Annotated in this window: 54 protein-coding genes and 3 pseudogenes (2 of these 57 only partly in view); 18 read left to right on the plus strand and 39 right to left on the minus strand. The window is 58.7% G+C overall.

Annotated elements, in window-relative coordinates:
• On the plus strand, positions 1-264 hold the 3' end of the coding sequence (locus GSF67_RS23870; RefSeq protein ID WP_035216922.1) for an ISNCY-like element ISRel10 family transposase. Its footprint begins 1,158 nt before the window's first position; the window shows 264 of its 1,422 coding nt (coding positions 1,159-1,422); its start codon lies beyond the left edge, outside the window; its stop codon occupies positions 262-264.
• Between the two features lie 6 nt (positions 265-270).
• Here GSF67_RS23870 and GSF67_RS23875 read toward each other — a convergent pair whose 3' ends face one another.
• Positions 271-1,008 (minus strand): hypothetical protein, encoded by a 738-nt coding sequence (locus GSF67_RS23875; RefSeq protein WP_006316654.1) that lies wholly within the window; start codon positions 1,006-1,008, stop codon positions 271-273.
• A 301-nt stretch (positions 1,009-1,309) separates the two neighbouring features.
• Between GSF67_RS23875 and traR the strand changes: the two genes are divergently transcribed.
• Complete coding sequence (traR, locus tag GSF67_RS23880) at positions 1,310-2,014, plus strand: transcriptional regulator TraR (protein ID WP_006315307.1); 705 nt, start codon at positions 1,310-1,312, stop codon at positions 2,012-2,014.
• 10 nt (positions 2,015-2,024) lie between these two features.
• On the opposite strand, the gene GSF67_RS23885 is transcribed toward traR, so the two are convergent.
• The 5 genes from GSF67_RS23885 to traA all read right to left on the minus strand — a co-directional run bounded on the left by GSF67_RS23885 (position 2,025) and on the right by traA (position 8,334).
• Entirely contained in the window at positions 2,025-2,333 is a 309-nt protein-coding gene (locus GSF67_RS23885; RefSeq protein WP_035216303.1) for a transcriptional repressor TraM, read from the minus strand.
• A 316-nt stretch (positions 2,334-2,649) separates the two neighbouring features.
• Positions 2,650-3,276, minus strand: coding sequence for a TraH family protein (locus GSF67_RS23890; RefSeq protein WP_006315305.1), 627 nt, complete (start codon positions 3,274-3,276; stop codon positions 2,650-2,652).
• Positions 3,277-3,288: 12 nt separating this feature from the next.
• Entirely contained in the window at positions 3,289-4,488 is a 1,200-nt protein-coding gene (locus tag GSF67_RS23895) for a conjugal transfer protein TraB (protein WP_035216298.1), read from the minus strand.
• 16 nt (positions 4,489-4,504) lie between these two features.
• A complete protein-coding gene (gene traF / locus GSF67_RS23900) occupies positions 4,505-5,035 on the minus strand; it encodes a conjugative transfer signal peptidase TraF (protein ID WP_006315303.1) in 531 nt (176 codons plus the stop codon).
• Positions 5,032-8,334, minus strand: a complete 3,303-nt coding sequence (gene traA / locus GSF67_RS23905) for a Ti-type conjugative transfer relaxase TraA (RefSeq protein WP_006315302.1) — start codon at positions 8,332-8,334, stop codon at positions 5,032-5,034. Before traA ends, traF begins: the two co-directional genes overlap by 4 nt.
• Before the next feature lie 255 nt (positions 8,335-8,589).
• Between traA and traC the strand changes: the two genes are divergently transcribed.
• The 6 genes from traC to GSF67_RS23935 all read left to right on the plus strand — a co-directional run bounded on the left by traC (position 8,590) and on the right by GSF67_RS23935 (position 12,221).
• Positions 8,590-8,886: a conjugal transfer protein TraC gene (traC, locus tag GSF67_RS23910; protein ID WP_006315301.1), complete on the plus strand. Its 297-nt coding sequence runs from the start codon at positions 8,590-8,592 to the stop codon at positions 8,884-8,886.
• Between the two features lie 4 nt (positions 8,887-8,890).
• The gene (gene traD, locus GSF67_RS23915) at positions 8,891-9,106 is read left to right on the plus strand and encodes a type IV conjugative transfer system coupling protein TraD (RefSeq protein ID WP_006315300.1); all 216 of its coding nucleotides are present in this window, start codon (positions 8,891-8,893) and stop codon (positions 9,104-9,106) included.
• On the plus strand, positions 9,093-11,063 hold the full coding sequence (gene traG, locus GSF67_RS23920) for a Ti-type conjugative transfer system protein TraG (RefSeq protein WP_006315299.1): 1,971 nt from the start codon (positions 9,093-9,095) through the stop codon (positions 11,061-11,063). The genes traD and traG overlap by 14 nt, the downstream gene beginning before the upstream one ends.
• Positions 11,060-11,500: a thermonuclease family protein gene (locus GSF67_RS23925; protein ID WP_006315298.1), complete on the plus strand. Its 441-nt coding sequence runs from the start codon at positions 11,060-11,062 to the stop codon at positions 11,498-11,500. The genes traG and GSF67_RS23925 overlap by 4 nt, the downstream gene beginning before the upstream one ends.
• A gap of 78 nt (positions 11,501-11,578) precedes the next feature.
• The gene (locus GSF67_RS23930; RefSeq protein WP_006315297.1) at positions 11,579-11,863 is read left to right on the plus strand and encodes a WGR domain-containing protein; all 285 of its coding nucleotides are present in this window, start codon (positions 11,579-11,581) and stop codon (positions 11,861-11,863) included.
• Positions 11,864-11,942: 79 nt separating this feature from the next.
• Complete coding sequence (locus GSF67_RS23935; RefSeq protein ID WP_006315296.1) at positions 11,943-12,221, plus strand: HU family DNA-binding protein; 279 nt, start codon at positions 11,943-11,945, stop codon at positions 12,219-12,221.
• A 45-nt stretch (positions 12,222-12,266) separates the two neighbouring features.
• Here the strand turns inward: GSF67_RS23935 and GSF67_RS23940 are convergent, their stop codons facing one another.
• From GSF67_RS23940 to GSF67_RS23950, 3 genes and pseudogenes are all read right to left on the minus strand, one after another.
• Positions 12,267-12,575: a DUF736 domain-containing protein gene (locus GSF67_RS23940; RefSeq protein WP_006315295.1), complete on the minus strand. Its 309-nt coding sequence runs from the start codon at positions 12,573-12,575 to the stop codon at positions 12,267-12,269.
• A gap of 581 nt (positions 12,576-13,156) precedes the next feature.
• Positions 13,157-13,687 (minus strand): annotated as a pseudogene (locus tag GSF67_RS23945) (alpha/beta hydrolase family protein); the annotation flags it as partial.
• 39 nt (positions 13,688-13,726) lie between these two features.
• Positions 13,727-14,485, minus strand: a complete 759-nt coding sequence (locus GSF67_RS23950) for an SDR family oxidoreductase (RefSeq protein ID WP_006315291.1) — start codon at positions 14,483-14,485, stop codon at positions 13,727-13,729.
• Positions 14,486-14,583: 98 nt separating this feature from the next.
• Here GSF67_RS23950 and GSF67_RS23955 point away from each other — a divergent pair, with 98 nt between their 5' ends.
• Positions 14,584-15,483 (plus strand): AraC family transcriptional regulator, encoded by a 900-nt coding sequence (locus GSF67_RS23955; protein WP_006315290.1) that lies wholly within the window; start codon positions 14,584-14,586, stop codon positions 15,481-15,483.
• 141 nt (positions 15,484-15,624) lie between these two features.
• Here GSF67_RS23955 and GSF67_RS23960 read toward each other — a convergent pair.
• The 4 genes and pseudogenes from GSF67_RS23960 to GSF67_RS23975 form a co-directional block, all read right to left on the minus strand.
• Positions 15,625-19,671: pseudogene (locus tag GSF67_RS23960) on the minus strand (DEAD/DEAH box helicase family protein); the annotation flags it as partial.
• A gap of 98 nt (positions 19,672-19,769) precedes the next feature.
• Positions 19,770-20,375, minus strand: a complete 606-nt coding sequence (locus GSF67_RS23965; RefSeq protein WP_006316600.1) for a DUF1419 domain-containing protein — start codon at positions 20,373-20,375, stop codon at positions 19,770-19,772.
• A gap of 131 nt (positions 20,376-20,506) precedes the next feature.
• Entirely contained in the window at positions 20,507-21,442 is a 936-nt protein-coding gene (locus GSF67_RS23970; RefSeq protein WP_035216896.1) for a DUF3991 and toprim domain-containing protein, read from the minus strand.
• Positions 21,443-21,617: 175 nt separating this feature from the next.
• Positions 21,618-21,797, minus strand: coding sequence for a hypothetical protein (locus GSF67_RS23975; protein ID WP_128822102.1), 180 nt, complete (start codon positions 21,795-21,797; stop codon positions 21,618-21,620).
• Positions 21,798-22,534: 737 nt separating this feature from the next.
• On the opposite strand from GSF67_RS23975, the gene GSF67_RS23980 reads away from it, so the two are divergent.
• Positions 22,535-23,512 carry an antitoxin Xre/MbcA/ParS toxin-binding domain-containing protein gene (locus GSF67_RS23980; RefSeq protein ID WP_006316074.1) on the plus strand — a complete coding sequence of 326 codons (978 nt, stop codon included), beginning with the start codon at positions 22,535-22,537 and terminating at the stop codon, positions 23,510-23,512.
• 36 nt (positions 23,513-23,548) lie between these two features.
• On the opposite strand, the pseudogene GSF67_RS26325 reads toward GSF67_RS23980, so the two are convergent.
• A pseudogene (locus GSF67_RS26325) lies at positions 23,549-23,661 on the minus strand (transcriptional regulator); the annotation flags it as partial.
• Between the two features lie 275 nt (positions 23,662-23,936).
• Between GSF67_RS26325 and GSF67_RS23985 the strand changes: the two are divergent.
• The 3 genes from GSF67_RS23985 to GSF67_RS23995 all read left to right on the plus strand — a co-directional run bounded on the left by GSF67_RS23985 (position 23,937) and on the right by GSF67_RS23995 (position 26,481).
• Positions 23,937-24,983 (plus strand): IS110 family transposase, encoded by a 1,047-nt coding sequence (locus tag GSF67_RS23985; RefSeq protein WP_006316076.1) that lies wholly within the window; start codon positions 23,937-23,939, stop codon positions 24,981-24,983.
• A gap of 395 nt (positions 24,984-25,378) precedes the next feature.
• The gene (locus GSF67_RS23990) at positions 25,379-25,963 is read left to right on the plus strand and encodes a histidine phosphatase family protein (protein WP_006316077.1); all 585 of its coding nucleotides are present in this window, start codon (positions 25,379-25,381) and stop codon (positions 25,961-25,963) included.
• Between the two features lie 197 nt (positions 25,964-26,160).
• The gene (locus GSF67_RS23995) at positions 26,161-26,481 is read left to right on the plus strand and encodes an acyl-CoA thioester hydrolase/BAAT C-terminal domain-containing protein (RefSeq protein WP_371814450.1); all 321 of its coding nucleotides are present in this window, start codon (positions 26,161-26,163) and stop codon (positions 26,479-26,481) included.
• Positions 26,482-26,625: 144 nt separating this feature from the next.
• Here GSF67_RS23995 and GSF67_RS24000 read toward each other — a convergent pair whose 3' ends face one another.
• The 13 genes from GSF67_RS24000 to GSF67_RS24060 form a co-directional block, all read right to left on the minus strand.
• Positions 26,626-26,787: a hypothetical protein gene (locus tag GSF67_RS24000; RefSeq protein ID WP_157998616.1), complete on the minus strand. Its 162-nt coding sequence runs from the start codon at positions 26,785-26,787 to the stop codon at positions 26,626-26,628.
• A gap of 413 nt (positions 26,788-27,200) precedes the next feature.
• Positions 27,201-27,608, minus strand: a complete 408-nt coding sequence (locus GSF67_RS24005) for a hypothetical protein (RefSeq protein WP_006316080.1) — start codon at positions 27,606-27,608, stop codon at positions 27,201-27,203.
• 26 nt (positions 27,609-27,634) lie between these two features.
• The gene (locus GSF67_RS24010; protein WP_006316081.1) at positions 27,635-28,672 is read right to left on the minus strand and encodes an LLM class flavin-dependent oxidoreductase; all 1,038 of its coding nucleotides are present in this window, start codon (positions 28,670-28,672) and stop codon (positions 27,635-27,637) included.
• A gap of 44 nt (positions 28,673-28,716) precedes the next feature.
• Positions 28,717-29,136: a DUF1622 domain-containing protein gene (locus tag GSF67_RS24015; protein WP_006316082.1), complete on the minus strand. Its 420-nt coding sequence runs from the start codon at positions 29,134-29,136 to the stop codon at positions 28,717-28,719.
• A gap of 48 nt (positions 29,137-29,184) precedes the next feature.
• Positions 29,185-29,862 (minus strand): YoaK family protein, encoded by a 678-nt coding sequence (locus GSF67_RS24020; RefSeq protein ID WP_006316083.1) that lies wholly within the window; start codon positions 29,860-29,862, stop codon positions 29,185-29,187.
• 166 nt (positions 29,863-30,028) lie between these two features.
• Positions 30,029-31,627, minus strand: a complete 1,599-nt coding sequence (locus tag GSF67_RS24025; protein WP_006316084.1) for an MFS transporter — start codon at positions 31,625-31,627, stop codon at positions 30,029-30,031.
• On the minus strand, positions 31,624-32,067 hold the full coding sequence (locus GSF67_RS24030) for a DoxX family protein (protein ID WP_006316086.1): 444 nt from the start codon (positions 32,065-32,067) through the stop codon (positions 31,624-31,626). The genes GSF67_RS24025 and GSF67_RS24030 overlap by 4 nt, the downstream gene beginning before the upstream one ends.
• Positions 32,068-32,221: 154 nt before the next feature.
• Complete coding sequence (locus GSF67_RS24035) at positions 32,222-32,848, minus strand: hydrolase (RefSeq protein ID WP_006316087.1); 627 nt, start codon at positions 32,846-32,848, stop codon at positions 32,222-32,224.
• 155 nt (positions 32,849-33,003) lie between these two features.
• Complete coding sequence (locus GSF67_RS24040; RefSeq protein ID WP_006316088.1) at positions 33,004-34,986, minus strand: amidohydrolase; 1,983 nt, start codon at positions 34,984-34,986, stop codon at positions 33,004-33,006.
• Positions 34,986-35,273 (minus strand): XapX domain-containing protein, encoded by a 288-nt coding sequence (locus tag GSF67_RS24045; protein ID WP_006316089.1) that lies wholly within the window; start codon positions 35,271-35,273, stop codon positions 34,986-34,988. Before GSF67_RS24045 ends, GSF67_RS24040 begins: the two co-directional genes overlap by 1 nt.
• 68 nt (positions 35,274-35,341) lie before the next feature.
• Positions 35,342-36,031 carry a hydrolase gene (locus GSF67_RS24050; RefSeq protein WP_006316099.1) on the minus strand — a complete coding sequence of 230 codons (690 nt, stop codon included), beginning with the start codon at positions 36,029-36,031 and terminating at the stop codon, positions 35,342-35,344.
• Between the two features lie 422 nt (positions 36,032-36,453).
• Complete coding sequence (locus GSF67_RS24055) at positions 36,454-37,371, minus strand: LysR family transcriptional regulator (protein WP_006316102.1); 918 nt, start codon at positions 37,369-37,371, stop codon at positions 36,454-36,456.
• Between the two features lie 87 nt (positions 37,372-37,458).
• The gene (locus tag GSF67_RS24060) at positions 37,459-38,391 is read right to left on the minus strand and encodes a VOC family protein (RefSeq protein WP_006316103.1); all 933 of its coding nucleotides are present in this window, start codon (positions 38,389-38,391) and stop codon (positions 37,459-37,461) included.
• A 115-nt stretch (positions 38,392-38,506) separates the two neighbouring features.
• On the opposite strand from GSF67_RS24060, the gene GSF67_RS24065 reads away from it, so the two are divergent.
• A complete protein-coding gene (locus GSF67_RS24065; RefSeq protein WP_006316104.1) occupies positions 38,507-39,406 on the plus strand; it encodes a LysR family transcriptional regulator in 900 nt (299 codons plus the stop codon).
• 24 nt (positions 39,407-39,430) lie between these two features.
• On the opposite strand, the gene GSF67_RS24070 is transcribed toward GSF67_RS24065, so the two are convergent.
• From GSF67_RS24070 to GSF67_RS24090, 5 genes are all read right to left on the minus strand, one after another.
• Positions 39,431-40,150 carry a gamma-glutamylcyclotransferase gene (locus tag GSF67_RS24070; RefSeq protein ID WP_006316105.1) on the minus strand — a complete coding sequence of 240 codons (720 nt, stop codon included), beginning with the start codon at positions 40,148-40,150 and terminating at the stop codon, positions 39,431-39,433.
• A 74-nt stretch (positions 40,151-40,224) separates the two neighbouring features.
• Positions 40,225-40,683 carry a Rid family hydrolase gene (locus GSF67_RS24075; RefSeq protein ID WP_006316106.1) on the minus strand — a complete coding sequence of 153 codons (459 nt, stop codon included), beginning with the start codon at positions 40,681-40,683 and terminating at the stop codon, positions 40,225-40,227.
• Positions 40,684-41,388: 705 nt separating this feature from the next.
• A complete protein-coding gene (locus tag GSF67_RS24080; RefSeq protein WP_006316108.1) occupies positions 41,389-42,348 on the minus strand; it encodes an XdhC family protein in 960 nt (319 codons plus the stop codon).
• Between the two features lie 74 nt (positions 42,349-42,422).
• Positions 42,423-43,535, minus strand: a complete 1,113-nt coding sequence (locus tag GSF67_RS24085) for an FAD-dependent monooxygenase (RefSeq protein WP_006316110.1) — start codon at positions 43,533-43,535, stop codon at positions 42,423-42,425.
• Positions 43,536-43,537: 2 nt separating this feature from the next.
• A complete protein-coding gene (locus tag GSF67_RS24090) occupies positions 43,538-44,773 on the minus strand; it encodes an MFS transporter (RefSeq protein WP_128822100.1) in 1,236 nt (411 codons plus the stop codon).
• A 105-nt stretch (positions 44,774-44,878) separates the two neighbouring features.
• Between GSF67_RS24090 and GSF67_RS24095 the strand changes: the two genes are divergently transcribed.
• Complete coding sequence (locus tag GSF67_RS24095; protein ID WP_006316115.1) at positions 44,879-45,799, plus strand: LysR family transcriptional regulator; 921 nt, start codon at positions 44,879-44,881, stop codon at positions 45,797-45,799.
• A gap of 10 nt (positions 45,800-45,809) precedes the next feature.
• On the opposite strand, the gene GSF67_RS24100 is transcribed toward GSF67_RS24095, so the two are convergent.
• The 7 genes from GSF67_RS24100 to GSF67_RS24125 all read right to left on the minus strand — a co-directional run bounded on the left by GSF67_RS24100 (position 45,810) and on the right by GSF67_RS24125 (position 53,127).
• Positions 45,810-48,053, minus strand: a complete 2,244-nt coding sequence (locus GSF67_RS24100) for a molybdopterin cofactor-binding domain-containing protein (protein ID WP_006316117.1) — start codon at positions 48,051-48,053, stop codon at positions 45,810-45,812.
• The gene (locus GSF67_RS24105; protein WP_006316120.1) at positions 48,050-48,523 is read right to left on the minus strand and encodes a (2Fe-2S)-binding protein; all 474 of its coding nucleotides are present in this window, start codon (positions 48,521-48,523) and stop codon (positions 48,050-48,052) included. The genes GSF67_RS24100 and GSF67_RS24105 overlap by 4 nt, the downstream gene beginning before the upstream one ends.
• Positions 48,520-49,800 (minus strand): cytochrome c, encoded by a 1,281-nt coding sequence (locus tag GSF67_RS24110; protein ID WP_035216637.1) that lies wholly within the window; start codon positions 49,798-49,800, stop codon positions 48,520-48,522. Before GSF67_RS24110 ends, GSF67_RS24105 begins: the two co-directional genes overlap by 4 nt.
• 216 nt (positions 49,801-50,016) lie before the next feature.
• A complete protein-coding gene (locus tag GSF67_RS24115) occupies positions 50,017-51,138 on the minus strand; it encodes an alkene reductase (RefSeq protein ID WP_035216649.1) in 1,122 nt (373 codons plus the stop codon).
• Between the two features lie 430 nt (positions 51,139-51,568).
• Complete coding sequence (locus GSF67_RS24120) at positions 51,569-52,411, minus strand: alpha/beta fold hydrolase (protein ID WP_006316123.1); 843 nt, start codon at positions 52,409-52,411, stop codon at positions 51,569-51,571.
• Complete coding sequence (locus GSF67_RS26260; protein WP_006316124.1) at positions 52,408-52,539, minus strand: hypothetical protein; 132 nt, start codon at positions 52,537-52,539, stop codon at positions 52,408-52,410. Before GSF67_RS26260 ends, GSF67_RS24120 begins: the two co-directional genes overlap by 4 nt.
• A gap of 69 nt (positions 52,540-52,608) precedes the next feature.
• Positions 52,609-53,127: a Dps family protein gene (locus GSF67_RS24125; RefSeq protein ID WP_006316125.1), complete on the minus strand. Its 519-nt coding sequence runs from the start codon at positions 53,125-53,127 to the stop codon at positions 52,609-52,611.
• Positions 53,128-53,805: 678 nt separating this feature from the next.
• Between GSF67_RS24125 and GSF67_RS24130 the strand changes: the two genes are divergently transcribed.
• The 3 genes from GSF67_RS24130 to GSF67_RS24140 form a co-directional block, all read left to right on the plus strand.
• Positions 53,806-55,077 (plus strand): sensor histidine kinase, encoded by a 1,272-nt coding sequence (locus GSF67_RS24130; protein WP_006316126.1) that lies wholly within the window; start codon positions 53,806-53,808, stop codon positions 55,075-55,077.
• A complete protein-coding gene (locus GSF67_RS24135; RefSeq protein ID WP_006316127.1) occupies positions 55,070-55,711 on the plus strand; it encodes a response regulator transcription factor in 642 nt (213 codons plus the stop codon). The genes GSF67_RS24130 and GSF67_RS24135 overlap by 8 nt, the downstream gene beginning before the upstream one ends.
• A gap of 91 nt (positions 55,712-55,802) precedes the next feature.
• Positions 55,803-56,168: the 5' portion of a response regulator transcription factor gene (locus GSF67_RS24140; RefSeq protein ID WP_035216639.1), read on the plus strand. 6 nt of this gene lie beyond the right edge of the window; only the first 366 of its 372 coding nucleotides appear in the window; it begins with the start codon at positions 55,803-55,805; its stop codon lies beyond the right edge, outside the window.

The raw sequence follows: 56,168 nt of genomic DNA on the forward strand, positions 1-56,168 counted from the left end.
CATCGCGCCGAGGTCGTCGATAACAAGCGGTTGGACGACATGCTGTCTGTTGTCGCCGAGCTGCAGGCTGGGCGGGAGCAGCAGCGCAGCAAGGGCGGACCACGGCGAACTGGGCAGACGGACCATATGTTCGGCATTCGCGATGGCAGCACGGGGAACGGCTACCAGAAGCGTGGACGCAAGCCGAGAACGGATTACATGAACGATCCGGCGGTGATCGCACGGCGGGAGAAAGCGTTATTGAGGCAGCCGACTGCGGAATAAAGGGCGTCAATGCACGCCGATATCGCTTTGCGTATCTGACTCCAATTGCAGGCAGGCGGACCAAAGCGGCGTCTTGTGGAAGGCTCCGTCTTGAAGAAGCGTGAGCCCTTCTCGTGCCTCATAAAGCAGGCCCAGCCAGCACAGGCGCCGCAGGACGCCATATTGGAGATCGGATTTGAGCTCCCAGGCTTCCAAGGTCATTTCGGTGGCGGACAGAGGTGCCATGTCTGGATAGAGGATCTTCACGACCTCCGATGGCGTACAGCCCTCTCTCGCCTTGATATTGAGAAGATTGAGGAACATGCGCCACCAACGTAACCGAGCTTGGACCTCTTCTTTGCGCTCGGTAGCGTGGACATAGGAGTAGAGATAATCCGTGGCGACGAGATCGAAGAAGGCTTGCGGGTTCACCAGAAACTCGTGACCTCGTTTGGTTGGCAGCAGCACATCCTTTTTCTGGCGAAGAAGCTTCAGATGGCGGGTCATGTCCCGCACGACCCAGAGCGGCGGCATGTCACTTTCGTTCAGCACTTTGCTCATGCTGTGGAGGTCTTCGGCTGTGAAGTCGGGCCAAAGGAAATTCACAGCGGCCCAGTGCACGAACTTGCGGTTCATGGCGCCGGTCGCGGTCAATCCTATGCCACCCTCAGCGTCAGCATAGGCAACCGCAAGAAGCATGCCGCGAAGAAGAGGTGACAGCGCGGCGCCATCGACGTCACCCTGCAGCTTGATTTCCGGAAGCATCGTTCCGCTTTGATCCCTACCCGCCCCATGCGGCGTAAAGGAGTATCAGCCGGCGATGGAAGAATTGCTACTGAGAAAGCTAAAGCCGAAGGGGTGGTCCCTCACCCGCCCCCGCTCCGCCCTTTCAACCCGGCCCAGCCGGCCGGATCGGGGGCTGATCATCAGAGCCGGTGTCGCGTTTCTAACTGGCTGGCGACACCGCATCTCTAACCAGCTTTGACATACATAGATTAAATGGCTGATTGCAATTTATGAGGAGCACCTCGTGGACTGTCCCGTCTGACAATTTACGGAGTAAAATATGCAACATTGGCTGGACAAGCTAATCGATCTTGCTGCGCTTCGAGGCGACGAAAATGTTGTCAAGGATGCTTTGACCCATCTTGCCCATCAAGCGGGTTTTTTCGGCTACGCGTATCTATACATCCGACCGGGCCACACGATTGCCTCATCAAATTACCCGTCCGATTGGCGGTCGATCTATTTCAAAAGAAAATTCGAGGCCATCGATCCGATCGTAAACCGCGCAAAGTCGATGAAGCGAGTGTTTACGTGGAGCGGAGAGCATGAACGGCGGCACCTGTCGAAGGAGGAGCGGGCGTTCTTCGATCAGGCAGCGGATTTCGGGATCCGTTCTGGAATCACCATACCCATTAGAGCTGCCAACGGATCGACTTCCATGTTCACGCTCGCTTCTGACAAATCCTCGATTGACCTCGAACGCGATATCGATCCTGTCGCGGCAGCCGCTGCTGTTGGGCAGCTCCACACCCGCATGTCCTTGCTGCCCCTAACGCCGACTGCACAGCACCCGGCCTGGCTCGACCCGAAGGAGGCCGCCTACCTCAACTGGATCTCAGTCGGAAAGACGATGGAAGAAGCTGCCGATCTCGAAGGCGTCAAATACAATTCCGTGAAAAGCAAACTTGAGGAGGCGAGAAAGCGCTTCCAGATCCATACGATGCCACACCTGGTGGCACTTGCCATCCGCGCTGGCCTCATCTAGGCGCGGGTCTCTAGTTGACTGAAACCTTCGGAATGTAGCCCAAAAGGCCAATGAGCGTGTTCACCGCGCTCATCTGCGCATGCATCTCGATCATCGCTTCGACGTATTCGAGATGCTGTTTGCCGCCTACAGATTTCCCCGTCTTATAATCCTCCGGCAGCGCCTGGAAAAACTGATCCGCCTTTTCCACGAACTTCCTGTGCAACCGAATGGCATTCACCGCCAAAGTTTCGATGTCTGAAGTTGGAAGTCCGCGCGTGAGTCCGATCACCGGGCGCAGTTCACATGTGTCCGACACTACTGAATCTCTCAAATCCATTGGTGATCCAACCCTAAGATATTGTCTGCGGTGCGCCCCCGCAAACGTTAATCTCTGATCCCAAGCCGGGGGTTGGAAACTGTATCTGGACAGTCCTGCGACCTTTAGCACCGGGGCACCTGGACATACGTCGCAGGCCCACCGGCCAATGGCCAGAGGATTCTGGTGTCGTATCGGCCGACACCAACCGCCAGATAGAGGTTTCCACACCCCCGGGCAGCGCGTACTGCCCTGCCGGGTCTTATAAAAGCTCCAGGACGTTTCCGCTAGGGTATTGGAAGAACAATCGCTTTGCAGATCTGCAGAGAGATCCTGGTTACGGCCTTGCACCGATCCCCGAAAGATCGATCCTGATGCCTGCCTTGTTCGGATCGGACGCTCCCGCGTCGGTCGCTGGCTCAGCTGCACCACCGTCTTTTGCAGGAGGAATATCTTGTTCGGATGTCTCAGGATCAGCCGTTTCGGGCTGCGCGAGCTTCACGTCCCCGGGATCCTCCGCCCGGAACACCGCCACACCTTCGAAATACCCCGTCTGCCAGGCGATGACCGCATCATCCACGACCTGTGGCAGGACTTCTTTCGCCGCCGGATTTCCATACCATTTCGAAACGATGCGAAAGACCTTGGCAAAGAGCGCCGTCCCAATGCGGATATTCTCACAAGGTTCAACCATATCCGACTTCAACTGACCGGCGTCGAGGAGGCCGGCGCCTGCCGGATACTGGGTGATACCCACACGAACGGTATTGCGACCCAGATTGTCGCGGATCAGAGCCAGTGCCTCCTCCGGCGTCGTCGGCTTCGGCACCAGCACCACCCGGTCGGCGGAGCGCACGGTGATGGCGAGAGGGTCCTGCGATCCGGCCTTCGCGATGAACTGCTCGACGATTGTGGGCTTGAGGGACGGATCGGCGCATTGATGGATAAGAACGGCATCGAGCACCGTAGGGATCTCTTATATGTTGAAGGCCATGACGACGGGCAGGCCAAAGAGCCTTGCCCAGGCTGCGACGCTCGCTTTCTGAATGGCGACGATCGAGGTGTTTTCGGTCCACCAGCCGTTGCCAACGGCAACGATCACTTCGGGCGCATGCAGCATCGATTGCAGGACCGGCCAAAGAATGAGTTGCTCGTAGCAGATCAGCGGTGTGATCCTGATCCCGTCGACATTGACCACCGGATTGCCGAAGAAGTCGGCCCGCGCGCCACCGCCTTGGCTGGTCCATCGCAACCACGGCTGCCACATGGAGCCGGGAACCGGCATGCGCTCACGATAGAGGATGTTCGCTGCATCGGCCAAGATCACCACCATCACATTGTCATAGCCCTTGGGATCAACGACTGCGGCACCTGCGATGACGGTAAGACCTGAGCCCCGCAGACCGTCCCGCCAGACACGCGCGACCGTCGGTGTCCAGAAGCCGAGCGTGCTTTCCGGCAGGACCACGACACGCGTGTCCGGATGCGTAGCAATTCTACGCAGCATCGTTGCGATCAGGTCACGGTGATACAGAAGCGATCCATCGCGACCGAGGTTTTGTCCCAGTTGAAGGTCGACGCCCCTCCATGCATCGGGTAGTTTCGGTTCCGTCCACGTCGCGGCGGACCAAAGCCAGAATCCCCCAAGGATGATGGCTGCGGCCGGCCAACGCCTCGTTGTCATGATGAGCAGGCCGGTCGCCATCGCGGACAGTCCCGACCATCCCCAACCGGGAAACAGCACGCCGGCCCCTGTCACGGGATGCGCCCAGCCGGTAATGCCGAACGGCGGCAGCCCTATCAGCGCCAACACGAGCAGATAGCGTAGCGCCCTCGCCGCATCCGTTCCTTTTCTCTCGGAAGCGTTTTCGCCACGGGGTTTCGTCCAAAACATCGCATGGACAGTGACGAAGGATGCGGACGCCACTACCCAGAGCAAAAGCCCCGGCCAGAGATCGGCGCTATAGAAGTTGGCCACACCCTGCGGCAACCCGCGGGAGGCGGCCAGGAAATAGCTCGCCGCCACAAGTGCTGAGATCGAGCGTGACGACGCCATCGCCCAGAGCAAAGGAAAGAACATGGCGAGCGGCAGAAGAAGCACCTCGCCGCTCCAGCCGACCCACCCGCAGGCAATGGCCGCGATGATCAGGAGGATCGATTTCCAGCGATCAGTCATATGATCGCCACCGCGATCACGGATCAAAAGTGAGTACCGGCCGCGCCAGACCGAGAAGACCGGAAATCGGAACCGGACCAAAGTATCTGCTGTCATAAGAACTCGCAAAGGGTGAATGAAGAAACAGATGATGCGGCGGTACGAAACCGCCGGGATCGGGTTTGATTGCCCTGCCTTCGCCGTCCGTGCGCCACACAGACGACGCGGGAACCTGGCGACCATCGATGAGCACGTGATCGGTAATGTCGACACGCTGTCCGGGAAGTGCGGCGACCGATTTTATCAGCGGCGCAAATCCGCTAGGGCACAGCCCTCCACGCAGGTATCCGCGCCGCCTCGCCTCCTCGAAGAGGGCTGTCGCGGGCGGGCATAAAAACACAAGATCGCCGATAGAGACCGGACGTTGAAGCTCCTCGATACGCCAGAGGCCGAGCGGCTCGCTTGGGGTCAGGTTCAGCCGGTAGCCGCCCGTGAACCCAGTCGCCGCAAGCGTTGACGTGAAGACGACAGCGCCGGTCAAAAACACGAGAACCGATCCCTGCTTCATTGCTTCCGCACCGGCGTTTGGCGCTGGGTGAGACGCTGTTCCTCGGCTTGTCTTAGCGATTGGACGGTGCGCTCATGGGCGGAGAGCTGTTGCGCTGTCCGCATCACCGGCCAGGCTTGTTTGAGCTCCTCCTTCTGTTCCGGCTTCATGCCCTTGGAAAGCTCTTCGTACAGTTTTCCGGAGGGCTCATGGGCAGCGTTGCTCAACAACGTGCGCTCGCCGAAGCGTTCGGTGACGGCCTTGTTGAATTCGTCGATTTCGAGTTTGGTCTCCCGATTGCTGAGCGCATAGGCCATCGCGGATGGCAGATCGTTTCGGTCGATGGCATCGCGCACCCGCTCTAACACCACGTGCGCCGCCGGCGACAGCGCCGGAATGTCGATCGAAACCCGCTGACGCAGGGCCTGCTCGTCCGCTTGCAGCCTCTGCGTAACCATTTCGCGCATCCGCAGATATTGCTCGAGATCCCGCTTCAGGGCCGGAATATTGACCTCGGCGACACGACGCGCCTCGCGGGCCGACCTAGTGGCGAGAATGCCGGTCTTGCCCTTCAGCGGGCCGATCGAAGCCGGCTCCACCTCGATTTTCCGGAGAACCTGTTTCGCCATTTCCTTCTCTGCCAAAACCGCGTCGAAGTTCATCGCGCGGAATGCGGTTTCCGGATCGGCGAAGACGTAAGCGAAACGCGCCGAGACCTCCTCCCATTGCCGTTTCAGCGCGGGATCGGCGCCAAGCTTGTCACCGACCGTATCGGCAACAGAGCCAGCGAATGTCTTGGTGCCTGCGACCATGGGTGCGGCCTCCTTCATCGTGTGAGGGTTCGGGGATTGGGTGATGCCGAGGCGTGCGGCGAAGGCGGCAAGGCGCTGGCCGAGTTCGACAAGCTTTGCCTTCTCGCGCAATGTCCAGTCGAGCCGATCGCGTACCAGCGTGCGAGCGACCTGGACGATGTACAGGCCACGGTTCTCCGAGAAGCGCAACGCCTCGCGATAGAGCTGGCCGCGCTCGTAATCGAGCGTCGTCTCCTTGGCTTGTCTCCGGGAGAGAACCTTGGCCAGGCCGCCGTTGAAGGAGAAGGATCTGGTACCGTAGTAGAGCTGCAGATCCTCACGATGACGGGTCATCGCCACATAGGTCAGATGCCGATCCAGGGACAGGGAAGCGAGCACCTTGACCCTGTCGACGGTGGCACCCTGGCTCTTGTGAATCGTGGTGGCGTAGCCGTGATCGAGATTGTTGTAGAACCGCTGTTCGACCACGACATGCCGACGATGATCCCCCTCGCCGACCACGGCCACGATGCGGTTCGGTTGAGCCTCGGCGATATGGGCAATCATGCCATTCTTGACGCCGAGCGATCCTTCGTTCTTCAGGAAGACGATCTGGTCGCCGGCGTCGAACCGCCTGACACCATCGGCCGTCTTGAAGACGTGGCCCTCGCCGACAACGCCGCGTTCGATCAGCTTTTCGCGGGCCATGACATTGAGCATCCGGACGTCGCGGCGCAGATGGGCGAGGATCAGCGTCGTCTTGGTCTGATCGTAATCCCGGTTCCAATCGGCGATGAGATATTCGACAGCTTCGGATTTCAGACGCGAGCCGAGTACCCTGCCCTCGCGCTGATATGTGATGAGCGCCTTCTCGACATTGCCGCGTGCGAGATCGAGCGACGCCTTGCGCATCCAGTCCGCGCGCTGGCGATAGATGGTTTCGAGTTCGGCGTAACCAATGCGATCGACAATGGCGCGGAAAGCAGCGCCCGCCTCGATCGGCTGAAGCTGTTCGGGATCGCCAACCAGGACGATCTTCGCACCCGCCCTGACCACCGCATCGACAAACCCGGCCATCTGTTTCGAGGCGACCATGCCGGCCTCGTCCATGACGAAGATCGTCTTGTCGTCCAGAACGTCACGGCCACGGTTCCAACGCAGCTCCCAGGACGCAAGCGTCCGGCTCTCGATGCCGGCCTCCTTCTCCAGACCCTCAGCTGCCTTGCCCGCAAGTGCACCGCCAACGACCCGGTATCCAGCCAGTTCCCATGCCTCACGGGCGGCTTTCATCATCGTAGTCTTGCCGGCGCCCGCACGGCCGACGACCGCGGCAATCCGGGCAGGACCGGCGATTCGCTCGATAGCGGTTCTCTGCTCTTCCGACAGCTGCTCATGTCGCTGGAACGTCCCCTCCAGAATGGTCCCGGAGACAGCGCGTCCTTCGCGCTCCGACAGCCAGGTGGCCTGCCGTGCCATCGTCGCTTCCAGCCGGATCATCGCTTGGGTCGAGTAGCGAGCCGGCACCATCTCTCCGGTCGCAAAATCGATCGTGTCGCGCTGAAGCCGAAGCACCTCGGGGTTCAGCATGATGCGCAGCATCAGCTGTTGGAAGACGGCGGGATCGTCGACATAGCGATGCAGGACCTTTGCGACATCGCGTTCGTTGAAGACACTCTTCTCCCGCATGATCAGGTCAAGAACGATCGCGGGGTCCTTCAGGATCCGGCGGGCATTTTCCGCGCGTCGTGCGTCGTTCAGCTCGATCCTTTCGAGCTCCGGCCGCACACCCTGTTGCTCCGCCTTGCGCTCTATCGCCTTGGTGCCAACACCCAGATGGATGGTCGGCTCGAGATCGATACCCTGCTTCTCATAGGACCGGCCATCGATCTTGAGGTCGATGCCGCCCAACGCCAGATGATGGTTTTGCCGCTCGAACCAGCCGTCGCGCAAGACGTTGAAGTCCTCGGTCGATCCAGCCCAGAGTTCATAGAGGATCTTGCCAGATTTCGTACGGACCGGCTGGCCGTCATCGCCCATGACCGCGATCTTTTTCGACCCGAAGCCGTCCTCGGAGAGTGGCCGCAACGTGGTCATCAGATGAATATGCGGATTGCCGGGATTATCGTGGAACACCCAGTCGGCGACCATGCCTTTCGCAAGAATGTGTTTCTCGACGAAATCCCGCACCAAGGCGATGTTCTGGTCGGCGGACAGCTCCAGCGGTAGTGCAATGGTCAGATCGCGCGCCAGCTGCGCGTCGGCACGTTTCTCGAAAGCTTCGACCTTGTTCCAGAAGGCTTCAGAGGCACCGGAGACCGAGCGGTCGGCGATCAGCGAGCGGACCCATTTCGGGGCGTCGGCCGGGAGAGCAAACTCCTCGTGAAGGAGCCGCTGCTTGCGGGTGTAGTCGATGGTGCGGGCTTCACGCTCAAATTCCATCTTCGCGCAATGCCGGTAGGCCGCAGACAGCACCACGCTGCGGCCCGAGCCGCGGCTGACGATGCTGGCTGAGAAATGGGCGATGGCCACGACGGAGAGCTCCCAGTTAGAACCAAGTTCATCGGGAGCGGCGGGGAGCCGTCTGGCCACGCCGGGGCGAAAAAGCAACACGTCGCATCGCGACGTATAATTGCGCCCTTGGGAAGCCGCCCCTTCGGAACGGCGGGATCATTCACAAAAGCATCGCCCTTGGCGATCTGCAGATCTGCAGATGTCTTTTCCAGCGCATCCGGGAGAAGTTTGGCGTCGCAGCAGCAACGCCAAACTCTAAGGAGAGCATCCGGAATGAAGAAGCCATCGTCGAAGATCAGGGAAGAAATCGCCAGATTGCAGGACCAGCTGAGAGCGGCCGAAACACGCGAGGCCGAACGCATCGGGCGGATCGCGCTGAAGGCCGGCATTGGTGAGATCGAGATCGAGGAGGCCGAGCTTCAGGCGGCCTTCGAGGAAATCGTCGGGCAGTTTCGCGGAGGCAAAGGACCGACGACCGGAAAAGAGAATGGGCGCGTTGAAAAGCCAGATCGCGATGCGCGCCCGTCGCTCGCATCTGGCACGGATGCGAGCGGGCCTGGTGAGGCTTGATCGGATGGCGAAGGGGATGACAACAGAAGCGCGCAAAAAGGACACGCGCGAGAAGATCGAGCTCGGTGGCCTGATCGTAAAGGCCGGCTTGCGATACGAAAAACGGGCGCTGCTGCTCGGTCTTTTGATCGATGCGAGCAACCGGATCAAGGACAATGAGGCGGAGCGATTGCGCCTGACATCCATCGGTGCGGAGGCGTTTGGCGATGACGGTGAATAGGCTGCTTCTCGGGGTTCTTCCTGCAATCATCATGCTGGTCGTCATGTTCGGGACGACGGGTATGGAGCACCGGCTAGCGGCTCTGGGGACGAGCGCACAGGTTAAGCTTTTCCTCGGCCGTGCCGGTCTCGGTCTGCCCTATGTCGCTGGGGCCGCAATCGGCGTCATCTCGCTGTTCGCAGCGAATGGATCGGCCAATATCAAGACGGCCGCGTTGAGCGTGCTTGCCGGAAACTGCGCGGTGATCGTCATCGCAGTCGTGCGGGAAGCAATCCGCCTCGCCGGCATCGCCAGCAGCGTGCCAGTGGGACAATCGGTTCTCGGCTATGCCGATCCGGCGACCATGGTTGGCGCCAGCGCCGCATTCTTCAGCGCCGTGTTTGCCTTGCGCGTCGCCATCAAAGGCAATGCCGCGTTTGCTCAAGGAGGGCCAACGCGCGTCGGTGGCAAACGGGCAGTGCATGGTGATGCCAACTGGATGAGTTTGGCTAAGGCCGCGAAGCTTTTTCCCGATGCTGGCGGCATCGTCGTCGGTGAGCGATACCGGGTCGATCATGACCGTGTCGCGGCGACGGCGTTCCGCGCCGATGATCTACAGAGCTGGGGTGGCGGCGGTAAGTCGCCGCTGCTCTGCTTCGACGGCTCGTTCGGTTCTTCGCATGGCATCGTCTTCGCCGGCTCCGGTGGTTTCAAGACGACGTCCGTCACGATCCCGACCGCACTCAAATGGGGCGGCGGGCTCGTTGTGCTCGATCCGTCGAGCGAGGTCGCGCCAATGGTGGTCGATTACCGGCGAAAAGCTGGCCGCAAGGTCATCGTGCTCGATCCCGCCAACCCCGCGACCGGCTTTAATGCACTCGACTGGATCGGCCGCTTCGGCGGCACAAAGGAAGAGGACATTGTTGCGGTCGCGACATGGATCATGACCGACAATGCACGCTCGGCGTCTGCCCGCGACGATTTCTTCCGCGCATCGGCCATGCAGCTGCTGACCGCCCTGATCGCCGACGTCTGCCTGTCCGGGCATACGGGCGCAAAGGACCAGACGCTGCGCCGTGTCCGCGTCAATCTATCCGAGCCCGAACCGAAACTGCGAGAGCGGTTGACGCGGATTTACGAGCAGTCGGAATCCACCTTCGTCCGCGAGAACGTCGCGGTGTTTGTCAACATGACGCCGGAGACATTCAGCGGCGTTTACGCCAATGCAGTCAAGGAGACGCACTGGCTTTCCTATACGAACTATGCCGCCCTCGTGTCCGGCGACAGCTTCTCGACCGACGAGCTCGCGACCGGCGTCACGGACATTTTCATCGCCCTAGACCTCAAGGTCCTGGAGGCGCATCCGGGACTGGCACGTGTGGTCATCGGCTCCTTCCTCAATGCGATCTATAACCGCAACGGCGAGGTCGCAGGGAGAACCTTGTTCCTGCTCGATGAAGTGGCGCGCCTTGGCTATTTGCGCATCTTGGAAACCGCCCGCGACGCCGGGCGTAAATATGGCATCAGTCTGGCGCTGATCTTCCAGTCGATCGGGCAGATGCGCGAAGCCTATGGCGGTCGTGACGCCAGCTCGAAATGGTTCGAGTCTGCATCGTGGATTTCGTTCGCGGCGATTAACGATCCGGAGACCGCAGAGTACATATCCAAGCGCTGCGGCGACACCACGGTCGAGGTGGACCAGACGAACCGTTCTTCCGGAATGAAGGGATCGTCACGCTCACGGTCGAAGCAACTCACCCGCCGCCCACTGATCTTACCGCACGAGGTATTGCGCATGCGCGGTGATGAACAGATCGTCTTCACCGCGGGCAATCCGCCGCTCAGATGTGGACGCGCCATCTGGTTCAGACGTAAGGACATGAGCGCGTGCGTTGGAGGAAACCGGTTTCACAAACAAGCCACAGACGGTGTGAAGAGCTATAAGGCCGCTCCGAATACAGACAATGAAGAGACATGACAGTGAAACTTTTTACGGCAATTGCCAGCCTATCTCCTTTAGCCATTGGCGTCCTCGCATCTGTTGCCTCGGCGCAACCGAGCAGCGCGAGCGAAGCCTTCTCACTCTGCGGAAGCGGGCAACGGATCACCTGCGTGGTGGACGGTGATACATTCTGGTTTCGAGGTGAGAAGATCAGGATCGCCGACATCGACACGCCGGAGCTCAGCCCGCCGAGATGCGAGCGCGAACGCGAGCGCGGCCTTGCGGCGAAACAGCGTCTGCTCGTCATCCTCAATTCGGGTCCGCTCTCGTTCAAGGTTGGCGCCAGCGATGAAGACCGCTTCGGCCGGAAGCTCAGGATTGTCTACCGGGATCGGCGCTCGGTCGGAGATATTCTCGTCGCAGAAGGCTTAGCTCGTAAATGGGAAGGGTCTCGCCGGAGTTGGTGCGAATGAACCGGATGCCGACGGATCAACGTTGTGAATCGATAGTGCCCATCCGATTCAAAACTCTCATTGGACGGCAGAATCCGAATGCGCGATTCTGTGTTTATGATCACGCAGCCCTACCACCTCTATATCGAGCGTATCGCGCCTGAAAAGAACATGGCGCGGTTTTACGCACTTGCCGTTCAGCCAACACTGTTCGGCGAGGTGTCACTGGTGCGTGCCTGGGGCCGGATCGGAACCCGGGGCCAGCAGATGGTGCATCTGTTCGACAATGAGAGCCAGGCCGTCCGCCTGTTCCTCGATATCCTCGGCGAAAAGCGCAAACGGGGCTATCGGCCGAAACGACCTGTGGACATCCGCCGGATCTGATCTGCTTCCCGCGTTTTAGGTGACAATCCGATCATAAGCTGACACAGATTTCGCATTGTTCAATATACGAGGATTTTCCATGACCACTACCAATGAGATCGCCGACAAGATTGCAGCCGACAACGGCCTGACCAAGGTCCAGGCCAAGGGCATCATCGAAGCCGTGTTCCAGGCGATCGCCGATGCAGCCGGCTCCGACGCTGAAACTTCGATCCCAGGCTTCGGCAAATTTAAGGTGAAGGCATCGCCTGAGCGCGAGGGCCGCAATCCTGCGACCGGAGAGAAGATGACGGTTGCCGCTTCAAAGAAACTTACTTTCGCGCCTGCCAAGGCGCTCAAGGATGCACTGAACAAGTGATCCTTGAGGTGGAGAGCCCGGCCTTGGCAGGCGGGGCATCCAGTCTCAGTCCCGGTTCGACCGGGACCAGATGAGGAAGAGGCCTTCCTCGCCTTCGACCTCGATCAGTGTTGCGTAGATCGGGGCCGGGAAGCTCGGGTCGTCGAGCTTGACCGAGAGGTAGTCGCGGCCTTCGTTCGAGGTTTTCTTCCAGGCTGCGCCGAATTCGCAGGTACCCGCGAGGACGCGGTAATCTGGGCCTTTTTCCGAGGTGCGCTCGACGGCGCGAATGGTTGCCTTGACGTTGAGGTTGAGGGTCTTGATGGTGCCGGTAAAGCCGTTGCCGGAAGTGGTGAAAGAGCCGATGGTTGCCATTGTCGTATTCCTTTTCGGTTGTTCGGGCCGCGTCCATCGCGGTCTCGATGGCAGTCGATAGGACCGGGGACGATCGGCCCGCACCTGAAAGGCCGGAACGCCAGTGGAGGACGGCCAGGGAGAGGCTTTCTTGCCTCGCGAGGAATGGGCGCTTCAGCGCACAGGGGAAGAAAACGATCCGGCCGTTGCGGATGCCGATCGAGACGAGCATCGCGAGGCGGTCTTTGGTCAGACATGCCCCTTCGAGACCGCAGTGGACTTGGCCTATTGACGGACCAAGGGATAGTGCAATGGCATCATCTGGCGGTGACTGACAGGAATTGGCGCGTAGCCCCCAAAAACCCGACCGTATGGATTAAGCCAACGCCCATATGTCGGAGATTTCCGGAATGGACCGCCGCACGTCCTCGCATAGCTGATTGCGGAGCCACGTTTGGATGGCGTCCCGAAGCCCGCTGGACGATTGCCTTATTCCCAACCGAAGCCGAGCCAATTCACCGGCTAGACGACCAACGAGTGCGTCGTGCCGCTCGATGGCTTTGCCGATGAACCGCTCAGGTAAATCGTGAACGGCCGAGTCAGATGAGCAATCCGGCGACCGAGATGCGTGGATCGGAGAAATCCTCACCATTCAGCAGCGCGCCAAGAAGCAGCCCAACGGTGTGTCCGCCAAAGGAATGACCGGCCGCGCCAATACGCGAATGATCCATCCGGCCAGCGACGGTGGGTGCCTGCCGTTCCACCTCTGGCAATTGGTTTAGAATGGCCTTCATCTCCTCGACGCGGTTGCGCCAGAAGAACGGCGCGCCGGGGGCATCCGAAGGCAAGCCACCGACGCGCGAACTCGCATGCGTCGGCTGGATCACAGCAAAACCCCTTTCCGCCCAGAACTGGGCCAGCGGGGCGTAACCGTCTTTCGACGGAATGTAGTTGGATGGGCCGAACCCATGCGAGAGCAGCACGATGGGAAGGTTGTCGCCGGTGGCCGGTGCTGTCAGACGCAATTCCAGAGGTTGGCGGCCGGGCATGGGAAGGCGAATTGGGGAATAGGCCACGGTGAGCGTGGCCTCCGGCGTCGGAATATGGTCGGCGAGATCGATCAGGTTGTTCATGGTCAGGTATTCCTCGATTGGCGATGTCCAGATGGTCATTCAGGCCGTTGCATGGCCTGCCTCGTGGAACCAGGTTTGCGCATCGGCGCCGGCGGGAATTTTCATCGGCGCCTGCGGGTCAGTTACCGCACGCCAGACGGCGTCTGCCACCTCATCCGGCGTTGTGCACTTCGTGTTCGAGCGCAGCGTTGTCAGGTAGTCGTGGACGAATGCGCTATACGGCTCGGGGATATCCACTCCCATACGGGCGACGGCATTCTTTCCGAACCCGGTTGCCGGCGCAGAACCCGGGAGAACGAGTTTCGCACGCACTCCAAACAAAGCCGCCTCCAGAGCGATGCTCTCTGTGAAAGCGTTAAGTGCCGCCTTGCTGGCACTGTAGACGGAAAGTGCCGGTACCGGCTTAAGAGTGACGGTGGAGCTGACGTTGACAATAGCGCCCGAGCGACGCGTGCGCATTTGCGGAAGGACGGCTTTGGTCATTGCAATAGTGCCAAACACGTTCGTTTCAAACAGCTCGCGGATTTTAGACATTTCCGCGCCTTCGAGGGCATTGAGCATACCGACGCCGGCATTGTTGACCAGGGCGTCGATTGGCCCGGCCGCTTCGACCGCATTCGCGATGCTATCTGCATTGGTCACGTCCAGCGCGAGGATTTTGAGCCTTTCATTGGGGGGCAGCAGATCGGTCCGCGGGGTCCGCATGGTTGCGACCACGTCCCATCCTTCCGCCACAAATTTTTGCGCGATGGCGAGGCCGAAGCCGGATGAGCAACCGGTGATGAGGATGTTTGGCATGGTCTTGTCTCCTGACGATTAACTTGCCAGAAGATGGACGAAGCAGACCGGACTTGCTATATGCGTATGTCCAAGAACATTTAGCAGAAGTCCGAGATATGACCGATCCAGTTGCTGAAGTCGTTTCCCTGCTCAAACCGAGTCCTTCGATATCGAAGCTCGTGACCGGCGGCGGCCATTGGCTCGTCGAGCGTACGGAACTCGGCAGCCCGTTTTACTGCGCCGTCGTTGAAGGCAGTTGCCTGATGACGATCTCCGGCCGCCAGTCGATGGTGCTGAAGGCCGGAGACTTCGTGCTTGTTCCGAAGATCTTCTCATTCACGATGAGCAGCCTTGAGCCTCCGCCACGGGGCGCCCTTGCACAACGTCTGGAGACAAGCCCAGGTGTCTTCCGGCTTGGAGATCCCGACGCGCCCAGCGATATCAAGGCGATGGTTGGTCATTGTGCGTTCGGCACAGACGACAAAGCCCTCCTTGTATCGCTCCTTCCGGAGGTCATCCATGTCCATGGTGAAGCGCGGCTGATGACACTGGTCAACATGATCAACGATGAAACAAGGGCCGACCGTACCGCGCGTCAAATGGTGCTCCACAGGCTTCTGGAGGTGTTGTTGATCGAAGCTTTGCGATCCTCGGCAAGTGCAACGGCTCCACCCGGCCTGCTTCGCGGTATGGCCGATCCGCTTCTGGCACCGACCTTGCGCCGTATCCATGCGGACCCCGGTCACAGCATGACGGTTGAGACACTCGCGCGAGATGCCGCGATGTCGCGATCAACCTTTTTCGATCGTTTTCGAAAAGAGGTCGGTGTCGCGCCGATGGAATACGCGACCGGTTGGCGCATGGCGCTGGCAAAGGAGTTGCTTCGCGACGATGTCGCCCTGGCGGAGATCGCCCAACGCGTCGGCTATGGCTCGGCAAGCGCCTTCAGTGTCGCCTTCAGCCGGCATGTAGGAATGCCGCCTGGTGCATACTCACGCGGAATTGCTGCTGCGTGAGGATCCCCATCCGACAGCGGATAAGGCGCTGCTGATTAGCGGGTTGCCTTTCAAAAAATTCCAAACCGCCGCCGATGCATAGCTGCACTGCACAAAAAACAGGTGCGGCCTGATCAAAAATCATGCAATATGATTTTAGCTGAACAGCCGCTGCTTGGCGTCGGACTTCTTGTAATCCTGCATGAAGGCGATTTCCGACGCCGGCACACCCAAGCGAACGAGTTCGTCCCGGATCCAGCGATAGGCGGAAAAGCCACGGGTGGCTTCGACGGAGATAGTGCCGAGATCAGAGAAGATCAGCTGGCCAGCCCCCGGCCGGTCGAACGGCTTGCCGTCCTTGCGGCGAAACTCAACCGGGCCCGTTTCCTGCCAAATCCGATGGGCATTGACGACGAGCGCGTTCAGCTTGTTGGCAGTCTCATTGCCCATGGCTTGATCGACCAGGCGAAGATCGATGGCCGCATGGCGGCCGTCGGTGATGACCGAAAGCAGGATGTCGTCGCCGGGCTTGGCCGGGCCATCGCGCATCTCGATCGCCTTGATCCGGGCGTCCAACTGCTTCTGATAGGCTTTGAACGCGACCGTCGGTTCGGCCGTGACGATCTGGCGCTTGCCACCTGAGACATCGGGGACTTTCACATAGGTCCTGAGGTCGGCGGGCAGCACCACGTCGGCAAAGGATCGGAACATGGCGATCAGTTCTGGTACGTTGACGAACTGGCTGAAGCGCGTGACCGGTTTGTATTTGCCCGATGGCTGCAGTTCGAGTTCGGTCGAGGTGTCGCCGAAGGTCGAAGCCCAGGCATCAAAATCGTGCAGGCCGCGCTCGGATAGGGCCATCGGATCCATCATCCGCTGCACCGAGAACATCTCGCCGAGCGTGTTGGTGATCGGTGTGCCGGACGCCAGCACCAGCGCCCTGCCCGGGTTCTTCGTCTCGATGAAGCGGGACCTCACGAACAGGTCCCAGGCCCGCTGCGAGCCGTTCGGATCGACACCGCGCAGCGTCGACATGTTGGTGGCAAAGGACAGCTTGCGAAATTCCTGCGCCTCATCGACGATGATCTGGTCGATGCCGAGTTCAGAGATGGTCAGCAGATCGTCTTTTCGGGTCGCGAGGGATTCAAGCCGCTCCTTGTGCCCCTCCTTCATGCGTTCGATGCGCTTGCGCGATAGCCGATCCTGGGCGTCGACCTTGACCAGAAGCTCCTCGTAGAGCTCCAGTTCATCCTGGATCATCTGCGCTTCGAAGACCGATGGCACGGCGATGAACCGAAACGCAGAATGGGTGATAATGATGGCATCCCAGTTGGCCGTCGCCGCACGTGACAGGAACCGATGACGCTTGTCCCTGACGAAGTTGGTTTCGTCGGCGACCAGGATGCGGGCATTGGGGTAAACGGCGAGGAATTCACGGGCGGCCTGAGCGAGGCAATGGCCGGGCACGACCAGCATCGCCTTGTTGATCAGCCCGAGCCGGCGCTGCTCCATGATGGCGGCGGCCATGGTCATCGTTTTGCCGGCACCAACGGCATGAGCAAGGTACGTAGCGCCGGCCGAAATGATCCGCCAGATGCCGCGTTTCTGATGACCGTAAAGAAAAAGCGTACTGCAAGCGCCCGGAAGCCGGAGATGATCGCCGTTGAAGGATCGCGGGGCGATATTGTTGAACGTGTCGTTATAGACCCGCGCCAAGCGGTCGGCGCGATCCGGATCGGACCAGATCCAGGACTGGAAGGCGGCCTTGATTTTGGTAAGCTTTTCCTTGGCGGCTTCTGTCTCCACCGTGTCCAGCACCCGGCGCTCGGTCTCGCCATCGCGGACCGTGTCGAAGATCTGCGGTATGGACGAGTTGAGCGCATCCGACAGAAGCTGTCCGGCATGGCGGCGATGGGTTCCCCATTCGGTGGTGCCGGCTGCCGACCATTCCAGCTGTCGGGCATTGACCGTCCAGGTCGCCAGTTCGGGCAGATGGTGGATGGAAATCTCGGCGTCCATGGTCTCGTGCACGAAGGCGACGACATCGTCGGCCGTGATCCACGGGGCGCCGAGGCGGGCGGTGATGTCCGAGGGCCGGAGATCGGTCGGCTGGACGCGCTCCAGCGCTGTCACGTTTCGCGCGAAGACGGGATCCAGGTCCGCAGCCGCGCGGGCAACGGTAAGCTTCGATCTAACCGCGCCGGACAGATAGGCATCGGCCATTTGCCAAGAGCCATCGGACGGATCGTGGAAGATGGCCTCCCCCAGTTCGTTGATGACGTCAGCGACGTCGCGGTGCAGAAGTTCGGCGACATGCTCCGGATCGACATGGCCGCGTTCATTCAAAACCACGGCGAGCGCATCTGATGCCGAGGTGATCACAGGTGCCGGTGGCGGTGCGATGACGCGCTCAGTAAAGATCGGTCCGGGCTTTGCGGTGTTGGTCTCCAGATCATAGTCCTCGATCGAGGCCACCAGCCAGCAATCGGGATCGTCAAGGAAGGGCGCCAGATTGGGCCTGCGATGGACCTCTCTGACTTCACCGGTTTCCGGATCTTCCGATGCCGAGATGGAGGTAAAATTGATCGGCCCGAACTCCCGCACAAAACTAGACCAGGCGATCCGCAGCGAGACCTGCGCCTGTTGCCAGGGTTGGTCGCGCTCCTGAAGCTTGAGAATGAGCCGGACCGCATCGCGGATCGGGATCAGCTTTCGGATGATCAGCGCATGCTTGGCGAAGATGCCGTGGGTGCTGCGACCTTTCCTGACCTCGACCGGAACAGCGACGCCGTCCAACACCTGCATCAAAGTAGTGGCCTTGCCGATGAAATAGCTTCCCTCGCGCACCCTGGGATCGTCAGGCCGCTCGGCCATCGCATCCACCACTTCATCCTCAAGCTCGAAGTCGATTGTGGGTGCCTCACCGTCGTAGATGTTGGCAGGAAGCCGTTCGATGGCAGCGTCTAAAATCGTTTCAAGATCGTCAGATGTCGGCTGGCAGCTATAGGTCTCGCCGAATGGACCTGACGTAACCGCATGGTATCCCAGCACCATGTCGGGATGATCGACGAACCACCTGTTGATACGGACGCGACCGCCCTCGTCTGCCACGTCGATATCTGCAAGATCGAGCCAGGTATTGTCTCCGGCCTGCTCATCGGCCCGGCGCTTTCGAAAGAACAGAATATCGACGACCACATCCGTGCCGGCATCCGCGCGAAAGCTGCCCTCGGGCAGACGCATGGCGCCAACGAGATCGGCCATGCCGCCGATGTGTTCTCGGGCGCGAGCGTCGGCCTTGTCCATGGTGCCAGACGAGGTGACGAAGGCGGCAAGCCCGCCCGGCTTCAGCCGGTCGATGGCCTTGGCGATGAAATAGTCATGCAGCCGGAAACCGAGGGAGCGAAAGGCCGGGTCGCTGCGCACCGCCCGGTCAGAAAACGGCGGGTTGCCGATCGCCAGATCGAAATGATCCGCCAACTGCGTCCGCGCGAAATCGCCATTGAGTATTCTTGCCCGCGGTTGCAGCAGCCGGACGATCCGGGCGGTGACCGGATCGAGCTCGACACCGGTAACGTGGCTGACCTTCGAGAGCGTCTCCGGCATCAGTGCCGGAAACATGCCCGTCCCGATACCCGGCTCCAGGATCCGGCCACCCTTGAACCCCATGCGGATCAAGCTCTCCCAGATGGCGTGGACGATGAACTCGGGCGTGAAGTGGGCGTATTGCGTGCAGCGCGCCAGAGACGCGTATTCCCCTGCCGCGACGGCGCTTTCAAGATTGCCGCCGAGCTCTTCCCAACCTTTGCAAAATGCCTCGTCGCCGGGACGCCGGAATATGCCGTTGGCCAGGTCCGACGCGCCGAAGCCGGTGAACTTGATCAATCTGGCCTGCTGGTCAGGACGAGCCGGCAGGCCCTGGCGCTCGATCTCGTTCGCCAGCAGGATGGCGGCGATATTGTCTCGTGCCCGATCGCGCCAGGATTTTGCGAGACCGCGAGAACCCTCCAGCCGAAAATCAACCTTCGTCCGCATCTGCGCTTTGGGCTTCGGTTCCTTGTGGACAGGAGCGGCTGGCGCCGGCGTCGATGGCGGCGGGTCGATATCGGCCCCGAACTTTGCTGCGAAACCCGGCACACCGAGATCGAAGCCGGATGAGAAAGCTGTATTGCCGAAGAGGTCGATGGTGAAAGGATCGTCATGCGCCATTGGAAAACTCCTGTGAGTGGGCGCGCCGAGGCACACTCGCCGTAGGGTGCGGCTGTGCCAGGATGCGGATGGTGGAGGTTTGGAAGTGAAGGATGCCGTCAGGCAGCGATGGTTTCGGGCAGGAGGCGGAACTGCACCGGCAGCTTGGCGGCGATCTCCTCGTCGGTCAGATCGTCGAGGAGCTTCCAGATCTTCCCCTGAGCCGAGGGATAGACGAGCACGATCTGGCGATTGCGCAAGTCGGCCGGAAAGCGGGCGTCGGCATAACCACGAAAATCCGGACCGGTCGCGCTCCAGATATGATCGAGCTTTTCCTGTCGGTTCATCGCACGCACCGGACGGGATCCGCGGGCGATGATCTCGGACCGCATCCGGTCGGGCGACTGGCGATCGCCCAGGTCGCAATAGCCATGAAACCATCGGGACCGATCATCGATCGTCAGCGCAAAGAACACGCTGGTTACGCTGGCGGCCAGAAACTCCCGCATGGCGAACATGTCGCCGCGGTAAAACAGCGGCGGCAGAATTTCGAACATGTGGTCGTGATCGGCTTCGGATATCTCAAACCACTCGCCGACATATCGCGTGCCGTTCATCCTTTCATCGTTGAACGGCGACTGGCTATGGCGATTGAACAGGGCGTACATTTCGTGGCGGCTGGCGACGCCTTCAAATACCTTACGGATTGCTGGGGAAACGAACATCTGCGGCTCCTTTAAGGGTTGCGACTGAAGCGAAGCCTGATCGACCTCTCCTTTCAGTCCTTTGATTACCCCTCCTCAGCCGGCGCCTCGCGGGCAGCGGGTCAAGGGCCGCCGTCAGGCGGGCGGCAGCTTCACCATTGATGCGCTGTCCGCGTATGCGGCAGCTCTCCTCTCTTCCTCCTCTCCTTCAAATCCTCATTCCAGTCTTCACATCGCGGCTTCAGCCGCCAGAAATCGCAACCGGCACTATCCGCCATCTGACGCAGACGATCGGCAAAAACTTCTCCCTGCACATTGTTGTCGGTTGCCGCCACAAGCCACGTACCCTCCCCGAAGGCCAAGGTCTCCAATGCCTGAGCGGTCAGTGGCGACCAGCCGCCGCCGGTGCTGACATAGAGCGTGTCCGGTCTTGTCTGCTCGATCGCGGCCAGGCTGAGCGCATCGATGGCAGCCTCCGTCACACAAATTCGACGAGCATTGTCCTTACCGAACCGGAACAGCGATTTGGCGCCACCGGTGGAAAACCCGCGCCAGTCCGGACCGCGTTCCTCCCAGCCGATGACGGCACCAGCCGTATCGACATGGCTGGCCCACATCGAGCCATATGGGCCTTCCCGAAGAACGTCTGCCTCGATCGCCGCAGAGATGACCTGCCATGGCAGCGCCCGGCATTGCTGGAGATAGGTCCAGGTCGCGGACGCGCGCCAAGGGCGTTTTCGGTGGTGCCATCGGTCAGCAACCGAAGCCATTGGTTGCGTTTGATGAAGAGGCTTCTCCCAGGTCGGCATGGTGGGCTGAAACGCGATGAGATCGCCGACCACCGCCAAGGCCTTGGTAAAGCCGATCCCATGGAGATAACTTGCGAGCGCGAAAACGTCGCCCTTGGCTTCGGATCGGGCGTCGAACCATCCCCTGTCATCGTGGATCACAATGACGATGTCGTCGTCGCGCCGGAATTTGACCGCTCGGCGCGTGCTCTCTTTTCGGTCTATCGCGAAGCCTTCATACTCAAGGACGGCTGCGCAGCCCACCCGGGTACGCAGCTCTTCGATGTCCTTCTTTTCCATATCACTTCCTCTAGCTTTCCTGACTTTTCGGACTGGCAGCGCCCAGGCCGCGAAGATGGAAGCGCGCAAGGGCGCGGTTCGCAACGTGCAGATCTGCCGGACAAGGTCGCGGCGAAGCCTCCCTTGCGCGCGCATCAGCGCAAGCGGCACGCCTCCCTCCGAAGGGGAGATCGGCTCAATGAGCCGATCCGTAGGCAAATGGGTCATATTCGTTGATGATGGCGTCTTCGTCGCCGTCATACTCGGCGGAAGGCATGACGCCGATCTGTCCATCGATTTCAAAGAGGGTGACCGGGACCATCAGCGTCCGGGCAAGATCGAATGCGTGGTTTTGTGCGAGGCTGAGATCCGACATGTGAGGCTCCATCCGTTGGCGGGGCCGATCCCCGCTCGATGGCGCCCGTTCGAGCCAGTCACGACCGCGGTCACTTCGGAGGCGCAGCCGCAGAGGTCGCAGCTCGCTAGCGAACCCTTATGGGTTGACCGTCAAGGACGGGACTGGATTAGGGATGCCAGACAAGAGAGCGGGATTGGAAACGCCGATGGGTGGAGAGGATTTCTGTTCGATCTCGTCGCACGACCTCACCGGGCTAGCCGACTGCGATTTCCTAAATGAAGGGAAGATTGGTCCGAGAATCCCCGTGTCTCTCGAGGGGTGGCCCTTTAGGGCGATGTCGACGTCATGGGGCGGAAAGAGCGGTGCGGCCCAGGAGGGACTCACTGCCAGAGACGTGAGCAACCGCCGGACGAGCGATCGTTGCCGAGATCGGCGGAGACGGCCCAGGCCGGCTCCGTGCCCTTCGCATAGAGCGCGGCGGACCGGTACGGGCGGCGGCCCTTCTCGGATTCACTACCCGCGGAGGGCTGCGTCACTCAGTTGAAGATTTCCCGAGGCATGCCCATTTCAGTTGAATTTACCGCGAAATCGGGCGTTTCAGCGCGTGAGTGACCGTCAATATCGGTTGACTAAAGGGCCATCCAACTCTATGTTGAGAGCTAACAACTAACCCAGCATCCTGAGAGACATGCGCTCCGGGCGGTTGGGGGAAAAAGCCGGCGTAAGCCGGTTTTTTTATGTCTTGGGAGCAAGGAGTGCCAGCGTTACGAACAAGAGTCTACATCGATGGCTACAATCTCTATTATGGTTGCCTTCGCAAGACCGCCTTCAAATGGCTCGACGTCCTGACCTTGTTTGAAACGCAAATTCTGCCGTCGATCCTCTACCGGCCGGTGCCAGACGCCGCGCCGGCAACGATGACACTCCATCCGGACTGCGCGATCAAGTATTTCACCGCAAAGATCATCGAAAGCGCGGCCAAAGGTGAAGATTCCGTATCGTCGCAGGCCCAATATCACAACGCCTTGACCACGCATTGCGGTGGTCGGCTGTCTTTCGTGATGGGCAATTATTCACTCTATAAGGCCAACCAGCATATTGTTCCAGCCGACGATCCAAAGCGCTGGCCACGCGATTGCGACAAGATCCAGGTCTGGAAGCTCGAGGAGAAGCAATCGGATGTGAATCTGGCGCTTCATCTCTACGACGACGCCTTGAGCGGCGACGTCGATCAGGTGGTCCTCGTCACTAACGATACCGACCTCACCCCGGCGTTGGAGATATTGCAGGCGCGTTGCCCACACATCATTCGCGGCTTGGTGATCCCGACGCGCAAAGTCGGCGCGACCGGAGATATCGAGCGCGAGGCGAACGTGTCGTTAGCGAAGCTTGCCCATTGGGTCAGGCGGCATATCTCCGATGACGAGTTGCGGGCGTCACAATTGCCGGATGTCGTCCCCGGCCGTCGGCGCGCCAGCATCAAACCGCACTCATGGTATGCGAAACCGCATCATCTCGCGAGGATGCTGGAGATGGCCCGTCCGGTGCTACGTACTGAAGGCGAAGTCCTGAAATGGGCGCGTAGAGACAGCACACATCTCGGCGGCCGTCGCCCGATCGATCTGATCGAGACGGATGCCGGAGCGGTCGCAGTTTTTGATTACATTGAGGCCTATATACACGAGCAACTCGACAAGGCTGGCGAGCAGGATGATTTCTCCTCGAAATCCTGATCCCACGGGCGGGATCGGCTCGTCCTTCAGTGCGCTTTAGGACTCGTCTGACTTGCGGCCTGGCATGCTCGTCTGCGAGGGTATCGTCTTTCCATATTCCTCCCACCAAGCCGTTAAGCCGCCATGGTTGGATCAAGTCCCGGCGCCTTCTATACCGGCACATGGCAAAGAATACTCCCTACGCCGACTGGTTCGCCGCCCTTGAGAAATAGTCCGGCGTTAAAGCACCGGAGGCCCTCAGGGGCCGCCTTCTTTTTCGCCCATGCAAAGAAGACATTGAAGAGCATCGGAGCTTTCAGCATAGATGGGCTAATCGGCTTCGTGCCCATCTCATCCGTTCGGAAGGGGAGAGACAGCGCACCTGCTGATGATAAAACATGTGGTGTCGTAACCTGACACAAATATCATGCCGAGGAGCGCAGTCATGAAACACTATGCTGGCCTCGATGTCTCGGTGAAAGAAACGAGCGTCTGTATCGTCGATGAAAGGGGTAAGCTATGCCGGGAGCGGAAGGTGGTCTCTCACCCGGAGGACCTCGTTGCCATCCTGAGTGATCCGGCATTCAGCTTGGAAAGGGTGGGCGTTGAGGCAGGACCGTTGTCGCAATGGCTGTTCGAAGGACTGGCAAAAGCTGGCTTCCCGGTATTCTGCATCGAGACGCGGCACACCAAAGCGTTCCTGGATGCCCTTCAGCAGAATAAAAGCGATCGGAACGATGCTCGCGGAATTGCCCACATGATGCGGGTCGGGCTGTTCAAGGACGTTCATGTGAAGACGCTCACCAGCCAGAAGCGCCGCGCCTTGCTAACAGCCCGATCGTTGCTGCAGGAAAAAGCGATCGACATGGAGAACGAGATGCGCGGACTCTTGCGCAACTTTGGACTGAAGGTCGGTCAGGCCTCGGGCGGCTCGTTTGAGGTAAAAATACTCGAGCTTGTCAAAAACGACGCCGAGCTGGCGGAAATCATGGAGCCACTGCTAGCGGGACGACGCAAGTTGCGAGAAGGTCTCGCAAAACTCGACAAGAGGGTTCTAGCCGAGGCGAAGCAGGATGAGGTTTGTAGGCGGCTGATGACGGTGCCTGGCGTCGGACCGATCGTCTCCCTCGCCTATGTCTCGACGATCGACATTCCCGGCAGGTTTCGTCATTCTCGATCAGTCGGAGCGATATTGGGTCTTACGCCCGTACTGAAACAATCCGGTGAGTTGAGCAGGGTCGGTCACGTCTCTCTGCGCGGAGATGCCATGATGCGAAGGCTGCTTTATGAGGCCGCCCAGTCGATGATGACGCGCGTAGTGAAATGGTGCTGGCTGAAGGCATGGGCCATGAACATTGCCAAGCGGCATGGCAGCAAGAAGGCCAAAGTGGCATTGGCACGCCGTCTCGCTGTCGTCATGCACCGCATGTGGGTGGATGGCTCGGAGTTTCGCTGGACGAGGGAGGACAATGCCTCAACCGCAGCGGTATGACGGTCAGCCATAGAGGCGAGCGAGAGATACAAAACCAGGGTTCCGCGTAGCGGCGGAAGACGTCCTTCGCGGACGATGGTGATGTGAGTTCGTGGCGGCGTTTATTTCGATGATCCGTCATCAGAATGCAGCATAGATTGGACCACATCATCTACTGGACCCCATTATGGGAGGGCCGAGTGCCGATCCCGGAGAGAAGCGCGGGCCGCGAATAGACGTTGAACGCCAATATGCACCACTGAAGTAAGCTAGCCGAACTAATGTCGAGCAGCGATTTCGGCTGCAAAGCGCCAGGAGCGGTCATGAGCCAAAGAAATAATGGCCAATACTATTTCCCCTGAAACTCTGCCGCAGTACCAGAGCAAAGGTAGGCATAAACACGCGTAGGGGGACAGATGCTATATTTGGTCAGGCACGGGCAAACAGAATTCAACGCAGTCGGGCGGTGGCAAGGTCAATGCGACTCTCCGTTGACAGACGTTGGTCGAGCGCAAGCTGCTCATGTTGCAAGTATTCTCAAGAGCCAAGGGTTGAACCAGACCGCCACGATTGTATCGAGTCCCCTTGGGCGTGCGATCCAAACCGCTGAGATTATTGCCTCGACTTTGGGGGTTGATGATCCCCTAACAGTCGATGCCCGGCTCAAAGAGGTCGGAATGGGCTCATGGGACGGCTTGACCGACACGGAGATTGAGGCCGAATGGCCAAACGTAAGAGATGGTCTGGGACACAACGAATGGTTCTTCCATTCGTCCGACGGCGAGCGATACGACGAAATGTTAGACCGCGTCCAAGCCGCTTTGAGCGAATTGATGCACGACCTCCGCGTCCCAAAGGTCGTTGTCTGTCATGGCGTGACGAGCCGCATTGTGAGGGGTATCCACCTTGGTCTCAGCAAGAATGAAATTCTGGACTTAGAAGTTCCTCAAAATGCCGCGTTCCGCTTGTCACGAGCGGGATCGATAGAGCGTCTTTCTTAATTTGGCCGGTGAGACCAAGCCATTAGTGGCCGCTTCGGGCCGCAGTCGGTCTTCTGGTTCGCGCCATACAGTGGACGTTGACATGTAGGCCGCATACGCACTTGATCTACCAGATCAACTGTTGAGCTGAGGCAGCTCTGCTTGCATCGACCATTGATCGACGTATCAACGTGGTGATTGCGATCAGCCCAAGTTCCGTGGTCTGGGGTAACATTGGCGTCGGCGCTGGCGGCATAGCGTGGCCTGAACGATCATCTTGGACGTTCAAGGGTGCCTCGCTCGACTTCGTTCCTGCAGATATGAATTGGCAGAAGGAATATCGGGATGGCCTCATTTCCTACCGGTCCTTCTTCGAAAAGTGCCTTGTCAACGATATCCAAGCGAATAACCGAGCGAGAATCCCAATCGAAAAATCTAAGGCCGACTTGCTCCTCGTTGCTGGTGGCGACGATGCACTCTGGCCATCCGACAAATTTGCCCGGGAGATAGTTCAGTCGGCTCAAGCTCGGCTACACTGATCTTTGATCAGGACGCTGGGCATCGTGTAATTTTATGGTCGGCTGGAACGTGATCATCACGGCAGAAGTCGTAGAAGAGCTGCGCCGGAGCTACCTGACATCCCATCATCGCTCAATCCTCCGCAAATCAATGCGACGATTGAATCACGCCATGATCTTAACGGCAATAATAAAGCAAAGCACGGAAGATAAGACCATTGCCGCGATGGCCACCACAACGCGGTCAGCATTTCTCCAAAAACCCGTTTCAGGTCCGCCACCGCCCAATGCCCCAAAAATATCGATCACGAAATCGATGGCTCGCACAAGCCTCTCCATAGCGTTCCCCTCTTCCGCGCAACCTCGTTAAAGGTGGAGGTTTGAGAGCCGACGATCAATAGGTTTTTTTCAACGGTATCGGCCGATTGCGAACGATCGCTTGCCTCCTCGGCTAACGGACAGACGAAAAGAGCTTGACCCCGGCCCGCCGATTAGAGAAGCGCCGACCGGACAGGGCGGGAAAGCGGGAATTCTCGACGCGCTTTTGCCGGAGGAAGGGCAGCCGCAGGAGCCTTAGCAAAGCGCCGCAACGCGGAAGGCGGGACCGACTGCACCCGGCGAAAACGCTCCGCAGATCCTCCACCTATTCGGCGTAGCTCATGCTGCGATGAACCTTATGAGCGCCTCGGCGTGACGATCGTGCGCCGCCGATTGGTACGGTCGCCACGCGGCACATTTGTTCAACTACCATCTGGCACTATCGGCGTGATCGTAATCGCACCATCTGCAGCGACCATCAAGTTCAACCGACGTTGGCCGACTGCATCGTAGAAGACTATTCCGGATCCGCCTGAATTGTTGAGAAAAAAGTAGGCCGAAGCTCCGCCGGCTCTGTCCATCTTGATATGTGCTCCCTTGCCGTCGATTTCGAGCACGACCGTCGGCGCGTCAGGACCGATGTTCTCGAAGGAAAGTGACGGCCGACCCTCACGGTCGAGTGAGAGCGCAGCACCGGTCGCGCCATCTGCTTTCAGGAGCCGGATCGACGGAACCCCGTCTGTTGCAGACAGACAAATCCTTGCCTGCCCGTTTTCGTCGGTAATCCGTAACTCGCTGGTCTGAAGTGGCGGCGATGGCTTGGTGGACATGGAATCCTCCTTGACTGCTTTGACTTTTAGGACTGGCCGAGCAAGGCACGCACCTGAGGCACAACCTTCGATCCGTAAAGCTCGATGCTCTGCATGAGCTTCTCGTGCTCCATAGGCCCCGCCGAATACTTCATCTGGAACCGTGAGATCCCAAGCGTCCGGACGGTGGTTGCGATCTTTTGGGCCACGGTCTCCGCCGATCCCGCATACAGCGAACCATGTTCGATCTCGTTTTCAAAATCCTCCTCGGTCACCGGCGGCCAGCCACGTTCCTTGCCGAGCCGGTCCCGGATCTTCTTGAAATGTGGAAACAGGTCAAGGCGGGCCTGCTCGTCGCTTTCGGCAATATAGCCCGGTGAATGAACGCCAATAGCGCCGGGCGTTCTTCCAGCCTGCTCGGAAGCCTTTTTGTAGAGCTCGACATAGGGCACAAACCGGGCCGGATCGCCACCGATGATGGCCAGCATCAGGTTCATGTCGTGCCGTACGGCGCGGATCACCGATTCCGGACTGCCGCCGACACCGATCCAGGTTTTAAGCCGGCCGTCTCCGATGGGCGGATAAATGCGCTGATCTTCGAGCGGCGCACGCCAGCCGCCACGATAATTGACGACATCTTTCGAAACGAGTTCCGAGAACAGATCCAGCTTCTGCTCGAACAGCTCCTCGTATTTCGAGAGGTCGTAGCCAAAGAGCGGGAAGGACTCGATGAAGGAACCACGGCCTAGAATAACCTCAGCGCGCCCGTTCGAGATCGCATCGAGGGTGGAAAATCGCTGAAACACACGGATCGGATCATCAGAACTCAAAACGGTAACCGCCGAGCCGAGCCGGATCTTGCTGGTCTGGGCCGCGATGGCAGCAAGTACCACTTCCGGTGCGGACACGGCAAAATCCTTGCGGTGATGTTCACCGACGCCGAAGAAATCGATCCCGTGGCGATCGGCAAGAACCGCTTCCTCGACAACATTGCGAATGACCTGTGGCTGGCCAAGCAGGTCTCCATCCGGGCCAGTGGTGACATCGCCGAACGTATCCAAGCCGAATTCAAGAGATTGTGTCATGGTCTGTTCCAGTTGGATAAAAGGGGCGTCTTTTTTTGCGCTTATCAGGGGTGAGAAGATGATGGCGAGCGATCGTGTGGTGCCGTCGGGTTCGCGCTTTTTGTCCACGGCCACTGGCCGTCGATCTCGGCTTCGAGGGAGAAGCTGAGAAATGTCCGGATGAGGACGATCAATCCGAGAAGACCGACGCTTTCCCAGGTCAGGGGCGCAATAATGGTAGCGATGATGTCTGCCCCGATGAGGATCTCCAGCCCCAGCAAAATTCCGCGGCCGAGATTGGCGCGATAATGTTCATAAGCTTTCCGTTGGTCGGTTGAGAAAACGTCCCGCAGGTAGCCAGCGGTTGCGATCAGAACGCCAACCAGAATCACACCAACGCCGAAGACTTCCAGCCCTGTCGCCAGCGGTTTAAGGATGGGTTCGATCAGGCTGGCGATACCGCCCATTTCAATGCCGATATCCATAACGGTATCCTCTTCAATTTGACGGATCGATATAAAAGCCAGCAGGTTTCAGGTTTCGGCCCCGGCCCTGCTTGCAAAGAGAGCGACGATCGCGATGATCGCCGGCAGGCTGAACGCCGCTGCGGGAGCGTAAATGTAGCCGATAGCGCCGAGACCGCAGCCGAGAGCAAATGTCGCAACAGCAGCTGCCATCTTTTTCACCCGTGCCTTGGCCGTCGCCACTTCGTCGGCGTTCGGATCGGCCAGAATGTCGGCGAGATCGAGCATGATTTGCGTGGTGGTGCCGGTCATCAGCGTCGATGGTGGCGCTTTCGACAGATGTGCCTTGTGGAGCCCATTCTGAATGGCCATAGCGGAGACCAGCGCCATGCCGACGGCCAGAGTGACGGTGCCTTCGTCGGCACGGAACGGACCGTGATAGAGTGCGTAGGCCGCGACGCCGACAAACAGCAACAGCTTCACGACCAGCATTGTACGGATCGGCGAGCGATCCCGACTTTGAAGTTTAAGGCAAACCAGCCTTGAGACAAACACGACCAGGCAAAATACAGGTAGTGCCAGCAGTTTTGACAAGGCACCATCCAGACCGTGCGCCAGCGTCGCGCCTAATGTGACAAAGTTGCCGGTAACGTGGGCGGTGAACAGGCCCGAGAGCGAAAGAAAGCCTAGAGTGTCAACATAACCACCATTGAAGCTCAGGAGGATCGGGAGGGAAGGAAGTTTCATGGCTGTTCTCTCGATTGGAGTCTGAGGCCGGGATCGGTTGTCTCGCGGCGTACCCAAGTTGTGCCGTCCAGCGCACGCTTCGACAATTGCATCATTTGTTTCGAATTCATTGCGCCTGGCGAGATAATGGAAGGACGACCGAAGCCGCCCCGCCCTAGTTTCTCGATTATGCAGCACCGGGGCGGTTGATGGTCAGGAAGTGTCTGACGACGGGTTTGTCCGGGCCGACATGGTAGGCCAGTGCCTTGCCTTGAATATCGGCGTCGGCGTTGGAGACCCGCTTGTGCTGGCGAAGATGCTCGGCCCAGGATTCCACCATGAACCATTCGACGATCTTGTCCGGATCGGCACTGTCTTCGGTGACACCCCATCCGTATGCACCATCACGGCGGCGTTCGCTAGCGAGATGATCGATGGCATGCAGGAAGGCGCTGCGATGCTGTTTTTCGACCTTGTACTCGATCAGGATCAGGACCGGACCACGGTCATGGGCAACGGGTTCCGCGACGAGCGGCTCGGGCCAATGGTTGGACGGCACCATGTCGGCATCGCCGGCCGGAAGCTTGATGCGGTGCATGATGAAGCCTGCGACGAGCAACCCGGCGGCACCGATGAGCAAGGTTGCCTGGATGCCGACCGCCGCACCGACGGCGCCCCATCCAAGGCTGCCTGCCGTCATCGCACCGTTGAACACGGTCAGATAGACGGCAAGACCACGACCCCGCACCCAGTTCGGGAGCACGGCCTGTGCGGCGCCATTGAGCGTGGTCAGCGCGGTGATCCAGGCACCACCAAGGAAGAGAAGCGCAACGATGGCGACGATCTTTGGCGGAGCGAGCGACAGGACCGCCATGACAACGGCGGTGATGACCGCTGCGCCAAGTAGCAGGCCATCTGAGCTCAGGCGTTCACGCAATTTCGGCATGACCAAAGCGCCGCCGATTGCGCCGGCACCAACCGCACCCAGCAAAATGCCGTAGAAGCTGGCGTCACCACCGAGCAACTGGCGGGCTACGAGTGGCAGAAGTGCCCAAACGGCGCTGGCAAAGGCGAAGAAAATCGCGGCACGCAACAGCACGACATGCAGTGGCCGGCTCGAGCGGGTGTAGCGAAGGCCTGCCCGGAATGCGCCGAGGAAGTTTTCCTGCAGCGCATCATTGGCGTTTTTCGCGCGAGGCCACCAGACGAGAGCAGCGATGACGAAGATGTAGCTGGCAACGTCGGCGCCATAGGTGATCCCCGCGCCGAAAGCGGCAAGCAGCAAGCCGCCGGCGGCCGGCCCGATGGAACGGGCAATGTTGATGCCGAGCGAATTGAGCGCGACGGCACTTTTGACGTCCTCGCGCTTGACCAGCTCCGGCACGATCGCCTGCCAGGTCGGCCCCATAAGCGCGGCACCAATGCCGCCGAGAAACGTGAGACCGATCAGCGCGCTGACCGACAGCATGCCCGTCTGGGATAAAACCATCAGAGAGATACTGACGGATGCAAGCAGCAGCTGCACGGCGATCAGGAATTTGCGGCGGTCGAGAATGTCGGTGAGAACGCCGGCCGGAATGGCCAAAAGGAAGATCGGCAGCGTTGCGGCCGCCTGAACCATGGCGACCGCAGCCGGAGATGCGGACAGATCCGTCATCAGCCAGGAGCTTGCGACATCGCGCATGAAGCTGCCGGTGTTGCCGAGCACGGTGGCTATCCAGAGAACCGCAAAGACGGGCTGTGCGAGAGGAGCAAATGTGCCTCCGGATGTTTTTACCGCGCTCATTTGCTTGCTCCTTTCGTGAGGTCGATTGCTGCAACGAAGACGAATGCGCCAGCGAGGCCCAGATGTTCAAAGAAGGCGTTGGTCGCCATCATACGGTCCATTCCCGGGGCCATTTCCCAGAAGCGCAGGGCGAGGAATGTCGCCATCAGGGTAAAGCCCGCCTGCGCCAGGGCTGCAACCCAACGCATGAAACCTGAAATTACCATGGCAGAAGCTACCAGTTCGAAGGCGATAACAGCGACAGCAAAAAACGCGGCCGGATGGAGACCAAAATGCTCCATCTCGGCGAGCGCGCCGTTAAAATCGAAGATCTTGGTGAGCGGACCCTGGATATAAGCGGCACAGAGCGCCAGCAGCGACACGGTGCGCGTGATCGGAGAACCGACGAGACGGGCCAAATTGTTCCGGACCGAATTTGATGTATGTGCCTGATAAGCCATATCTGCTCCTGGTGGGTTGCCGGCCTCATTGGCCGCCTGCGTTCGATGGAGCGAGTTTGGCGGATCGCGGCCTCGCCAACAATTGCAGCAATAGTTTCGATTTAATTGCGGATTATGTAATTATAATCGAGGCCGACCGGCATGCGATGCGCGCTTAAACGGGATGGATCATGTCGCGGGCATAAGCGAGGCCGATCCCGTAGCCGCCGGCATGGGCCTCGACAATCGCGCGGGCGTCGCCGTAAGTCTCTTTGCGGGTCCAGTCACGCTGAAGCTCAAGAAGAACCTGCAGCCATGACGTCATCCTAGCACCCGCCGCTTCCATCCGGCGCAAGGCCAGAGCGTGGCTATCGGACGTCACGCCACCGCAAGCATCGGCGACGACGGATACCTCATAACCAGCAGCGAGCGCGGACAATACCGGAAACGATACGCAAGCTTCGGTCAGCAGGCCCGACACTAGCAGTTTCTTCCGGCCGGTCTGAGACACGGCTGCCTTCACACGGTCATCTTCCCAGGCGTTCATGTTGCGTCGCTCGATCGAGACGACATCAGGTAAGACGCTCTGGATCGCAGGCATGACCGGGCCACTATAGACCTTGGAGGCCGATGTCGAGACGACAACCGGCAGGCTGAATGCCTTGGCCGTCTTCGCCAGCGCGACCATGTTGCTAAGGAGGACCTGCCGGTCTGTCGAGCCAACACCGAAGGCAAGGCCCGCCTGCTGGTCGATCATCAGAACGGTTGGCTGCGAAGGTTCAAGGAGTGGAATGTCGGACATCAGTGTCTCCGTTCTTTGACCATCGGTCAGGTTTTTTCGACTCAATGCCGCCGGAACGGCCCCGACACGAGGTCGGCAGTTCCGGCGAGCAAATTGGCAAGAAAGCAATACTCAATGGATCCGGCAGATCCGATCCATTCAGCAACACGTGGACATCACACCGCCCAGCAGGAACAGCCAAGAGCACCGAAGAAACCCTTGAGGTCTGCGATCGGCAGTTTCGAGGTCCAGGCTCCTGCATGGTCATGGCCATGCACGCCGCAATCGCTGGCGCAGCCGCAGGTGGAAATCGCGGTGCGCCGCAGAGAACGGGCACCCGCACCTTCCGGCTCGCCCCAGGCGGCATAACCGCCAAACTTGCGGACCGGAGACCAGTCGGGCATTGCCGGCGGTACATCGTTCTCGTCCAGTGTCTGAAAGTCTCCGGCGCCATAAACGATCTTGCCGCCGACCATGGTCAATTCCGACACGAGGAAAGAGATCTCGTCCTCGGCGCAGTTGAAGAAGTCCTTGTCCGGCACAACCAGATCGGCGAACTGGCCTTTTTCAATCCGGCCCTTCTTGCCCTCCTCGTTGGAGAACCATGTGACTTTTTCGGTCCACATCCGAAGCGCCGTTTCGCGGTCGAGGCAATTGGCACGCGGATAAAGCTGCATGCCACCCACGGTCTTACCGGTTACCATCCACGACAGCGAAACCCAGGGATTGTAGGAGGCAACACGGGTCGCGTCCGTGCCGGCGGACACGTTGACCCCTTTGTCCAGCATCTTGCGGATCGGCGGTGTGGCTTCGGCGACACCATGACCATAACGCTCGACGAAATATTCGCCCTGATAGGCCATTCGATGCTGTGTCGCGATGCCACCACCAAGGGCTGCGATACGGTCGATGGAGCGATCGGAGATCGTCTCGGCATGGTCGAAGAACCAGTTGAGACCTTCGAGCGGGATATCCTTGTTGACCTTTTCGAACACGTCGAGCGCGCGCGAGATCGTCTCGTCATAGGTGGCATGCATACGCCAGGGCCAGCGGTTTTCGGCCAGAACCCGCACCACCTCTTCCAGCTCGCCTTCCATTTCCGGAGCCATCTCAGGCCGCGGCTGGCGGAAGTCCTCGAAGTCGGCAGCGGAGAAGACAAGCATCTCGCCAGCGCCGTTGTGACGGAAGTAATCATTGCCCTGCTTGTATTTGACCGACTGCGTCCAGGCGAGGAAGTCCTGCTTCTCTTCCTTTGGCTTTTGGGTGAACAGGTTGTAGGCGAGCCGAACCGTCATCTGGTTTTCGTCAGACAGCTTTTGGATCACCTCATAGTCATCCGGATAGTTCTGGAAGCCACCACCCGCATCGATGACGCCGGTGATACCTAGGCGGTTCAGCTCACGCATGAAATGGCGGGTCGAATTGACCTGATAATCCAGTGGAAGCTTCGGACCCTTGCCAAGCGTCGAATAAAGGATGCCGGCATTCGGTGTGGCCAGCAGCAGGCCTGTCGGGTTGCCATTGGCATCGCGAGTGATCTCGCCACCTGGAGGATTTGGCGTGTCTCGCGTGTAACCGACGGCGCGCAGTGCCGCACCGTTCAAAAGCGCGCGGTCATAGAGATGCAGTAGGAATACGGGGGTATCGGGCGCAATGGCATTAATCTCCTCGATCGTCGGGAGACGCTTTTCCGCGAACTGGTGCTCGGTAAAGCCACCGACGACCCGCACCCATTGCGGGGCCGGCGTGATCGCCACCTGACGCTTGAGCATGTCCATCGCATCAGCCAGCGAGCGCACGCCATCCCAGCGCAGTTCCATATTGTAGTTCAGGCCACCACGGACGACATGGGTGTGGTTGTCGATCAGTCCCGGCAGGACCCGCTTGCCCTTAAGGTCAACGATCTTTGTATCTGGTCCGGCCAGCGCCATGATCTCGCTATCGACACCGACTTCCTGAAACAGGCCGTCCTTGATGGCCACTGCAGTCGCATTCGGATTGGTCCGATCAAGCGTGGTGAGGCGGCCGTTGTGAAGGATCAGGTCGGGATGCATGGTGTCTACTCCGGTCTGGGAGGTATGGGCGGCTTTCGCGGGTGAGAAGAGGTTCGAAAACGCCAGGCTGGACGCGCCCCCGAGGAAGGTTCGGCGCGTCGTCATCAGCCCCGTTCCTCTACTTGGCTCTGGGCGCGATGAGCAACGTCCACAGTATCGCCACCCTTCGGCATGTGACCAAACATGTGTGGTTTCACCTGATTGAACCAGGAAACCGCCGCTGGCTCTTTGCTCCAGAGCGACTTGGCAAGCGGTATGATCTGTTCGCCGACCAGAATGCCGAGAAGGCCGACCAATGCGATCACCGGCGGAGCGGGCGAGCGAACGTTCAGGAGGCTATAGACAATGCCGACCAGCAGTCCGGCGCCAAGAGAGAGGAGATAGATTTTCATGGGATGCAGTTCCTCGATACGCGAAAAGCCGCTCCGACAGGATGCTATCGGAACGGTCCTTTTAGACCTTAATTTGCTGGGTTCGGACCGATGCGCTTGCCGTGGCTGACGCGCTCATTGCCGCCGTGGACGTGGGTGACCGCATAGTCGATACCCATGCCGTATGCGCCCGAATGTTCCTTTACCAGCGTGGTGACTGCGTCGTAGGTTTCCTTACGAGCCCAGTCACGCTGCCACTCAAGCAAAACCTGCTGCCAGGTAACCGGGATCACGCCGGCCTGCACCATGCGATCCATCGCATACTTGTGAGCATCGACCGACGTGCCGCCCGACGCGTCGGCGACCATGTAGATCTCGTAATCCGGGACGTCGTGAAGTGCGGAAAGCGCAAACGTCGTGTTGCAGACTTCCGTCCACAGGCCGGCGACGACGATCTTCTTGGCGCCGTTCGCAGCATTCTTGGCCAGGGCATCACGTACATTCTGGTCATCCCAGGAGTTCATCGACGTGCGTTCGAGGATGTCGTTCTCGGGGTAGACAGCCAGCAGTTCCGGAAAGGTGTTGCCGGAAAAGCTATCGGTCTCGACGGTGGTGATCGTCGTCGGAACGTTGAAGATCTTCGCTGCCTTGGCGAGGCCGACAACGTTATTTTTAAGAACCTGACGATCGATTGACTGCACGCCGAAAGCCATCTGTGGCTGCTGGTCGATGAAGATGAGCTGGCTGTTCTGGGGGGTCAGTACCTGAAGCTTAGACATGATATTTTCCTCTTTGGTTGTTTGGACCGCGAATGCGGTTTGTTGTGAATTGAGCAGTGCCTGTCAGACCGACACCATGGGCTGTAGCAGGCTCGAAACCGGCGCTTCCACTCGCTCGCTGCCTCGCTGCTGAAAGGGAATGTAGCTTGACTTATGCTTATCCAGAATTGCAATATTAATTATGATTGAATTGCCTTTATTGCAATAATGCATCCGCAGCTTGACTAAAACGGCACTCGTACGGCACCGCGATAACAAGCCAGCCGTTTCACAGTCTCCTCAGGTGTATTTCATTCGAACAGACATTCCGTTCCTTCGGGCGATAGCTCGCATCAGCCGCACATCCGCGGCAATAGCTTCAAAGGAGAGCTCGGAGAAGCCCGTCGTCGTGGAGTGACTATCCATGAATATGGATAAACGGCTTACGAACTGCCGGTCCCATCGTCATAGGCTAAAAACACGCCTGCAACCCAGTCGGCAAAAACCTGATATTTGGCGCTCGGAAACCGGCCCGCTGGTCTTACAATGTGAACGGGATAACGGGGTGGCGCCCAATCGTTCATAATCGGGACCAGAGCGCCGCGAGCGATATGGGATCGAGCCAGGAATTCAAATGTCTGCCCTATGCCTAGCCCTGCTAATATCCCTTGCAAATGCGCCGTGGCATCGCTGGTGGAGAGCTTGATCGGGCTGTAAATCTCTATTTTCTCATTGCCTTTGATCAGGCGGACAGGTGCAGGTTTCAGACTGCGTGCGAAAAAATATTGTACGAAAACATGATCCCTCTGAAGATCCGACGGCAAAGCGGGTACGCCATGTTGTTCAAGGTATGCCGGGGTGGCGCAGGTCACTATCTCGACGCTGCATAACCTCCTCGCAACAATAGATGCGCTTGGCAGATCGCCGGCACGTATGACGCAGTCTATGCCCTCCTCGACGATGTCTGCCTGACGTTCTGTCACTCCAAGATGTAATTCGATCTCCGGATACAGCGCGTAAAATTCTGGTAGCCGTGGGATCAGAATCGCATTCGCGAATGTTCCTCCGACATCAACCCGAAGTTTTCCACTGGTGGCCAGGCGCCCACCAGTGGCCTCGTTATTCATATCATCGAAATCGGCGATCAAACGAATGGCGCGTTCGTAATATGCGACGCCCTGGAATGTTACGGTGACTGAACGTGTCGTGCGTTCGAGCAGTTTGAGGCTCAAGCTTGCCTCAAGATCCTGAACGAGTTTACTCACGGTCGATCTTGGCGCACCCATCGTGTCGGCGGCCTTTGCAAAGGATCCAGCCTCGACGACGCGAATAAAGGCGCGGATTGCTCCCAACTGATCCATTGGCATCTCTCCATCGGTGTTCGCATGTGCGACTGTCTTTGGCTTAGTCATCAATCCGTCGCAAAGGGCACCAGTTCTAAGGTAATGTCAGGCGGCCAAGGGCTCAAGATTGGCCTGGATCTGATCCCGGAACGCCTCGTATCTGTTGGGCAGTTTGAGTGCTTCTCCGAGATGCGCCGTGTCCTCGTCGCGGTTGAAGCCAGGCTCATTGGTGGCGACCTCGAACAGGATGCCACCCGGCGTGCGAAAGTAGATCGCCCAGAAATAGTCGCGGTCGATGACCGGGGTCACCTGATAGCCCGTGTCCATTAACGCCTTGCGCACCTCGAGCTGCTTCTCACGGTTGTCGACCGCAAACGCGATATGGTGGACCGAACCAGCGCCCTGGCGAGCAAAAGCCGTCTTCGGCAACTCTGCGAGGTCGATCGTATCAGCACCGTTGCCACCTGGAATGACGTATCGGGTGACATCGCCCTGCTTCTCGGCTCTCTGGTATCCCATGAAGCCGAGGAGCTCTTCCGTAGCTGCTGTCTCATGCAGTCTGAAGCGTGCGCCAGCAAAACCGCGGATGGCTGCATCGGTAGGAATGCCATTTGCCAGCCAAGGAGCGCGGGTATCGTCAGCGGACTCGACAAGAGCAAGACCATCGCCATCCGGCCCCATGAAGCGAAGCCGCTCAGCGCCGAAGACTGTATCGGATTCGAGACCGTCTACGCCCTGTGCGATAAAGCGATCCTGCCAGAACTTCAGTGAACCCTTCGGCACAGAAAACTGTGTTTCGCCGACCGCGCCGACGCCGGGACGACCCAGCATCATGTTCTGGAACGGAAAATAGGTCATGACAGTTCCGGCAGAGCCATTTTCGTCACCATAATACAGGTGATAGACGCTTGGGTCGTCGAAGTTGACCGTCTGCTTGACGCGGCGCAGTCCGAGCGTCTCCGTAAAAAAGCGATTGTTCTGTCGTGCATCCGATGCCATCGAGGTTACGTGATGCAGTCCCTTGATATCTTTCATCATGACGATGCCTTTCAGTGGCGTTCTGTGATCTGTTGGAAATCAAACTACGCCTGTTGATCGCTCACCGGAATTGCAATATTAATTGAGAGTGAGTTGCAAGTTTTGAAACAATGGTATGAACGATTACAAAGCCCTGCGCACCTTCCTGCTTGCCGCTGAGAAGCGCAACTTTGCCCAGGTGGCGCGAGAACTGGACATGACACCGGCCGCCGTCACGCGTGCCATCGCCGCGCTTGAGGCGGAACTCGGCGTCCAGCTTTTTGTGCGCACCACACGGCAGGTTTCGCTGACAACCGACGGAGCTATATTTGCAGCCCAGATCCAGCCAGCCGTAAAAACGCTGGAAGACGCACGTCGCGAAGTGATGAATGCGCACAAGAGTGACGAAGGACGGCTTCGCATCAGCGCGCCGACATGGTTCGGCAAGACCGTGCTGCCGCCGATCCTGTCAGGGTTTAAGGAACGCTATCCGAAGATGAGCTTCGAGATCTCGTTGTCCGATGGGCTAGTGAATATCGTTGATGATGACTACGATCTGGCCATCCGTATCTCGTCTCAGCCATCCGACAAGTTCACGATCTGGCGCAAGATCCGTGTCGTACCGCGTATTCTGGTGGCGGCACCAGGTAGCCGTTTTGCCGAGATGCAACATCCGAATGAATTGAAGCCGGATGACTGCCTAGCATACAGCGGTGAAAGCCGACGCGAAAACTGGGTGCTGTCGGATGGTGGATCGAGCTTGAATATCCCGGCGGGTCGTGCGTTCAGCGCCAACAGCGGTGAGGTTCTGGCTGACATGGCAGCCGACGGTGCAGGCGTTGCCCTCCTGCCAGGCTTTAACATTGCCGAACACATCAGGGGCGGTCGCCTCGTTCATGTCTTTAAGGGATGGGCCCCGCCGGATCTGTGGCTCACCTTGTTCTACCCGCCCTATCAAGCGCTTCCACCTCGAATTGCATCGTTCTCAAAGTTCTTCGAAGAACAGGTAGCGGCCCACATGGTCATGCTGGACTGACGCTGCGGCAGATGTTCGGAGACCTCAGTTCTGAGGCAAAGCGCGCAGCGTGGCCGCAACTATCTTCTGGAGCTGCCACAGGTTTCGATCGTAGATGTTTCGTTCCGCCAAATCAGAAACCGTGCGATGGAGATATTCCGCGCAGGATCCGGCGGGTCCACATGCCTGCGCGATCAGCATTGCGGCTTCGTCGAGAGGTATCTTTTCCGTCAGCGGTGATTGTTTTGCACTTGCCCAGAAGGTGAGCGCACGACGAGGCCCAGCAGGGGTCTTGACCGAGACCCATCGCACCATGTCGCAGACCTCGGCATACCGGATCTCCCGCGCCAGAAGAGTGCGCAGATCTTGTCGCTTTGTCGAACGCGGCAGCTTGAGGATGAGACCCGAGCAGCTTCCGCCCGGCCGAAGCGCCAGCATGAGACCCGGCGCGTCCGACGTGGCCCTGAGCCGCTCTATCCTCAACGAGAATGCACGGTGCCATCCGTACGCAACGGCTTCCTCGCTCGCGGCAACCTCGAACCCCGGGTTCCACATCAGGGATCCGTAAGCGAACACCCAGATCTCCTCGTCGCCGGACTCCTGCTCGACCCTGCCGACAAGCTCGTCAAGTCGCCGGGACGAGATCGGAGTCCAGTTTGGTTCCGGACCCTCATCTTCAACAACCCTGAGCGTGCGGGCGACTAAGTCGGCCGTGAGTTGCATAGCAACAGGCACACGCGTCTTGGTTTTGGGTGTCTTAAGCATCGTGGTACCTGATCTAACAAGAGTGCCGCCGGAGCCCGTTGGGTCCGGCGGGTCGTGATATTGCTAACATGGGATCAGTTTCCGGAACGGTCGATCACGGCGCGGAAAGTGATCTCGACAATCTGTTCCGGAAACGCCAGTTCTGTAACTCCGATCAGGTTGCTGGCGCACTGCGGTATGTCCGTTCCGTACATTTCCTTGCGCACCTTTGCGCCAGCGGAAAAGGCACTCGGAACATCGAGAACGAACAGTGTCTCTTCAACGACATCGTCAAGTGTCGCGCCATACTCGGCAAGTAGCGTCTTGGCGTTGAGGTAAGTCTGACGGATCTGCGCTTCCATCTGCGAGAAATCGACTGGTCGACCGTTCGCGTCGAGATCGGCCGGGGCAATGAGCTTGCCGTCGCCATCGTGGCTCAACTGCCCCGACATGTAGATCGTGTCCTTGACCTGCACGGCCTGCACGTATCCGAATGCTCGCTCCCAGGCGACGCCGAGGTTGGCGATCTTCTTGCGAGAGTTTATGTTCGTCATTATGGTTTCCTTGCTTTGGATGGCGCAACGCTTGTGAGCCAAGTGTGCCTGGAGCGCGAGCACCATTGGCAGCGAAGCTGGGGAGGATGGAACTGCCATGACCGCGGCGACAAAGCATGCAGGAGCAGCGCCACTGCGGGTCATGAGAGAATGGTCTCTGATCATCTCGCGTCCTGCGAGTTCCTCAGTGGAAACTTCAGGCTGCGCTGTGTCTGTCTGACATGGCTATAATGCCGTTACACTCCTGCGCTGACAATTGCGGGAATGATTTCGAATTTATTGCTGAATTTGCAATAAATGGCGCTGCCCCGCACTTTGACCAGTCCCGGCAGTCCGCTCGTACTCGGCCGGCCGCGCTGATTCTCAGACCGGACCGATCAGTTTAAAGAAATCGCCTCGTCACGACCCGCTCAGTGCCAAGGATCGGACGGCGTTGTTGACTGCCATCCTCAGCACTTCGATCGGGATCGATGCAACATGATTTCCGAACCTGGAATGTGGTGCATCGCTGCAACTTTCGTCTTGCGGTCTTCGGGTGGGTATAGGCATTTATGGTCCGCCGATTTACCTGGAGATGGTTGTTCATCGGACGAGATTGTCGTTTGCGCTGGTGCCGTCGATACTTCGATCCGGAATGGCTCGACCTTGCATCACGGAGAAGGATCTCCGAAACGGCCTACGCTCGTACGTCAAACGCGGTCTCTGCTAACGACGCGGTGGTTTCCAATTCATTTCAACTGAGTATTGGTCATGGAAAAGCGTAAGGCGAGCGACTGCGATATCCGCGAGAACGGAGAGTGCCAAGGTGGTTGCATCCCGAGCGGGACCAAACATGCCAATTGGCGCCTTTATCCGATCACAACTTTCCGACGAAACGCCAATCGCCATCAACCTCTCCAAGCGACGACGGTGCGTGCGTGTGCTTCCTAAAGCACCGATATAGAAAGCCGACGAAGCGAGAGCTTCGTTCAATAGGTCGGCTTCAAGATCGAGGTCATGATGCAAGAGCACAACCGCTGTGAATGGATCTATTACATCCGAGCTCTGACCCCTTGGCGTCTTATGCGGATCAGATAGTGACACGGCGTAACCAGCCGCCTCTGCAAGACGACGGACTGCCTCGACTTCTCCCCTCTGACCCGAGATTACTAAACGCAACTGGGGATGATAAACGGATACGAACTCCTCGCCCTGCCAGTCGGACGATTGCAGGTGGGTGTTGCAGGGCGCGAGTTTTTGGAGTCGCGATGAATACGCGAGAGCGACCGAACGACGTTCGGCAATTTCGCCCAACACAGTGTGCAGGACTTCATCTCCGCGCAAAATATGAATCGAGACTGTTATGCCACCCCCGCAGGGAATTACGATATCAAAGAACGCCGACCCTTCTCCGAATTTCGCAAATCGGTCTCTGCCGTCCGCGATCGCATGAAGAGCTTCGGCAGCAACGGCCGCGTCGACACACCCACCCGACACATAGCCAACAAATCCGCCATCGGCGGCGATCGCAACTTGCGCTCCGAGTGCGCGCGCTGCGCCGCCTCTTATTTCGACCAATGTCGCAAGCGCTGCTCCGCCGCGTTGCACGGCTGAAGCTGCAAAGGTGAGTATATCGACAGGATTATCGGTGCTGCTTACCCTGAACGGCAAGGGTATTTCCGTCATAACGACCTATCCTAGCTAATTGCACACGGGAAAAGCGTGACTGCGTTGATTTCGGAGGGGCAAGTGCCTGGTTTCTAAAGAGCTGAGCTACCCAGTCGTTTCCCGTAAGCAACGGTCTGCTCGTCGATGAACATCCGCTCAGACTGATAAGCTCCCAACCCGTCCCGAAGCGAGCCTGCCCGCATCAAGTTTCGTTGCAGCGAAATTGCATCACCGGCCGCTTTGGAAACTCCCATCGCGGTATGGGGACGTGCAACAAAGGCCGCGTCTCCGACCAGCGCTACGGATTGGCCCACCATGCGATCAGCCGCGTAGTCAAAGATTGCTTGGATCGACGGCGTATTCTCTGCCTGAACGGCGAGCGCGAACGGAGTGGGCAGCACCGCCGCAGCGTCCGCATGCAAGGTTTCGACCCGGCTTGTTGCCATAGTGCCGCGCGGGAGGGAATAAGGATAGGTCGTTCCATGACGATCGGTTAGGGTGCTTGCCAGCCCGGCGTCATTGACGGGGCGGTACCAGACCCAGTTGTAGCGCCTTTGTCCCGGCGTCGTTTCGCCTTTAGGGCCAGGTACCAGATAGCCGAGAATATGCACACCGGATCTGATATAAAAGGCAAAGCGATCGAGCAGGATTGATGCTCCCGAGGGAAGTTCCTTTTCAGGCAGCAGTCCACGCCAGGCAACATATCCCGCATACCGGTTATGCCAGTCCTCGTTGAGAGTGGCCCGGACTAATGAGCCAAGTCCGTCCGCACCGATCACCAAATCGGCCTTTTCGGATGAGCCATCGGCAAAAATGATAGTAGCACCATCGTCGGCATCAATGACGGCCTCAACGGCACGTCCGGTCTGGTGCCGTCCTTTTTCCAGGCGCGCCAAGACTTCCGAGTAGAGAAAGTCCCACGAAATCTGCATCTGGGGCATCGACAGCTTCTGGGCGACCGAGCCGTCAGCATTGAAGTAGATCCGTTCGCGGGCCATCACGCCGACATTGGCAGCTTGATCTGCGCCGATCATGCGCAGCATGTGAAAGACGTCTTCCTGGGGCACCAGTCCCGCTCCGCGTCCAGCAAGTCCGGAATGGGAGCGTTCGTAAACAACCACATCATGGCCGTCATTCTGCAACAAAATTGCGGTGAACAGGCCCGCAAGCGAGCCGCCGACAACGCGGATACGCAATGGTTTCATGATTAGCTTCCTTCGTGCTTGCTGGAGGCAGCGCTTGAGCGATTGCGGCCGAGAACCAGAACCAAAAGCGCGATGATGGCGAGCATTCCACCCAGGATGCTGACGCCGGTCCATTCTCCCTGGCTCCACGCGACGGTAGCGACTGCCGAACCAAATGAGCCGCCAAGGAACATGCCGGTCATGAAGATGGTATTCAGACGGCTACGAGCTTGCTGGTCGAGCGCATAAATGAGGTGCTGGTTCGAGACGAGCGCGCTCTGGATACCGAAATCCAGCACGATGACGCCGACGATCAGACCGGCAATCGCGCCCCAAAGACCAAATACCACCCATGCAACCAGCGTCAGGATAGCACCACCCCAAACCACGAAAGACGGGCCATGCTTGTCGGCGACGCGACCGGCGAGCGGTGCTGCAAAGACGCCTACCGCGCCAACGATGCCGAACAGACCCGCCACATCGGCACCAAGGTTGAAACGCGGTCCCTGGAGGTAGAGTGCGAGGATAGTCCAGAACGCCGTGAACGAAGCAAACAGAGCAGCTTGAACGAATGTCGCCATGCGCAGCGTTGGGAAGCGTGTCCAGAGGTGTGCCAGCGAGCGGAGCGCCTTGCCATAGGGCATGCTAGAGGTTGCCCGGTGATGGGGCAATGTCACGAACATCAAAACGGCGGCGACCAGAGCCAGCGGTACGCCAATCCAGAACATTTCACGCCAGCCGCCATGCTCTCCGACAAAGCCGGACAATGTACGGCTGAAGAGGATGCCGGCCAGTACGCCTGCCATGACAGTGCCGATCGTAGCACCGCGCTTTTCCGGGGTTGCCAGTGATGCTGCAAACGGCACGATCTGCTGCGCCACCGTCGCGCTGGCGCCAACCACAAGGGAGGCAATGACCAGCGTCCAGGCAGACGGCGCAATAGCAGCCAGAGCCAAGGCGACAGCCAGCACGACAAACTGACCGACGATCAGCGGCTTGCGATGAAGGATATCGCCTAGCGGAAGCAACAGAAACAGACCAAGCGCATAACCGAGCTGGGTTGCGGTCGGGATCAACGTCGCAGCCGACTGTCCAGGAAACTCCGCCTCGATTATACCCAGCATCGGCTGGTTGTAGTAGATATTGGCAACGGCGATGCCGCTGGCGGCCGCCATGGCCAGCAGGCCGAGCTTATGGGTACCTTTGCCGGTTACGTCGCCAGGTAATGCTGATGCTTTCGAAGTTTGTAAAGTTTCCATTTCCATGTCTCTCCAGTGTATTTTCGTCAGCCACTTTTCTATAATTTAATCTCGATCAGTTTTAGTGGGTCCGAATGTTTGGCCCGGATATCGAGAATCGTTATAATGAATACGGATGATTTGCGCGTTTTCACCACTGCCGTTGACGCGGGCAGCCTTGCAGAAGCAGCCCGTCGGCTGGGCATCCCGGCCATGGCTGCAAGCCGTCGGCTGGCTGCGCTCGAAACATCGCTCGGTATACGCCTGATGCACCGCACGACCCGCGCTTTGTCGCTCACACCAGAAGGCGAAACGTTTCTGCCATACGCCCGGTCGATCATTGACAACGAGCAGGAGGCCACATCGCGGTTGAGATCCGATGGCCGGGGCGCTGCGGGATTGCTGCGCGTTTCGGTATCCGCCGCTTTCGGCCTAACTTTTGTGGCGCCCCTTGTGCCCCGCCTGCTGATGGACAATCCTGAGCTCCGCATCTCGCTCGACGTGACCGACACGCTTCCCGATCTCGTTGCGACCGGAACTGATCTCGCCATCCGCATTGCCCATCTCCGTGACAACAGCTTGATCGCCCAAAGATTGGCCGACAATCCGCGGCTTCTGGTAGCAGCACCCGACTATCTTCACCGACGCGGCCAACCCGCCTTCGTGAGTGATCTGGCGCTGCACGATTGCCTCCCGCTTAACGGCACCACCCACTGGACGATGCGGAACGAGACGGCGCCGGAAAGTGAGCGGGAAAAACATATCCGCGTTCATTCACGTTTTTCGTCGAGCAGTATTGCCATCTGCCATGCCGCCTGCCTGGCGGGCGGCGGCATCGCGTTGTTGTCGCATTGGGCCGTCCGCGATGACCTGCGGGCGGGCCGGCTTGTAGCTGTCACTCTCGCCGACGGCGCGCCCGAGAACATGCCGATCTGGGCAGTGTACCCCACTACACGGCTGGTCTTGCCCAAAGTGCGCGTATTCGTCCTGGCACTTCAGGAAGCCTTCGCCGCCTACTCTGATCAAGGCCGTGCGGTACCAAGCTGATCTCCATCCCCTAAAGGGTTACAATCGCGGCTCTTATTTTCTCGGCAGTGATCGGCATGTGAGTGAATCTAACACCGGTGGCATCAGCCAGTGCATTCGCAAGTGCTGCGGAAGCTGGTCCTTGGCCACACTCGGCTACGCCCAGGAAAGGCTTTCCCGGCTGCTGCTGGACGGTGACAGCTATCTCTTCAGGTACGTCACGGAAGCGTAAAATTGGATAGGTGCTCCAATCGAAGGCTGTGCGCAGAGTGCCGTCATTGCCCGATGCCTCGCGGGTGCACCAGCTTAAGGATTGAATAATCGCCCCTTCAACCTGATTTTGGATACCGTCTGGAGAAACGACCTCGCCGCAGTCCACATCGGCCTGAACCCTTCGAACTGTCAGGCGACCCGTGTCGCGCTCGACTTTGATTTCCATAAACACTGCGCAATAGGCACCCAGGTTCTTGTAACGCGCGAACGCCATACCGAACCCTTGTAGCGGCGAAGTCTTGTTGCGAGTTTTCCAGCGAAAGGCTTCCGAGGCGGTCAGCATGACGCTTCGTGCGCGGTCGTCGGCCATGTGGGCCAACCGCATATCCAGCGGATCCACTCCAGCCTTCAACGCAAGTTCATCAAACATGCTCTCGATCGAAAACACATTCAGGTGCGCTCCAAGCGACCTCAGCGCGGAAACCCTTATCGGCATGTCCTTGATGAAGTGGTAGATGACATTCGTGTTTGGCAAATCGTAGAGCGGGTTCGAGTTGCGGCTGCCGTCGCCTTCCGGCATCGGGATCGGCTTGCCCTCCGGAATAGGAAACGGATGCGACACCTCGTTTCCAACAAGCACGCCGCCCGCCCCGACCGGTCGGTTGTTGTGAGGATTGCTCCACACATCGTAGTTCCATTTGACAATCCGGTCGCCGGCATCGACGGCCGCCTCGACTTCCGTCACCATTCCCGGACCAAGTGGTTCCCAGCCGAACTCTTGCTCGCGCATCCACTGCAACCGGATAGGCTTTCCCGGCATCGACGCGGCGATCAGGGCGGCTTCCGCAGCAACGTCGTCCGCGCCGTTTTGTCCATAACAACCGGCGCCTTCGACGTGGATGGCGCGAATGGTTTCTATCGGCCGATTAAGAAGCTCCGCCGCCACTCGCCTGACGTCGAACGTCCCCTGACTATGTGTCCATATCGTCAGGAGATCGTCTTGCAGCCACGCCAACGCGCAGGAAGGTCCGATCGACCCATGGCTAATCCAGTTTCTGGTAAAACTCTGGCTGACAGAATGCTTGGGGTCCGCAGTCGGTCTACTCGTATCCTGAATGACGATCTCGCGAGCAGGCAGCGCCTTCAATGTTTCCGCGACCTCGCCCGACGGGAGAAGCTCTTTCGCAGCCTTGTACGGTGAGGCCTGCAATCTGCGCATCAGCTTGACAGCATCCCACTCGCGCCTGGAGACGACCGCCGCAAAATCGCCGTTGCGGACGAACTTGACGACGCCGTCCATGGCTTCGATTTCGGTATCTGGCGGAAGCGTCAGCCGTGTGCCTATGCTCGGACCGCGAATGACCCGGGCGTGCAGCATTCCCGGCAGGCGCATGTCCTGTATGAACGCTTCTCCCCCGGTCGTCTTTGCCGGGATATCCAGTCTCGGTAGGTTGAAACCCATCGTCCGAAACTGGCTCTTCTGGCGAAGAGGTGCATTGGGCACCGCTTCCACATGCAGCGATACCGCTGCGGCAATCTCGCCGTACCCAAGGCTGCGCCCATCGGCTGCGACAATGGTTCCATTCCCCTCGGTCGTAACATCCGCTTCTGCGACCCCGAGCGTTGCAGCGGCTTTCGCAAGCAGGAGCATGCGCACGTTTGCTGCCGCATTGCGGATCGCGGTGCCACTGTCCTGCATGGAATGACTACCTGCCGTGAGCCCCTCATCCGGTGTGCGCAGTGTATCAACCGTAACAAGGGTGACGTAGGCGGGCGGAAGGTCGAGTTCCTCCGCAGCTACCTGCGTCAACGCTGTCCGTATTCCCTGTCCGAGCTCGGCCTTACCCGTGAATACAGTGGCTTTCCCGTTTTGATCGAGCTGTATCCAGGCATCCAGATAGGGCCAGGATTTCAGGCTGCCTGGTAGGTCGGGATTCAGAATAGCCGGGCCGGCGCCCCCTTCCCCACCTCCGGCCAACTGGGCTCGTGCAGGTCGTGCGAGAGCGAATGCTACCGCAATACCGCTGGCCGCCAGAAACGAGCGCCTGGAAATCATGTTCATCGGACCACTCCTGTCATAACGTCGCTTGCGCGCCGGACGGCGCGGAGGATCCTCGCATGGGTGCCGCAACGGCAGAGATTGGGTTGCAAGTTGTCGCGGATTTCGTCATCGCTCGGATTGGGGATCTTGTCCAAAAGGGTCTGCGCGCGCATGATCATGCCAGCGATACAGTAACCACACTGCGCGGCCTGCTCATCCTGAAACGCCTTTTGCAAAACGCCTGGAGCGTCGACAGAGCCGAGGCCTTCAATCGTTCGAACCGACCTTTCGCCAATCGCTCCTAGCGGAGTGAGGCAGGAAAAGACCGCCTTGCCGTCGATGTGTACGGTGCAGGCGCCACACTGTCCAAGGCCGCAGCCGTATTTGGCGCCGTTGAGTTCCAGATCATTGCGCAGCACATAAAGAAGCGGCGTATCTATGTCGCTATCGACCTGGTGTCTTTTTCCGTTGACCATGATCGATGTCGTCATTGTGCGTTCTCCTTGCGAATATCGCGAACGGTGTCTTCAAGACGCGGCCATTGCGGTTGCGTCGTGAACCGCGAACGGCCGTAGGCCAGGAGGTCCGCGATCTGTCTATCGGTGAGATTGTCGGCAAACGAGGGCATGAACGGAGCGTCGCTAGTCGGATCTTTTATGCCCTGCAGGACCGCCTGCACTGCATTTCGAGGATCTTTTGAGTTCATGTCGGAGGTATCTGATAGCAGCGGCCGTCCCCTGATGCCCATCGGTGTAGAAGGCTCGTGACATCCCCCACAGGCGCCTTCGAACAATATAGCTCCGGCGTCAGATGTCTCCGTGACCACGCGCGGCGTCGCAATCGGAGTTGCGACGGTTCCAGAGTGCATTGTCGAATCGATGTATATAGCGATTGCACGAACGTCGGCATCGTTGAGCCTCGACAGGCCTTCTGTCACCGGCCCCATGGGACCAGCTGCCGTGCTGTGTCCCTTCGCAGTCCCGGTTTTCAGATACGCCTGAAGCGTATCGACGTTCCAGCGGTCAGCGGACGTATTGGAAGCATCCAGAGGGGGTGCGTTCCAGCCTTCCGCAATGCCACCGGCAAACTCGTCCCCCCACTTTTCCCCGCCGAGAACGTTTCGGGGCGTGTGGCAACCGCCGCAATGGGCGAGCCCGTCGACCAGGTATTTTCCGCGGTTCCATTCGCTGCTTTTCATGTGTTCGGAGACTGTCACTTCGTGCCGCAGAAACAACAGTTTCCAGCCGGCAAGAAGCGGACGAAAGCCCAGTCCAGGGAGAAGTTCGTTTGGAGGTGCGGTCTCCTTGACCGGCTCGCGGCTCATCAGAAACGCGTAGATGGCATCGAGATCCGTATCTGTGACGCGCGTGAAATGTTCATAGGGAAGTGCCGGATAGAGGTGGCTGCCATCGCGGGCAACGCCATCCTTCATCGCGCGGCGAAACGCATCTGCCGACCAGTTGCCGATCCCAGTTTCAGGATCGGGGGTAATGTTGTTGGAATAAAGAGTCCCAAATGGCGTAGCCAACGGCCGCGAACCGGCGAGCGCCGGGCCGTTATCGGCGGTGTGGCAAACAATACAGTCGCCCACGGTCGCCAATTGCTCGCCCTTGCGGATCAGAGCCGGTGAAAGCGAAGCTCGATCAGTTGGAGGAATCTTCGAAAGTTCCGGTTCGTAGGCGATCCATGCGAAGACCCCAAGCCCCGCAGTGATTGTCAAACCCAGGATCGAGGCACCCGTCAGCAGTTGGCGTCTATTGAAATGCATTTGGGCGTACCTTTGTATTGCAAGTACAGACGACGATCTGTCTGACGCTTGGATGTGGCCAGTGCCACTGACTGAGGGCACCGTCGCTGAGTATCCATCCCACCATCCGGAAATTGGTAGCCAGGATTTTAACCGATTGGGCTGCGCACGGAATTGCACTATGAGCTGGGCAAACCTAGACCTTGGTGTAGGGTTGACCTTGGCTTGATGTTCGCCTCATTCAGTCTCGACGAGCGCCGGGTAGTCCACATATCCACGGCTGTCTCCGCCAAAAAAGGTTGAACTGTCAGGGTCGTTCAAGCGAGCACCGGTGCGCAAACGATACGGGAGGTCGGGATTTGCGATGAACAGCCGTCCGAATGCAATGACGTCACCCCGTCCTTCGGCAATGGCCGCTTGGGCTTTTTCGTAGGTGAAGCCGCCTGCCAAAATCAATGGACCTTTGAACCGCTCGCGAAGAAGCTTCATGATGCTATCCCAGCGAGGATCGTAGTGTTCATCCAGAACAGTTCCGACGATTTCCGGCTCCACCAGGTGAAGGTATGCGGGACTACGTCTGCTGAGTTGTTCGGCTATATAACCGAATGTTTCTTCTGGAGTGTCGTCTCCCATCCCCATGAAACGCCCCATTGGTGTCAAACGAACACCCACCCGGCTGGCACCAATCTCCCTGGAAATTGCATCGGTGACTTCCAGAAGCAGCCGCGCGCGGTTTTCTTTCGAGCCGCCATATTGATCCATGCGATGATTGCTGTTGCTGTTGATGAACTGGTCCAGCAGATAGCCGTTGCCCGCATGGATCTCCACACCGTCCATACCGGCAGCGATGGCGTTCCGGGCAGCCGTGACATAGTCACCGATGATCGCCTCGATTCCACTCTTAGTCAGCTCCTGCGGCTCCGGGATATCTCCCCAGACGCCCCTGCCCGTTTCATCGACAATGAACGTCTTTCCGGGCACCGGCATTGCGGTCGGAGCCACTGGCAGTCCGCCGTCCTGTTGGAAGCTTGGGTGAGAAACGCGCCCGACGTGCCATAGCTGCAGGAATATGATGCCGCCCTCTTCGTGAACGGCTTTGCTGACTTCAAGCCAGCCCGCAACTTGCTCGGGCGTATAGATACCCGGCGTCCAGGCATAACCCTGTCCCTGCTGCGAGATCTGGGTGGCCTCGGTAATGATCAAACCGGCACTCGCGCGCTGTCGGTAATAATCCACATTCATCGTGGTTGGCACGTTACCTGGCTGCCCGGCTCGCGATCGGGTCAGAGGTGCCATCGCAATACGATGACGCAAGGTAAGGCCCGCTAATTCTATGGAAGTAAAAAGGTTGGCGTTCACGGCTTTGTCTTTCAATTTTGACGTTACAATATGCTTGACTCGAGCAATTAAACCTAGCCTCACAACGCTCGACGCTGTAGTGGGCATAAATGATCGATCGGCATATCAATTTTCGATACGATAATGCCAAGCGACCACTTTCAGGTCCAACAGTGGTCAGGGATATGCTGATGAATTCAGTCGTCGCCTGTCAGGTAATCAGTCTTATCGACCCAGTTCTCAATAAGGCTGGCGATCGCCAAATCGAGGGGTTCAGGTCGCGGACTTCCGTGATCAGCGAGACCATGTGGCGAGCACCATAACCAGCCGGGTCCAGCCAGTTAATCTGGGTACCTGGTAGATGAACAAACGCAGTAAGGCATTTATCGTAATACCGGGAGAGGTGGCGGCCTGAAGGACCGCCATATCCGAGTGTCGGAAACCTAGGCAATCAGCTTTTGATGAAGGCCAGCAGGTCAGGATTGATGACCTCGGCATGGGTGGTCAGCATGCCGTGCGGGAAGCCCTTGTAGATTTTGATCGTGCTATTTTTCAACAGCTTGGCCTGGAGTTCCGATGCGTCCTTGTAGGGCACGACCTGATCGTCATCGCCCTGAGTGACCAAAGTGGGCACGGTAATCGCCTTGAGGTCTTCGGTCTGATCGGTCTCTGAAAAGGCCTTGATACCATCAGCATGGGCCTTGGCGCTGCCCATCATGCCCTGGCGCCACCAATTGTTGATCACGCCTTGCGAGACCTTGGCACCCTCGCGGTTGAAGCCGTAGAAGGGACCGGACGCAACGTCGAGGAAGAACTGCGCACGATTGGCTGCCAGAGCAGCACGGAAGCCGTCGAACACCTCGATCGGCGTGCCGCCAGGGTTGCCTGCTGTCTTGACCATCAGCGGCGGGACGGCACTGACAAGCACTGCTTTGGCGACCCGACCCTGCGGCTGGCCGTATTTCGCGACATAGCGCGCGACTTCGCCGCCGCCTGTCGAATGGCCGATATGGACGGTATTGCGCAGATCGAGATGCTGGAAAATGGCTGCCGCATCGGCGGCGTAGTGGTCCATGTCGTGGCCTTCGCTCACCTGGGCCGAGCGGCCATGGCCGCGGCGGTCATGGGCGACTACACGGTAGCCTTGATTGACGAAGAACAGCATCTGAGTGTCCCAATCGTCGGAGGACAGCGGCCAGCCATGGTGGAAGACGATCGGCTGCGCATCCTTCGGGCCCCAGTCCTTGTAGAAGATTTCAACGCCGTCCTTGGTGGTCACAAAATTCTGGGTCATCGGTTCGATTCCTTTGGATTGGGGGAAGGTTTCTTCTCTGCAGCGACTGCCGGAAGGGCCAAGGCAAGAGAGATGCTGGTGCCGGTCAGCAGGATCTGCCGGCAGGAAAGAGAAAATTCAGTGTTCATCGGTCCCTCCGGAAGGGCCGAACCGCCGGAAGAAGAGCCGGCCTGTGGCCAATTGAAAGGCTCAAGCCGTCACTTGGCGCGGCGGGTGGTCTCAAACAGAAACCAGGCGCGGCGCTCGGCCTCATCCACCCAGTTTTCGATCAGGCTCGCCGTGGCGATGTCACCATGCTCGTCGCACAGTGCATGTGTTTCCTTCATCAGCGAAACCAGTGTGAGATTGTCCTCGTGCAGTTCGGCCAGCATGTCATCAGGCGTGACGAAGTCCGCATCATTGTCCAGCAGACGCTGGACACGGGCTATGTGCCCGATCGAGCGGATCGTGGTGCCGCCCACCTTGCGGACCCGTTCTGCGATATCGTCGGTCATGGCAAAGATCTGCTCACCCTGCTCGTCGAGCATCAGGTGGTAATCGCGAAAATGCGGTCCGCTCATATGCCAGTGAAAATTCTTGGTCTTGAGGTAGAGTGCGAAGACATCGGCCAGGAGCGCTGTCAGAGCACCGGAAATATCGGTTGTTGCATTGGAGCTCAGAGATGTCGGCGTTGCGAGCGGCGACTTGCGGTGTTTCTCGGTCAGTGTGCGGTCCATAACGGTCTCCATTGGGGTTGTCGAAGTTGCTGGAGACGTTTTTAGACGACGACCGCAGAACGCAGTATCCAATGCTTGGCTAGGCGAACCCACACCTTGGTATAGTTTCGCAAGGCGGCGGCCGAGGCTACAAGTTGGGTGTCTTCTGTCCCCTCCCAAGAAGACAGGCTGGGCACTAAAGCCCTGACGGTTCAGGCATCCCCTCCCCTGAACCCTCGGATGTCGCGATCCGATTGAGGCCATCCCAGCCGCGCTGGGATGGCTTTTTTTGAGGCGTATGAGATTGAGTTTGCACGGAATAGTCGATATTGCGATTGTATTTTATAAAGCGGAATGGCTTGATCATCCCAGTGAAATCGAAGTGGGGTAAAGCATTGCGGTCGCTTGTTCTTGTGAACCCGAAACGGCGTCTGGGCGCGCCATGAGAGCGGAATACTTATCTTCGCCGTTGCCCTCGCAGCGACGGTTTTTTATTTCGACACATTCACAGACATCCACAGCGCACTCGCCACGCTCTATGTAATCACCCTGCTACTCTCGGCAGAAACGCTGACGGAAAAGGGTACGCTGCTTCTGACAGGCATCTGTGTAAGCCTTTCGATATTTTCGTATGGGACAGCACATGGGTTACAGGGTGATCTGGCTGCCGCACTCCGCCTGGCAGTTGCTGTTGCTGCAATGGCAATCACCTGCGCATTGATCATTCGAAACCAGCGTGCGCGCCTCGATCTGCTGCGCTTCAACGCCGCACTTCGCAGCAGCGAGGAGCGTTACCGTACGATCTTCGAACAGGGCCGCGTCGCCCTTTGGGAGCGCGATTACTCGGAGGTGCGCGGCCTGTTGATGGACCTCCGGGCTAAAGGTGTGGTCGATCTGCGCATGTATGCACGGGACAATCCTGATTTCATTGAAGACTGCATCGCGCGCGTCCCGACAATTGCGGCAAATGCCGCTGCGCTCGAACTTCTCGGCATTGTTGATGCACAGGACGTGCGCTCGATGCGCCGCTATATTGCCCAGGACGACGTGACTTTTCTGGATTTGCTGGTGGCCATCTTCGACCATAAGAGACACTTCGAGGGCAGAGGCACGGTTATCACGGCCGATGGCAGCCTGAAGATGGTCTTGCTGACGGTTGGCTTTCCGGAGGATATCGCCAACTTCAACCGCGTCATTGTCGGCATGTTTGATGTCACCGAACGTGAAATGACTCAGAAGGCGCTTTTCGAGGCTCAAGCTGAACTCGCACTTGCGTCTCGGGCGGCAACTGTCGGTGCCCTTTCGGCGTCGCTGGCCCATGAACTCAATCAGCCACTCGGCGCACTCGTCGTCAACGCCCAGGCCCTGCAGCGTTGGCTTGATCGCGATCCGCCCGATCTGGCGGCGGTTTCCCGCTCCGCCGAGCGCATTGTCCGCGACAGCCAACGTGCCAGCGACATCATCCAGAGCACACGGTCTATGCTTGGCAACCGTGCGCCCGTTCTCGAACCCATATCGTTGGTCGATCTCGTCACCGAAACACGAGCCTTGATGGAAAGCGAACTGCTTAGAAATAGTATCCCGTTCGAAATCATCGCTCCAGGCGATCTTCCAACTGTCAAAGCCGTCAGGATCGAGCTGCAGCAAGTTTTGATCAACCTGATCACCAACGCGCTTCAGGCCATGGACGCCACGCCGGAAGCCCAGCGGCGGATAGAGGTAGCAATTGAAGCCGCCGACGCCCAGAGCGTGGCAATCAAGGTGCGCGACATCGGCCCCGGTCTCAGCTCCGACATACTTCAAACCCTGTTCAAGCCGTTCTGCACCACCAAGGAAACCGGCATGGGCATGGGCCTCGCCATCTGCCGCAGCATGCTGGAAGCCCGTGGAGGTTCGCTGACAGCCGGCAACCATGCCGACGGCGGCGCCGAGTTCGAAATGATAGTCCCGATCGAGGCCATCCATGAATGATGCGAGAAAATCTGCCCAACTGCCAAACGGCGATACGCCCGTCGTTTATGTCGTCGACGACGATCCATCGATCCGGGAGGCGTTGGTCGATCTGTTTTTGTCGATACGCACGGAAGCTAGATCTTTTGAGAGCGCTCAGGATCTGCTCGACAATGCCGACCTCAGCCGACCGGGCTGCATCCTGCTGGACGTTCGCCTGCCCGGCGCGAATGGTCTCGATTTCCAACTGCATCTGGAAAAGCTCGGCAACCGCATGCCGATCATCTTCATGACCGGGCATGGCGATATTCCGATGACCGTGCGCGCGATGAAAGCCGGCGCCATCGACTTCCTCGCCAAGCCGTTTCGGCATCAGGACATCCTCGATGCGGTCTCCGTGGCGTTCCAAAAAGACCGTGAGGTTCGCCAGCAATCAGCGACCAATAGTGCCGTCACCGAACTCGCCCAGACGTTGACACGCCGCGAACACGAAGTGATGGCAGCTGTCGTCCAAGGTCTCATGAACAAGCAGATTGCCTTCAACCTTGGCATCAGCGAAATCACCGTGAAACTCCATCGCGGCAATGTCATGCGCAAGATGGAGGCACGCTCCGTTGCCGAACTCGTGCGGAAAGCCGAACTGCTGGGGCTTTGAATACAAAACCTAGACCCATGTATGGTGCAATGCTCGATCTCGGCGGCGTATATCAAGGCCAGTGGATTTTACCAGCCAAGGCCCAAACACATTGTCCAGAACACCTGTCATAGCCATCGTTGACGACGATCGGTCGATCCGCGAAGCCCTTGACGATCTCGTTTTGTCCTGCGGATATGAGAGCCGGCTGTTTTCGTCTGCGGAAGATTTTCTCGCCGATGGTGATCGCGTTGCGATCGACTGCATGCTGGTCGACGTCAAGATGCCGGGTCTGAGCGGCATCGAACTGCAGGCCGTATTGAACGGGCAGGCCCAACCAAAGCCGCCGATGATCTTCATGACATCTTACAGCGACGAACGGACGCGAGCAGCAGCATTGGACGGCGGCGCTTTCGCCTTTCTTGGCAAGCCTGTGGACTTCCGCCAGCTCGTGCTCTGCCTAGAACAAGCGTTGTCT

Origin of the sequence: Agrobacterium sp. CGMCC 11546, from assembly GCF_013365515.1 — a bacterium.
Taxonomy (GTDB): domain Bacteria; phylum Pseudomonadota; class Alphaproteobacteria; order Rhizobiales; family Rhizobiaceae; genus Agrobacterium; species Agrobacterium fabrum.

What these genes read in the sequence shown, in the direction of transcription:
- GSF67_RS24035 (WP_006316087.1), bottom strand. Translation starts at nt 32,848, where the DNA reads ATGTCCGACATTCCACTCCTTGAACCTTCGCAGCCAACCGTTCTGATG.
- GSF67_RS24040 (WP_006316088.1), bottom strand. Translation starts at nt 34,986, where the DNA reads ATGACGACGCGCCGAACCTTCCTCGGGGGCGCGTCCAGCCTGGCGTTT.
- GSF67_RS24045 (WP_006316089.1), bottom strand. Translation starts at nt 35,273, where the DNA reads ATGAAAATCTATCTCCTCTCTCTTGGCGCCGGACTGCTGGTCGGCATT.
- GSF67_RS23965 (WP_006316600.1), bottom strand. Translation starts at nt 20,375, where the DNA reads ATGTTCGTTTCCCCAGCAATCCGTAAGGTATTTGAAGGCGTCGCCAGC.
- GSF67_RS24135 (WP_006316127.1), top strand. Translation starts at nt 55,070, where the DNA reads ATGAATGATGCGAGAAAATCTGCCCAACTGCCAAACGGCGATACGCCC.
- traC (WP_006315301.1), top strand. Translation starts at nt 8,590, where the DNA reads ATGAAGAAGCCATCGTCGAAGATCAGGGAAGAAATCGCCAGATTGCAG.
- GSF67_RS24125 (WP_006316125.1), bottom strand. Translation starts at nt 53,127, where the DNA reads ATGGACCGCACACTGACCGAGAAACACCGCAAGTCGCCGCTCGCAACG.
- GSF67_RS24085 (WP_006316110.1), bottom strand. Translation starts at nt 43,535, where the DNA reads ATGAAACCATTGCGTATCCGCGTTGTCGGCGGCTCGCTTGCGGGCCTG.
- traR (WP_006315307.1), top strand. Translation starts at nt 1,310, where the DNA reads ATGCAACATTGGCTGGACAAGCTAATCGATCTTGCTGCGCTTCGAGGC.
- traF (WP_006315303.1), bottom strand. Translation starts at nt 5,035, where the DNA reads ATGAAGCAGGGATCGGTTCTCGTGTTTTTGACCGGCGCTGTCGTCTTC.
- GSF67_RS23885 (WP_035216303.1), bottom strand. Translation starts at nt 2,333, where the DNA reads ATGGATTTGAGAGATTCAGTAGTGTCGGACACATGTGAACTGCGCCCG.
- GSF67_RS23895 (WP_035216298.1), bottom strand. Translation starts at nt 4,488, where the DNA reads ATGACTGATCGCTGGAAATCGATCCTCCTGATCATCGCGGCCATTGCC.
- GSF67_RS24060 (WP_006316103.1), bottom strand. Translation starts at nt 38,391, where the DNA reads ATGATGAAAGATATCAAGGGACTGCATCACGTAACCTCGATGGCATCG.
- GSF67_RS24080 (WP_006316108.1), bottom strand. Translation starts at nt 42,348, where the DNA reads ATGACGGAAATACCCTTGCCGTTCAGGGTAAGCAGCACCGATAATCCT.
- GSF67_RS24010 (WP_006316081.1), bottom strand. Translation starts at nt 28,672, where the DNA reads ATGACACAATCTCTTGAATTCGGCTTGGATACGTTCGGCGATGTCACC.
- GSF67_RS24070 (WP_006316105.1), bottom strand. Translation starts at nt 40,150, where the DNA reads ATGCTTAAGACACCCAAAACCAAGACGCGTGTGCCTGTTGCTATGCAA.
- GSF67_RS24110 (WP_035216637.1), bottom strand. Translation starts at nt 49,800, where the DNA reads ATGCATTTCAATAGACGCCAACTGCTGACGGGTGCCTCGATCCTGGGT.
- GSF67_RS24090 (WP_128822100.1), bottom strand. Translation starts at nt 44,773, where the DNA reads ATGGAAACTTTACAAACTTCGAAAGCATCAGCATTACCTGGCGACGTA.
- GSF67_RS24055 (WP_006316102.1), bottom strand. Translation starts at nt 37,371, where the DNA reads ATGGATCAGTTGGGAGCAATCCGCGCCTTTATTCGCGTCGTCGAGGCT.
- GSF67_RS24095 (WP_006316115.1), top strand. Translation starts at nt 44,879, where the DNA reads ATGAATACGGATGATTTGCGCGTTTTCACCACTGCCGTTGACGCGGGC.
- GSF67_RS23975 (WP_128822102.1), bottom strand. Translation starts at nt 21,797, where the DNA reads ATGTCGGATCTCAGCCTCGCACAAAACCACGCATTCGATCTTGCCCGG.
- GSF67_RS23935 (WP_006315296.1), top strand. Translation starts at nt 11,943, where the DNA reads ATGACCACTACCAATGAGATCGCCGACAAGATTGCAGCCGACAACGGC.
- GSF67_RS23985 (WP_006316076.1), top strand. Translation starts at nt 23,937, where the DNA reads ATGAAACACTATGCTGGCCTCGATGTCTCGGTGAAAGAAACGAGCGTC.
- GSF67_RS24050 (WP_006316099.1), bottom strand. Translation starts at nt 36,031, where the DNA reads ATGTCTAAGCTTCAGGTACTGACCCCCCAGAACAGCCAGCTCATCTTC.
- GSF67_RS23950 (WP_006315291.1), bottom strand. Translation starts at nt 14,485, where the DNA reads ATGCCAAACATCCTCATCACCGGTTGCTCATCCGGCTTCGGCCTCGCC.
- GSF67_RS23955 (WP_006315290.1), top strand. Translation starts at nt 14,584, where the DNA reads ATGACCGATCCAGTTGCTGAAGTCGTTTCCCTGCTCAAACCGAGTCCT.
- GSF67_RS24120 (WP_006316123.1), bottom strand. Translation starts at nt 52,411, where the DNA reads ATGACCCAGAATTTTGTGACCACCAAGGACGGCGTTGAAATCTTCTAC.
- GSF67_RS24130 (WP_006316126.1), top strand. Translation starts at nt 53,806, where the DNA reads ATGGCAATCACCTGCGCATTGATCATTCGAAACCAGCGTGCGCGCCTC.
- GSF67_RS24100 (WP_006316117.1), bottom strand. Translation starts at nt 48,053, where the DNA reads ATGAACATGATTTCCAGGCGCTCGTTTCTGGCGGCCAGCGGTATTGCG.
- GSF67_RS24075 (WP_006316106.1), bottom strand. Translation starts at nt 40,683, where the DNA reads ATGACGAACATAAACTCTCGCAAGAAGATCGCCAACCTCGGCGTCGCC.
- GSF67_RS23875 (WP_006316654.1), bottom strand. Translation starts at nt 1,008, where the DNA reads ATGCTTCCGGAAATCAAGCTGCAGGGTGACGTCGATGGCGCCGCGCTG.
- GSF67_RS24005 (WP_006316080.1), bottom strand. Translation starts at nt 27,608, where the DNA reads ATGTCCACCAAGCCATCGCCGCCACTTCAGACCAGCGAGTTACGGATT.
- GSF67_RS26260 (WP_006316124.1), bottom strand. Translation starts at nt 52,539, where the DNA reads ATGAACACTGAATTTTCTCTTTCCTGCCGGCAGATCCTGCTGACCGGC.
- GSF67_RS23940 (WP_006315295.1), bottom strand. Translation starts at nt 12,575, where the DNA reads ATGGCAACCATCGGCTCTTTCACCACTTCCGGCAACGGCTTTACCGGC.
- GSF67_RS24065 (WP_006316104.1), top strand. Translation starts at nt 38,507, where the DNA reads ATGAACGATTACAAAGCCCTGCGCACCTTCCTGCTTGCCGCTGAGAAG.
- GSF67_RS24015 (WP_006316082.1), bottom strand. Translation starts at nt 29,136, where the DNA reads ATGGATATCGGCATTGAAATGGGCGGTATCGCCAGCCTGATCGAACCC.
- GSF67_RS24105 (WP_006316120.1), bottom strand. Translation starts at nt 48,523, where the DNA reads ATGACGACATCGATCATGGTCAACGGAAAAAGACACCAGGTCGATAGC.
- GSF67_RS24020 (WP_006316083.1), bottom strand. Translation starts at nt 29,862, where the DNA reads ATGAAACTTCCTTCCCTCCCGATCCTCCTGAGCTTCAATGGTGGTTAT.
- GSF67_RS24030 (WP_006316086.1), bottom strand. Translation starts at nt 32,067, where the DNA reads ATGGCTTATCAGGCACATACATCAAATTCGGTCCGGAACAATTTGGCC.
- GSF67_RS23990 (WP_006316077.1), top strand. Translation starts at nt 25,379, where the DNA reads ATGCTATATTTGGTCAGGCACGGGCAAACAGAATTCAACGCAGTCGGG.
- GSF67_RS24025 (WP_006316084.1), bottom strand. Translation starts at nt 31,627, where the DNA reads ATGAGCGCGGTAAAAACATCCGGAGGCACATTTGCTCCTCTCGCACAG.
- GSF67_RS23925 (WP_006315298.1), top strand. Translation starts at nt 11,060, where the DNA reads ATGACAGTGAAACTTTTTACGGCAATTGCCAGCCTATCTCCTTTAGCC.
- traD (WP_006315300.1), top strand. Translation starts at nt 8,891, where the DNA reads ATGGCGAAGGGGATGACAACAGAAGCGCGCAAAAAGGACACGCGCGAG.
- GSF67_RS23930 (WP_006315297.1), top strand. Translation starts at nt 11,579, where the DNA reads ATGCGCGATTCTGTGTTTATGATCACGCAGCCCTACCACCTCTATATC.
- traG (WP_006315299.1), top strand. Translation starts at nt 9,093, where the DNA reads ATGACGGTGAATAGGCTGCTTCTCGGGGTTCTTCCTGCAATCATCATG.
- GSF67_RS23970 (WP_035216896.1), bottom strand. Translation starts at nt 21,442, where the DNA reads ATGGAAAAGAAGGACATCGAAGAGCTGCGTACCCGGGTGGGCTGCGCA.